The organism is Streptococcus sp. HMSC066E07 (assembly GCF_001814695.1).
GTDB classification, from domain to species: Bacteria; Bacillota; Bacilli; order Lactobacillales; family Streptococcaceae; genus Streptococcus; species Streptococcus hominis.
The window spans coordinates 173,015-218,916 of the sequence record NZ_KV817430.1 but is presented as its reverse complement, the minus strand read 5'-3'; the positions used below and the strand labels follow the sequence as shown (position 1 = coordinate 218,916).

At 39.2% G+C, this 45,902-nt stretch carries 43 protein-coding genes and 1 pseudogene; 40 read left to right on the top strand and 4 right to left on the bottom strand.

Annotation, left to right across the window (positions count from 1 at the left end):
- The first annotated feature begins 482 nt into the window (after positions 1–482).
- The 10 genes from HMPREF2984_RS04050 (at position 483) to HMPREF2984_RS04010 (ending at position 10,121) form a co-directional block, all read left to right on the top strand.
- Positions 483–746: a chorismate mutase gene (locus HMPREF2984_RS04050; RefSeq protein WP_049533340.1), complete on the top strand. Its 264-nt coding sequence runs from the start codon at positions 483–485 to the stop codon at positions 744–746.
- Positions 747–762: 16 nt separating this feature from the next.
- Positions 763–1,980, top strand: coding sequence for a chloride channel protein (locus HMPREF2984_RS04045; RefSeq protein ID WP_049533339.1), 1,218 nt, complete (start codon positions 763–765; stop codon positions 1,978–1,980).
- A gap of 85 nt (positions 1,981–2,065) precedes the next feature.
- Entirely contained in the window at positions 2,066–2,905 is an 840-nt protein-coding gene (locus HMPREF2984_RS04040) for a thymidylate synthase (RefSeq protein WP_049533338.1), read from the top strand.
- A gap of 184 nt (positions 2,906–3,089) precedes the next feature.
- Positions 3,090–3,602: a dihydrofolate reductase gene (locus HMPREF2984_RS04035; RefSeq protein ID WP_003042235.1), complete on the top strand. Its 513-nt coding sequence runs from the start codon at positions 3,090–3,092 to the stop codon at positions 3,600–3,602.
- Entirely contained in the window at positions 3,602–3,775 is a 174-nt protein-coding gene (locus HMPREF2984_RS09580; protein ID WP_003024903.1) for a hypothetical protein, read from the top strand. The genes HMPREF2984_RS04035 and HMPREF2984_RS09580 overlap by 1 nt, the downstream gene beginning before the upstream one ends.
- Before the next feature lie 37 nt (positions 3,776–3,812).
- Positions 3,813–5,045: an ATP-dependent Clp protease ATP-binding subunit ClpX gene (gene clpX, locus HMPREF2984_RS04030; protein WP_003042329.1), complete on the top strand. Its 1,233-nt coding sequence runs from the start codon at positions 3,813–3,815 to the stop codon at positions 5,043–5,045.
- A gap of 11 nt (positions 5,046–5,056) precedes the next feature.
- Positions 5,057–5,644, top strand: a complete 588-nt coding sequence (gene yihA, locus HMPREF2984_RS04025) for a ribosome biogenesis GTP-binding protein YihA/YsxC (RefSeq protein ID WP_003027978.1) — start codon at positions 5,057–5,059, stop codon at positions 5,642–5,644.
- A 122-nt stretch (positions 5,645–5,766) separates the two neighbouring features.
- Positions 5,767–6,474, top strand: coding sequence for a glucosaminidase domain-containing protein (locus HMPREF2984_RS04020; RefSeq protein ID WP_003027979.1), 708 nt, complete (start codon positions 5,767–5,769; stop codon positions 6,472–6,474).
- A gap of 172 nt (positions 6,475–6,646) precedes the next feature.
- Complete coding sequence (locus HMPREF2984_RS04015) at positions 6,647–8,392, top strand: ABC transporter ATP-binding protein (protein ID WP_049533337.1); 1,746 nt, start codon at positions 6,647–6,649, stop codon at positions 8,390–8,392.
- Positions 8,373–10,121 (top strand): ABC transporter ATP-binding protein, encoded by a 1,749-nt coding sequence (locus HMPREF2984_RS04010; RefSeq protein WP_070670576.1) that lies wholly within the window; start codon positions 8,373–8,375, stop codon positions 10,119–10,121. The genes HMPREF2984_RS04015 and HMPREF2984_RS04010 overlap by 20 nt, the downstream gene beginning before the upstream one ends.
- 20 nt (positions 10,122–10,141) lie before the next feature.
- Here the strand turns inward: HMPREF2984_RS04010 and HMPREF2984_RS04005 are convergent, their stop codons facing one another.
- From HMPREF2984_RS04005 to HMPREF2984_RS03995, 3 genes are all read right to left on the bottom strand, one after another.
- A complete protein-coding gene (locus HMPREF2984_RS04005) occupies positions 10,142–11,677 on the bottom strand; it encodes an ATP-binding cassette domain-containing protein (RefSeq protein ID WP_003042799.1) in 1,536 nt (511 codons plus the stop codon).
- A gap of 523 nt (positions 11,678–12,200) precedes the next feature.
- Positions 12,201–12,941 (bottom strand): amino acid ABC transporter ATP-binding protein, encoded by a 741-nt coding sequence (locus tag HMPREF2984_RS04000; RefSeq protein ID WP_003024883.1) that lies wholly within the window; start codon positions 12,939–12,941, stop codon positions 12,201–12,203.
- Positions 12,941–15,124, bottom strand: coding sequence for an ABC transporter substrate-binding protein/permease (locus tag HMPREF2984_RS03995; protein ID WP_070670574.1), 2,184 nt, complete (start codon positions 15,122–15,124; stop codon positions 12,941–12,943). The genes HMPREF2984_RS04000 and HMPREF2984_RS03995 overlap by 1 nt, the downstream gene beginning before the upstream one ends.
- 162 nt (positions 15,125–15,286) lie before the next feature.
- On the opposite strand from HMPREF2984_RS03995, the gene HMPREF2984_RS03990 reads away from it, so the two are divergent.
- From HMPREF2984_RS03990 to HMPREF2984_RS03875, 24 genes and pseudogenes are all read left to right on the top strand, one after another.
- A complete protein-coding gene (locus tag HMPREF2984_RS03990) occupies positions 15,287–16,246 on the top strand; it encodes a CPBP family intramembrane glutamic endopeptidase (protein ID WP_070670571.1) in 960 nt (319 codons plus the stop codon).
- A 90-nt stretch (positions 16,247–16,336) separates the two neighbouring features.
- Positions 16,337–18,325: an excinuclease ABC subunit UvrB gene (uvrB, locus tag HMPREF2984_RS03985; RefSeq protein WP_070670569.1), complete on the top strand. Its 1,989-nt coding sequence runs from the start codon at positions 16,337–16,339 to the stop codon at positions 18,323–18,325.
- A gap of 30 nt (positions 18,326–18,355) precedes the next feature.
- Positions 18,356–18,881: pseudogene (locus HMPREF2984_RS03980) on the top strand (DUF1697 domain-containing protein).
- A 129-nt stretch (positions 18,882–19,010) separates the two neighbouring features.
- Positions 19,011–19,754, top strand: coding sequence for an ABC transporter ATP-binding protein (locus tag HMPREF2984_RS03975; protein ID WP_070670566.1), 744 nt, complete (start codon positions 19,011–19,013; stop codon positions 19,752–19,754).
- Positions 19,744–21,384: a hypothetical protein gene (locus HMPREF2984_RS03970; protein WP_070670563.1), complete on the top strand. Its 1,641-nt coding sequence runs from the start codon at positions 19,744–19,746 to the stop codon at positions 21,382–21,384. Before HMPREF2984_RS03975 ends, HMPREF2984_RS03970 begins: the two co-directional genes overlap by 11 nt.
- A 125-nt stretch (positions 21,385–21,509) precedes the next feature.
- Positions 21,510–22,640, top strand: coding sequence for a radical SAM family heme chaperone HemW (gene hemW / locus HMPREF2984_RS03965; protein WP_049533881.1), 1,131 nt, complete (start codon positions 21,510–21,512; stop codon positions 22,638–22,640).
- 3 nt (positions 22,641–22,643) lie between these two features.
- Positions 22,644–23,375 carry an acyl-[acyl-carrier-protein] thioesterase gene (locus HMPREF2984_RS03960; RefSeq protein WP_049533884.1) on the top strand — a complete coding sequence of 244 codons (732 nt, stop codon included), beginning with the start codon at positions 22,644–22,646 and terminating at the stop codon, positions 23,373–23,375.
- 22 nt (positions 23,376–23,397) lie between these two features.
- Positions 23,398–24,171, top strand: a complete 774-nt coding sequence (locus tag HMPREF2984_RS03955) for a TIGR01457 family HAD-type hydrolase (RefSeq protein ID WP_003042013.1) — start codon at positions 23,398–23,400, stop codon at positions 24,169–24,171.
- Entirely contained in the window at positions 24,161–24,799 is a 639-nt protein-coding gene (locus HMPREF2984_RS03950; RefSeq protein ID WP_049533885.1) for a TIGR01906 family membrane protein, read from the top strand. Before HMPREF2984_RS03955 ends, HMPREF2984_RS03950 begins: the two co-directional genes overlap by 11 nt.
- The gene (locus HMPREF2984_RS03945) at positions 24,799–25,749 is read left to right on the top strand and encodes a CPBP family intramembrane glutamic endopeptidase (protein WP_070670560.1); all 951 of its coding nucleotides are present in this window, start codon (positions 24,799–24,801) and stop codon (positions 25,747–25,749) included. Before HMPREF2984_RS03950 ends, HMPREF2984_RS03945 begins: the two co-directional genes overlap by 1 nt.
- A gap of 78 nt (positions 25,750–25,827) precedes the next feature.
- Complete coding sequence (gene ndk / locus HMPREF2984_RS03940) at positions 25,828–26,250, top strand: nucleoside-diphosphate kinase (RefSeq protein ID WP_003024857.1); 423 nt, start codon at positions 25,828–25,830, stop codon at positions 26,248–26,250.
- A gap of 151 nt (positions 26,251–26,401) precedes the next feature.
- A complete protein-coding gene (rapZ, locus tag HMPREF2984_RS03935) occupies positions 26,402–27,292 on the top strand; it encodes an RNase adapter RapZ (RefSeq protein WP_003024854.1) in 891 nt (296 codons plus the stop codon).
- Positions 27,289–28,266, top strand: a complete 978-nt coding sequence (locus tag HMPREF2984_RS03930) for a YvcK family protein (RefSeq protein WP_049533887.1) — start codon at positions 27,289–27,291, stop codon at positions 28,264–28,266. Before rapZ ends, HMPREF2984_RS03930 begins: the two co-directional genes overlap by 4 nt.
- On the top strand, positions 28,263–29,174 hold the full coding sequence (whiA, locus tag HMPREF2984_RS03925; RefSeq protein WP_049533888.1) for a DNA-binding protein WhiA: 912 nt from the start codon (positions 28,263–28,265) through the stop codon (positions 29,172–29,174). The genes HMPREF2984_RS03930 and whiA overlap by 4 nt, the downstream gene beginning before the upstream one ends.
- 280 nt (positions 29,175–29,454) lie before the next feature.
- Positions 29,455–29,976, top strand: coding sequence for a bifunctional pyr operon transcriptional regulator/uracil phosphoribosyltransferase PyrR (gene pyrR / locus HMPREF2984_RS03920; RefSeq protein WP_003024846.1), 522 nt, complete (start codon positions 29,455–29,457; stop codon positions 29,974–29,976).
- Positions 29,977–29,980: 4 nt separating this feature from the next.
- Positions 29,981–31,249, top strand: coding sequence for a uracil-xanthine permease family protein (locus HMPREF2984_RS03915; protein WP_070670557.1), 1,269 nt, complete (start codon positions 29,981–29,983; stop codon positions 31,247–31,249).
- 58 nt (positions 31,250–31,307) lie between these two features.
- Complete coding sequence (locus HMPREF2984_RS03910; RefSeq protein WP_049512886.1) at positions 31,308–32,228, top strand: aspartate carbamoyltransferase catalytic subunit; 921 nt, start codon at positions 31,308–31,310, stop codon at positions 32,226–32,228.
- A gap of 41 nt (positions 32,229–32,269) precedes the next feature.
- Positions 32,270–33,358 (top strand): carbamoyl phosphate synthase small subunit, encoded by a 1,089-nt coding sequence (locus HMPREF2984_RS03905; RefSeq protein WP_003042289.1) that lies wholly within the window; start codon positions 32,270–32,272, stop codon positions 33,356–33,358.
- 27 nt (positions 33,359–33,385) lie between these two features.
- Entirely contained in the window at positions 33,386–36,565 is a 3,180-nt protein-coding gene (gene carB / locus HMPREF2984_RS03900; RefSeq protein ID WP_070670554.1) for a carbamoyl-phosphate synthase large subunit, read from the top strand.
- Positions 36,566–36,826: 261 nt separating this feature from the next.
- A complete protein-coding gene (locus HMPREF2984_RS03895) occupies positions 36,827–38,065 on the top strand; it encodes an MFS transporter (RefSeq protein ID WP_003042885.1) in 1,239 nt (412 codons plus the stop codon).
- Positions 38,066–38,251: 186 nt separating this feature from the next.
- Positions 38,252–38,374: a helix-turn-helix domain-containing protein gene (locus tag HMPREF2984_RS03890; protein ID WP_003042193.1), complete on the top strand. Its 123-nt coding sequence runs from the start codon at positions 38,252–38,254 to the stop codon at positions 38,372–38,374.
- Positions 38,368–39,048 carry a LysR family transcriptional regulator substrate-binding protein gene (locus tag HMPREF2984_RS03885; protein ID WP_239466788.1) on the top strand — a complete coding sequence of 227 codons (681 nt, stop codon included), beginning with the start codon at positions 38,368–38,370 and terminating at the stop codon, positions 39,046–39,048. Before HMPREF2984_RS03890 ends, HMPREF2984_RS03885 begins: the two co-directional genes overlap by 7 nt.
- A gap of 94 nt (positions 39,049–39,142) precedes the next feature.
- A complete protein-coding gene (locus tag HMPREF2984_RS03880; RefSeq protein WP_003042374.1) occupies positions 39,143–39,886 on the top strand; it encodes a carboxymuconolactone decarboxylase family protein in 744 nt (247 codons plus the stop codon).
- Between the two features lie 24 nt (positions 39,887–39,910).
- On the top strand, positions 39,911–40,351 hold the full coding sequence (locus HMPREF2984_RS03875; RefSeq protein WP_003028006.1) for a cupin domain-containing protein: 441 nt from the start codon (positions 39,911–39,913) through the stop codon (positions 40,349–40,351).
- Between the two features lie 357 nt (positions 40,352–40,708).
- On the opposite strand, the gene HMPREF2984_RS03870 is transcribed toward HMPREF2984_RS03875, so the two are convergent.
- Positions 40,709–41,617, bottom strand: coding sequence for a LysR family transcriptional regulator (locus HMPREF2984_RS03870; protein ID WP_003028007.1), 909 nt, complete (start codon positions 41,615–41,617; stop codon positions 40,709–40,711).
- A 192-nt stretch (positions 41,618–41,809) separates the two neighbouring features.
- Between HMPREF2984_RS03870 and HMPREF2984_RS03865 the strand changes: the two genes are divergently transcribed.
- The 6 genes from HMPREF2984_RS03865 (at position 41,810) to HMPREF2984_RS03840 (ending at position 45,875) form a co-directional block, all read left to right on the top strand.
- The gene (locus HMPREF2984_RS03865; protein ID WP_037567328.1) at positions 41,810–42,616 is read left to right on the top strand and encodes a dihydroorotate dehydrogenase electron transfer subunit; all 807 of its coding nucleotides are present in this window, start codon (positions 41,810–41,812) and stop codon (positions 42,614–42,616) included.
- Between the two features lie 9 nt (positions 42,617–42,625).
- Positions 42,626–43,567, top strand: a complete 942-nt coding sequence (locus tag HMPREF2984_RS03860) for a dihydroorotate dehydrogenase (protein WP_070670551.1) — start codon at positions 42,626–42,628, stop codon at positions 43,565–43,567.
- Positions 43,568–43,759: 192 nt separating this feature from the next.
- Positions 43,760–44,455 (top strand): orotidine-5'-phosphate decarboxylase, encoded by a 696-nt coding sequence (pyrF, locus tag HMPREF2984_RS03855; RefSeq protein ID WP_003035645.1) that lies wholly within the window; start codon positions 43,760–43,762, stop codon positions 44,453–44,455.
- Positions 44,448–44,774, top strand: a complete 327-nt coding sequence (locus HMPREF2984_RS03850; protein WP_070670548.1) for an inorganic diphosphatase — start codon at positions 44,448–44,450, stop codon at positions 44,772–44,774. Before pyrF ends, HMPREF2984_RS03850 begins: the two co-directional genes overlap by 8 nt.
- A gap of 10 nt (positions 44,775–44,784) precedes the next feature.
- Entirely contained in the window at positions 44,785–45,414 is a 630-nt protein-coding gene (gene pyrE, locus HMPREF2984_RS03845) for an orotate phosphoribosyltransferase (RefSeq protein WP_059220664.1), read from the top strand.
- On the top strand, positions 45,402–45,875 hold the full coding sequence (locus HMPREF2984_RS03840) for an ASCH domain-containing protein (protein ID WP_222611892.1): 474 nt from the start codon (positions 45,402–45,404) through the stop codon (positions 45,873–45,875). The genes pyrE and HMPREF2984_RS03840 overlap by 13 nt, the downstream gene beginning before the upstream one ends.
- The last annotated feature ends 27 nt before the right edge of the window (positions 45,876–45,902 follow it).

Below are 45,902 nucleotides of genomic sequence, written 5' to 3'. Positions count from 1 at the left end.
AAACTATTCAAATAATTAAAAAAATTTTAAATAGGTAAAACCTGAGATATATTCTCATAATTCTATCATCATCACTCTCATAAAAATGCAAACTGAGAATATAATATATAGAAAGGTTCTCAAATTAAAAATCAGAAGTTCTACTAATGTGTACTTCTGTTTTTTTGGCTTTACATCAACTTTTTATTATATTTTAGTCAATTATTCATCATAAAAAACAATCTTGTGTCAAATTTGCCCCCACACTTTCCTATGAAGTTATAGCACTTGTAATCCCAATAGATCTTTATCTGTATAAAAACGACTCTCACATTAACTTTTCGTTTTAGAGCTGAAAGAATAGGCTTTATTTGAACTTTTCTCAATTTGAGTGTTATTTTTCTGCTAAAATTGAGAAAATTAGGACTTGAGATTCAAAACCTGACGATTACTAGCATATTGTGAAAAATTTTGTTAAGATAGAAAGCAATTAGGAGGAAATCATGGATTTAGTAGAAATTAGAAAAGAAATTGATCAAATAGATGCAGATTTGATTGCCTTACTAGAGAAAAGAATGGCTTTGGTGAGTCAAGTTGCTCTCTATAAACGTCAGACTGGAAAAGCTGTATTAGACACTCAGCGAGAACAAGTAATTTTAGAGAAAATTGCAAATAGTGTACATGAAAAACAGTACGAAGAAAGCATTGTTCAGACTTTTTCTGATATTTTGAAACATTCGCGTGCTTATCAAGACCAACACGTCTAATAATGAGGGCGATAAAATGAAAAAGGTAGATAGCGTAGAATGGCTTGATATTGGAAAGCGAACAGTGGCTATTACAGTGTTATCCATTTTTATAGGTCTAGTAGTTGGGATTATTGATGCGATATTTGGGCGAACCCTTATCTTTTTAAGCGATATTCGTTCTATGTATCCACTCTATTTGATTCCTTTTTTAGCTGTTGCGGGATTAGGGATTGTATTTCTTTATCAAAAGTATGGTGGAAGCAGTAGCAAAGGGATGACCTTGATTTTTGATGTAGGACATGGTGTAGAGGAACATATCCCAAAGCGCTTAATTCCTTTGGTTATATTGACAACTTGGATGACGCACCTTTTTGGTGGCTCAGCTGGTCGAGAAGGAGTAGCAGTACAATTAGGAGCAACAGTTTCTCATCGGTTTGGCAAGAAATTTTCTATCCCCAACACTTCAAAAATCTTTTTAGTCGCAGGAATGGCTGCTGGTTTTGCTGGACTGTTTCAAACACCGCTGGCGGCAATTTTGTTTGCAATGGAAGTCTTGGTTGTAGGAACCATGCAACTGACGGCTCTGTATCCTGCAATGATTGCTTCCTTTGTTGCTTCTTGGACATCGCATGCGTTAGGGCTTGAAAAGTTTGTACAACCAATTTCTGTGCATCTGGTATTGTCACCGACGCTTCTTATCAAATTAGTGTTTCTCGGAGTTCTATTTGGACTTTGCGGCAATTTATTTGCTTATGCTCTCTCATGGAGCAAAAAGAAAGCAGCAATTATTTTTCCAAATCCCTACAAACGGATTGTGGTGATGGGAGTTGTCTTGAGCATTGTTTTTTTACTGTTGGATAAAGGACGATACTCAGGGCTTGGAACAAATTTGATTGCAGCCAGTTTTGCTGGTCAGCCCGTCTATGTATATGATTGGCTCTTCAAATTACTTCTGACAGTTTTGACATTAGCTGCTGGCTTTCAAGGCGGAGAAGTGACACCGCTTTTTGCAATTGGTGCAAGCTTAGGTGTGTTGCTAGCGGGTTTATTTGGACTTCCAGTTGGTTTGGTTGCTGCACTAGGTTATGCTGCTGTTTTTGGAAGTGCAACATCTACTTTTTTAGGACCTATTCTAATCGGCTGTGAAGTATTTGGCTTTACTAATTTCCCCTATTTTTTCATAGTGTGTGCGGTGGCGTTTTCTCTACATCGTCAGCATTCGATTTATGGAGCTCAAAAAATTCGATATTAAAGCATGTTCTCCTGCGAGGTTTTGACTTGTAGGAGATTTTTATTTTGTGTTATACTAGAAAAAGCAATATTAGAAAAGGGAAATCATGACAAAAGCAGATACTATTTTTAAAGAAAATATTCGAAAAATCTTGACTGAAGGTGTTTTTTCTGAAAATGCTCGCCCTCGTTATAAAAACGGGAAAGTGGCTAACTCTAAGTATATCACCGGTTCTTTTGCTGAATACGACTTGAGCAAGGGAGAATTTCCTATTACAACGCTTCGCCCAATTGCTATCAAATCAGCAATCAAAGAGGTGCTCTGGATTTACCAAGACCAATCCAATAGCTTAGATATTTTAGAAGAAAAGTACAATGTTCATTATTGGAATGATTGGGAAGTGGGAGATACTCGCACGATTGGCTTACGCTATGGCGCTGTTGTTAAGAAACATGATATTATCAATAAAATCTTGAAACAGCTAGAAATCAATCCTTGGAATCGACGAAATATTATCTCGCTTTGGGATTACGAAGCATTTGAGGAAACAGAAGGTCTATTGCCTTGTGCTTTTCAGACCATGTTTGACGTACGCCGTGTAGACGGTGACATTTATCTGGATGTAACTCTGACACAACGCTCAAATGATATGTTGGTAGCTCATCACATCAATGCCATGCAGTATGTAGCATTGCAAATGATGATTGCCAAGCATTTTGGCTGGAAAGTTGGTAAATTATTTTATTTTGTCAACAATTTGCATATTTATGATAATCAATTTGAACAAGCTGAAGAATTACTTCGACGTGAACCAACTAACTGTACGCCACGCTTGGTTTTAAATGTTCCAGACGGAACCAACTTTTTTGATATTAAAGCAGAATATTTTGAATTAGTTGATTATGATCCTGTTAAGCCGCAGTTGAAATTTGATTTAGCGATTTGAGAATGAAGTAATTTTCAGATTTTCAAAATCTAAAAAATAAAGGGCTGTATCTAACTATTTTCACCAGACATCATAAAAGAATGGATTTCTTGTGCGATATAAATTAGTGTTGATTTGATAGTTAAAGTCAGCCTTTTTTTGTGAAATTTGATAAAATAGAAATATCAATTCAAAGGATGAGGAAATGATAAAGAAAATTGTAGCTATTTGGGCGCAAGATGAGAATGGCTTGATTGGGCGAAACAACACATTGCCCTGGCATTTACCAGCTGATCTCAAGCATTTTAAAGAAATGACAACTGGGCAGGCTATTTTAATGGGGCGAGTGACATTTGATGGGATGAACCGCAGAGTATTGCCCAATCGCACGACAATTATTTTGACGAGAGACAAATCATATCAAGCAGAGAATGAGCGAGTTCTGGTGTTTCATGATGTTGACTCGGTTATGAAATGGTATGAGACTCAGGAAAAAACTCTTTATATTATCGGCGGCGGTCAGATTTTTTCTGCGTTCGAGCCCTTAATAGATGAATTAGTTATTACCCGTATTCATGCTAGTGTACAAGGTGATACTTATTTCCCGAAAGATTTTGATATGACGAAATTTCAGGAGTTGTCTCATCAGTTTCATGCCAAAGATGAAAAGAATGAGTATGACTTTACTGTCACAACTTTTCAGAGAAAGGAGTCGTAATGGAACGTAGTATTTTCGGATTTTTTACGGCTCTTTTGTGTGTCGTTTGTGTTATGGCGGCAACGCAAGCTTTTCGTAAAAAACGGTATGGATTGTCAGTGCTCTTTTGGCTGAATGCTTTTACAAATTTAGTGAATAGTATTCATGCTTTTTATATGACCTTATTTAAATGAGAAACAGAATAAACAACGAATAGAATTGGAGTGAAAAATGCCTACAAATCGTACGAACGAAATGATGGTTTATTGTTCTTTTTGTGGTAAAAGCCAAGAAGAAGTGCAAAAGATTATCGCAGGAAATAATGCCTTTATTTGTAATGAATGTGTGGAATTAGCACAAGAAATCATCAGAGAGGAACTAGCAGAAGAAGTGCTAGCAGACTTGTCAGAAGTGCCAAAACCACAAGAACTACTCAATATTTTGAATCACTATGTGATTGGACAAGACCGTGCTAAGCGTGCTTTGGCTGTGGCTGTCTACAATCACTATAAACGCATCAATTTTCATGATAATCGTGAAGATGAGGAAGATGTCGAATTGCAGAAATCCAATATCCTTATGATTGGTCCAACTGGTTCTGGCAAGACCTTCCTCGCTCAAACTTTAGCAAAAAGTCTGAATGTTCCTTTTGCGATTGCAGATGCGACAGCTTTGACAGAAGCTGGGTATGTCGGAGAAGATGTTGAAAATATTCTCTTGAAACTCTTGCAAGCAGCAGATTTCAATATTGAGCGTGCTGAACGTGGTATCATCTATGTAGATGAGATTGACAAAATTGCGAAGAAAAGCGAAAATGTCTCTATTACTCGTGATGTGTCTGGTGAAGGTGTTCAGCAAGCACTCCTCAAGATTATTGAAGGAACTGTAGCCAGCGTACCTCCGCAAGGCGGTCGCAAGCATCCTCAACAAGAGATGATTCAAGTAGATACGAAAAATATTCTCTTTATCGTTGGTGGTGCATTTGACGGTATTGAAGAAATTGTCAAACAACGTCTAGGCGAAAAAATTATCGGTTTTGGTCAAAACAACAAGGCCATTGATGAAACTAGTTCTTATATGCAAGAAATCATCTCTGAAGATATTCAAAAATTTGGCTTGATTCCTGAATTGATTGGTCGTTTGCCTGTGTTTGCAGCGCTTGAGCCTTTAACAGTTGATGATTTGGTGCGAATCCTTCGCGAACCAAAGAATGCTTTAGTGAAGCAATATCAGACTCTTCTTTCTTATGATGATGTCAAATTGGAGTTTGATGATGATGCTCTTCAGGAAATCGCTAACAAGGCCATTGAACGCAAGACAGGTGCGCGTGGATTACGTTCGATTATCGAGGAAACTATGATGGATGTCATGTTTGAAGTTCCAAGTCAAGAAAATGTGAAGCTGGTACGGATTACCAAGGAAGCAGTTGACGGAACGGATAAGCCGATTTTAGAAACAGCATAAAGAGGTGTGCAATGGAAATTAACACACACAATGCAGAAATTTTGCTAAGTGCAGCCAACAAATCTCATTATCCGCAAGACGAGATTCCTGAAATTGCCCTTGCAGGACGATCCAATGTTGGAAAATCTTCCTTTATCAATACATTGTTAAATCGAAAAAATTTAGCTCGAACTTCTGGTAAACCAGGAAAAACGCAACTGCTTAATTTTTTCAACATTGATGATAAGCTCCGCTTTGTGGATGTCCCAGGCTATGGTTATGCTAAAGTTTCTAAAACAGAACGAGCGAAGTGGGGCAAGATGATCGAGGAATATCTGACGAGCAGGGAAAATCTTAGAGCAGTTGTCAGTCTAGTGGACGTTCGCCATGAGCCAAGTACAGACGACGTACAAATGTACGAATTTCTCAAATATTATGAAATACCAGTCATTGTCGTAGCCACGAAAGCTGACAAAGTTCCACGCGGCAAATGGAACAAGTATGAATCAGTCATTAAGAAAAAGTTAGATTTTGATAAAAATGATGATTTTATTATTTTTTCATCTGTTAATAAAGATGGTTTAGATGCAGCTTGGGATGCGATTTTGGAAAAAATTTAGGAATTGAAGAAAAACTGAGAATCATTTTCTCGGTTTTTTATAATGAATCTGTCACTAAATTGTAACTAAGAACTGGGAATTTTATGTTATAATCAAAATATATTATACTGGAGAAATAAGCTATGAGAAAGAAAAAATTGAAAAAAGGAATTTTAACAGTTCTAGCTTTGGTGACCGCTGCTTTATTGGTTAGTGCAGTTTTGTCCAAGCAAGTTCACCCAGCTAGTGCCAATGACGAGACTTACCAACGTCCGTTGACCCAAACAGAAGTGTTTATTTCACAAATTGGTGAGACTGCTCGTCAATTGGGACAAGAGAATGATTTGTATGCTTCGGTTATGATTGCACAAGCCATTCTGGAAAGCAATTCTGGACGTTCCGCTTTGTCAGCCGCTCCTCATCATAATTTATTTGGCATCAAAGGACAGTATGCTGGTCAGTCAGCCACAATGCCTACACTAGAAGATGATGGACAAGGAAATAGTTATAATGTCAATGCAGAATTTAGATCCTATCCAAGTTATGTTGAATCTTTACAAGACTATGTGGCGATTTTAAAACATAGCCGCTACACTTATGCTTGGAAGAGTAATACGACTAGCTATATGAATGCGACTGCTGCTTTAACAGGTGTCTATGCAACGGATACAAGCTATAATGTTAAGTTGAATAATTTGATTCAACAATATAATTTGACACAATACGATGTACCAAATGTGCAAGCAACCAATGTTGCAACAACTAACAAAGTCTACAATCCTTATCGCCAACAATACACAACACAAGAAGTGTTAGATTTGGATGTTGCTTGGGCAAATCGTCATCAATAATATTTTATTTGAAAGAAATTTAGTAGGAGAGAGCGACATCGTTCTTCTCCTTTTTATCTGGAATTCATCTAACAAAAATTCTCCTATAAAAATAATTGTATCCGCTAACAAATCACAGAGAAGGCTAGATTATGATAAAATAGAACTAGTTTTGTGTAGGAAAAGAGATTTCATGAAAGATTTATTTAAATATTTTAAAGGTTATATCAAGGAATCCTTGTTGGGGCCACTTTTTAAATTATTAGAAGCTAGTTTTGAACTATTGGTGCCAATTTTGATTGCAACAATTGTGGACCAAACAATCCCTAAAAAAGATAGTGTGCATCTTTATACCATGGTCTTTTTGTTGGTTGTCCTAGCATCATTTGGTGTTGTTGTGGCGGTTATTGCTCAATATTATTCTTCAAAAGCAGCGGTAGGATTTACACGTCAATTAACTAAAGATTTATATCAAAAAATCATGCGTTTGCCAAAAGCTAGTCGAGATAGCTTGACGACATCTAGTCTGGTCACTCGTTTAACAAGTGATACTTATCAAATTCAGACTGGTATCAATCAATTTCTTCGTCTTTTTTTGCGCGCGCCGATTATTGTTTTTGGCTCAATAATCATGGCATTTTTGATTAGTCCAAGTATTACAGTCTGGTTTTTACTCATGGTTGTCATCCTAACGGGCATTATCTATATCATGTCACGCTTGGTGAATCCGCTTTACGCTAAAATTCGCCAGATTACAGATAAAATTGTCAATATGACACGCCAGCAACTGCAAGGTATGCGTGTTATCTGTGCCTTTGGGCAAACAAATAAAGAAATTCATGAGTTTAGAGATACCAATGAAATTTATAAGACCTGGCAGATAAAAACAGGAGTTTGGTCTAGCTTGATGAGCCCGTTGACTTTTTTAGTGGTAAATAGCACGTTAGTCATGGTTATTTGGCATGGGAATCTAGTTATTGGACAGGATTTGCTGACGCAAGGGAAATTAGTCGCTTTAGTCAATTACCTTTTGCAAATTTTGATAGAACTGTTGAAACTAGCTATGCTCGTCACTTCTTTGAACCAAAGTTACATCAGCGCTGGACGAATCCAAGAGGTTTTTGAACAGGAAGAGGAAGATGTACTAGCAGAACTGTCAATACGGCATTCTGTTGGTGCTCAATCTATTTCTGCCGAAAATGTTACCTTTACCTATCCACAAGCTGCTAGTCCAGCTTTGGAAAATATTTCGTTTGACGTACTATCTGGTCAGACTTTGGGAGTGATTGGTGGAACAGGCTCAGGAAAATCAACCTTGGTGCAGCTCTTAGCGCATTTGTATACGATTGATACTGGTCAGTTGGCTATTTTCAAAAATGGTCGAAGCCCTCGAAATCTTAAAGAATGGCGCACTTGGATGAGTTTGGTGCCACAAAAAGCAGAATTGTTCCGCGGAACGATTCGCTCAAATTTATTGCTGGGTTTGGAAGACAAGGTGACGGATGAACAACTTTGGTGGGCTCTTGATATTGCGCAGGCTAGTGACTTTGTACAGGAAAAAGAAGGTCAGCTAGATGCAGTAGTAGAAGCTTTTGGTCGGAATTTTTCCGGTGGTCAACGCCAACGGTTGACGATTGCGCGCGCTATTTTACAAAAAGCACCTTTTCTGGTGCTGGATGATTCCACTTCGGCACTTGATTATTTAACAGAAGCTAAACTATTGCAAGCGATTAAAGAGCAGTTAAAGAACACAAGTTTGATTTTAATTTCACAGCGAACCAATAGCTTGCGTGCAGCTGATCAGATACTTGTCTTGGACAAGGGTCGGCAGGTCGCTCTTGGCAAACATGAAGATTTGCTTCAAACGAGCGCTATTTATCGAGAAATTCATCTCTCACAACATAGTAAGGAGGAAAAGCATGAAAACGAGGTATTCTAAAAGTGGTCTGAAACGCCTTGCAAGTGATTTGTTGCAACAGCGCTGGCTTTTCCTACTAGCTACAATTGGAACAATTGTTCAGGTTGCTTTGACCATTTATTTGCCAATTTTGATTGGGAATGCAGTTGATAGTGTTCTACTTCCTGATGCAAGTCAGCATTTGCTTCCAATTCTCTCGAAAATGGGTATGGTGATTGTTGCCAATACAGCGATTCAATGGCTCAATCCTTTAATCTATAATCAGTTGATTTATAGTTATAGTCAGAAACTTCGGGACGCAGTTATTCAAAAAATTCATCGACTTCCCTTGGCTTATCTTGATCATCAAGGGAGTGGTGATTTAGTGAGTCGCTTGACGACGGACGTGGAGCAGTTAAATAATGGTCTGCTCATGGTCTTCAATCAGTTTTTTGTAGGCGTGTTGACTATTCTTGTAACGATTGTAACAATGGCAAGGATTGACTTTTTCATGATGATATTAGTCTTGCTTTTAACTCCCTTATCTATGCTGATTGCGCGTTTTATTGCCCGTAAAAGTTACAAGCTGTTTCAAAAACAAACAACAGCTCGAGGGCTGCAGACGCAGCTCATTGAAGAAAGTTTCTCTCAAGAAAGTTTGATTCACAGTTTCAATGCCCAAGAGCAATTCATTACGGATTTTACAAAGGGCAATGAGAGCTATGCGGACTATTCTCAGGATGCTATCTTTTATTCCTCTACTGTCAATCCAGCGACGCGCTTCGTGAATGCTCTTATTTATGCCATTGTTGTTGGATTTGGTGCGGTTCGTATCATTAATGGCTCTGGTTTCACAGTTGGACAATTAGTGACATTCTTAAATTATGTCAACCAATACACCAAACCATTCAACGATATTTCGTCTGTTATGGCTGAATTACAAAGTGCCCTTGCTTGTGCAGAGCGTTTGTACATGATTTTAGATGAAAAAGAAGTTGTGGAAACTGGAAAAGAAGAACTCACGAGTGAAGCAGTACGGGGTGCGATTCATTTTGAGCACGTCCGTTTTGGTTATGAAAAAGATAAACCTTTGATTCACGATTTAAACATGACCGTTCCAGCAGGAAGCAAAGTTGCTATTGTCGGGCCAACTGGTGCTGGAAAATCGACTTTAATCAATCTCCTCATGCGTTTTTATAATGTAGATGCGGGTAAGATTAAGTTAGACGACAGAGATATTTCAGATTATACCAGAGTCTCATTTCGCCAGCAGTTTGGTATGGTTTTACAAGAAACATGGCTGAAGACGGGGACAATTCATGAAAATATTGCTTTTGGGCGACCAGAGGCTAGCCGAGAAGAAGTAATTGCAGCAGCTAAAGCTGCTAATGCTCATTTCTTTATTCAGCAATTGCCACATGGCTACGATACTTATCTAGCAGATGCGGGAGATTCTTTGTCACAAGGACAACGGCAGTTGTTGACCATTGCGCGTGTTTTTCTAGCGGTTCCTAAAATCCTGATTTTGGATGAGGCAACATCCTCTATTGATACGCGGACTGAAGTACTCATTCAAGAGGCTTTTAATAAGCTGATGGTGGGAAGAACCAGTTTTATCATTGCTCATCGCTTGTCTACCATTCAGAATGCAGATATCATTTTAGTGTTGGTTGACGGAGATATTGTGGAACATGGCAGTCATCAAGAGCTGATGCGAGCACAAGGCGTTTATTACCAAATGCAGACAGCTCAAGGGAACTTGGCTGTTTAAGATCGACTAGGAGAACAAACTTATAGCTGTTCTTTGCGGACTGGCTCTATTCCTGTCTCAGTCAAGCGATAGATTTTCTGACAAACTTCTTTGAGAAAGGTGCGGTCATGTGAAACGGTAATGATAGCGCCGTTATAATCTGTAAAAAGTTTTCGTACTTGTGGCTGAGAAGTGGGAGAAAAGTTGCGTGTCGGCTCATCTAGCAACAAGACATTTGCTTGATCTAATACCATTTTTAGAAGCAGTAATTTAGCTTTTTGTCCACCAGATAGCTGGGAAATAGAATGTTGCACTTCATTGCGCGTGAATTGCAGACTGGCTAGGTGGGTGAGGATTTTTTCTCGCTCAATACCCTCTCTTGTGGATGTTAGAAAATCTATTGGAGAATCGACTTCGTTTAAACTATCAGGATAGTTTTGAGGCATATATCCTAGTGTAATGCCTCTCTTTTCTTTCAGTAGATGTCGCAGTTCTTTGAGAAAAGTAGATTTACCGACACCATTTTTACCAATAATCCCAATCTTTTCCTGCCCTAAGAGTTCAAAATTTATATTTTGGGCTAAAGTGCGCTCTCCTACCTTCAAACACATTTGCTCGAGAGTGACTACTCTTTTTGTAGATGGCAGAGGAGTGATAGCAGGAAATTTCAGATTGATAGCATCTGCCTGTATTGGCAATTCTGTCAGTTCAGACGCTTCTCTCTCAAATCGTTTGCCCTGTGAGAGGACGTTTTTCATTTTTTTAGCCACTAATCTCCCAGCCGTGCTATCATGAGTGTTGCGCAGCACGTGCTCCACACTTTGTTTGACGCGGCGATGTTTTTCCATTGTTTTTTGATATTCTTCTCGTTCTTTTTTTGCATCTTTAGTTTGCTTTTCAAATGCGGTCTGTCTTTGCTGGCTGTAATTTTCATAATCAAGATTCTGTACGGTCGTCCGAGCTTTTTGCTTTTTCTTAACCAATTCCAAATGCACGATTTTTGTTGCTGCATGACTTAAAAGACTTTCATCATGTGAAACAAACATGACTGTTTGAGGTGTATTTTGCAAAAAATTCTCCAGCCAAATCATAGTATCGATGTCTAAATCATTAGAAGGTTCATCTAAAAAGAGAATGTCCCAATTTGTAGAGAGGATTTTTAAAAGCTGCACTTTTAATGTTTCACCACCGGATAAAGTGGCTATTGTTTGCTGACTAGTAAAACGTTCGCTATCAAAATGTAATTCTTGAGCAAAGCGGTAAAGTTTGCTGTAATCTAAGTCTACGTTCAAATCGCCAAAGAAGTAATCGTTGAGGGAGAGCCTTCTTTCATTTTCAGGCAAAGTTTGCGGCAAATAAGCATAATGACTATAGCTTTTCTGAATCTCTCCGGTATAGCTAATATAATCTGAAACAAATCTTTCATCCATAAGTAGTTTTAGAAGGGTCGATTTTCCATTTCCTTCTTCTCCGATAATGCCGGCTTTATCGCCTGCATTGACAGTAAGTGATAAATCGCTAACTAAGTCTTTCAAATCTTTTAAATGGGTAATAGTTAAATGTCGAATTTGTAGCATACAAGTCTCCTTTTGATGTTCATTGTCATTTTAGAGCTAAGAAAAACAGCCCTATTTATCTAGTAGAGCTGTTCTTGTTTTTGGATTGCCAACAAACATTACAAAACGGAGTAGTTTGCAACGAATATATTTATCATTGAGAAGTTTGAAAAAATTTTCTTTTATGAAAAATAGGCAAGAGCATAACAAAAAATCTACTAGATAAAGTTTCCTTTAAGCAATAGATTTCTTGTACATAAACTCCTTACCTCCGAATTTTACTGATTTTAGTGTAGCAAAAAAGGCGTTAAATGTCAAAAGAGTACCGAGAAAAAAGTTTGTCACCAACAATAAATTGAATATAAATGCAAAAAAGAGTTTGGGACAAAAAGATTTTAATTTTTAAAAATCTCAATTATTAAGCCCTTCAAATCTATAATTAAATGCGAAAAGCGAACAAAGCAGAATTCTGATTACCAGAAAACTAGTTTTGTTCGCTTTTTATATTTGAGGTCGGACTTTTGTCCCAGCCTCTAAAGTAGTATTACACATTCAAGACTTTGTCCAAGAAGTCTTTGAGGCGTGGGTGTTGTGGATTGTCAAAGATTTGGTCGGGTTTGCCGTCTTCTAAGAATTCTCCGTCAGCTGTGAAGATGACACGGTTGGCTACTTGACGAGCAAATCCCATTTCATGAGTCACGATAATCATGGTCATGCCTTGCTTGGCCAATTCTTTCATAACATTGAGAACATCTCCAACCATTTCGGGATCAAGAGCAGAAGTAGGTTCGTCAAAGAGCATAATATCAGGATTCATAGCAAGTCCACGTGCAATCGCCACACGTTGTTTTTGTCCACCTGAGAGACTGTCTGGCATGGCATCAGCTTTATCAGAGAGACCGACTTTTTCTAATAATTCCATACCAAGTTTATCTGCTTCAGCTTGTGTCATCCGTTTATGCTCGACAGGAGCAAAGGTGATATTTTCCAAAACTGTCATGTGAGGGAAGAGATTGAAGTGTTGGAAAACCATGCCGATATTTTCACGAACCAAGTCGACATCTGTTTTTTTGTCAGTTAGGTCGAAACCGTCCACGGTAATAGAGCCGCTTGTAACTTCTTCAAGCAGGTTTAGGCTACGTAGAAAAGTTGATTTTCCAGAGCCAGAGGGGCCGATGATGCAGACCACATCTCCTTCGTAGAATTTCGTTGTGATTCCTTTTAGGACTTCATTTTCCCCATAGTATTTATGCAAATCATTGACATCAATTTTTAATTTAGCCATTATTTAATCCTCTTTTCTAAGCGTTTTGCAAGTCTCGTTAAAAGAGTGATGATAATCAAGTAAAAGACTGCTAGGATGGCATACATTTTGAAGCTTTGATAGTTACGAGCAATGATGATTTTACCTGTTTGGAAAAGTTCAACAAGACCGATAGCAGAGACGATTGTAGTATCTTTCAAAGCGATAACAAACTGATTGACGAAGTTTGGTAACATGATTTTTGTTGCTTGTGGCAGAATAATCTTTCTCATTGTCTTGGAATAAGAAATACCAAGACTGCGACTGGCTTCCATTTGTCCAGCTGGAACAGCTTGAATCCCACCACGGACAATTTCTGCAATATAAGCACCTGCATTGAGAGAAAGAGCAATTGTACCAGCTACAAAATCGTTAATCGGACTTTGATGCCCTGTCATTGATTCAATGAGATTTGGAATGCCCCAGAAGATAAAGGCTGCGAGAATCATAAGTGGGATTCCACGGATGACATCCACGAAGATTTCTGAGATGACGCGGAGGGCTTTGACGGGACTCACGCTAAACATTCCAAAGATGATGCCGATGACCATAGCAATAGCAAATGACAGAAGCGCAAGAGCAATGGTGATACCAAGTCCGCTTAACAATTGTTTATAGTTGTTTTGGAGAAGCCCCCAAATGGTTGTTTCATCAACTGTACTGTCTGAAGAGCTAGAAGCAGAGCTAGTCTTTTTCAAATATTTATCAAGAATTTTTTGATATTGACCGTTCTTTTTAATATTTGCCAAACCATTGTTAAACATTTGGATCAATTCAGGATTACTACCTTTTTTCACTGCAAAAGCAGTATCTCCGATAGGGGTTCCCTTGATTGGAGTTTTTAGTTTTTGACCTTGACTAATGGAATATTTGACAACAGGTTCATCGTCCATAACGGCGTCCACAGAGCCAGAGTTTAAACTGTCATACATAGAAGAAGCGTCAGCGAATGTCTTGATTTTATAGCCATACTTGTTTTGATTTTCTGTTAAGAAGGTTTGCGAAGCAGTACCATTTTTAACGCCGACTGTTTTGCCTTTCAAGTCTTTATATGAAGCAATTGTGCTAGATTCTTTAACAGCAAGGATTGCATTTGCAGTATAATATGGTTCTGAGAAATCAAAGGTCTCTTTACGAGCATCTGTCACAGACATTCCTGCAATCATTCCATCAGCTTGTCCAGATTGTACAGCATTTAAAGCGGCATCAAATCCGGGATTTGTGATTTCAATTGTGAAACCTTGGTCTTTGGCAATGGCTTTTATCAAATCCATGTCAATCCCAGTATATTTATTGTTGCTGTCTTGGAAGACGAATGGTGCAAAGGAAGAGTCACTCGCAATGGTATATGTTGATTTTACAGGAGTAGCTTTTTGACCAGCAGGAGTAGTGGTTTCAGGAGTAGAACTAGTTGTTTTCGTAGTTGTAGAACTTGTCCATTTTGTGATGATTTTGTCAAGAGAACCATCTTTTTTCATTTGAGCAAGTGCTTCGTTAAATTCTGTTATCAGATATTCATACTTGCTTCCCTTTTTGACACCAAAAGCAAAACTACCAACAGCCTCTCCTTTTATAGAGATTTTTAAATTTTGACCTTGTTTAATAGCATACTCAATGACTGGTTGGTCGTCCATCATGGCATCAATCGAACCAGAATTCAAGCTGTTGTAAGTCAAATCAGTTGTGTCAAATGTTTTGATAGTAAATTTGTATTTGTTTTTGATTTTTTCTAGAAAGCGTTGAGAGGCAGTTCCGTTTTTAACCCCAACAGTTTTCCCTTTTAATTGGGAATAACTTCTGATTGTATTGGCTTTAGTTGTTGCAATGACAACTTTTGTATCATAATAAGTATCAGACATAGTGAAGACTTTTTCGCGATCTTTGGTCTTTGTCATGCCAGCCATGATAGCATCTGCTTGACCAGACTGAACAGCGTTAACGGCTGCGTCAAAGCCAGGGAAAGTCATATTGATGTCCCAACCTTTTAGTTCAGCAACTTTATTGATGATATCTACATCAATACCTTTATAAGTTTGATCGGAATCTTTAAATTCAAAAGGTGCGTAAGCTGTATCAGATACTACTTTGATTGTATCAGCATGAATGCTTGTTGCTGCAAAGAGTGGTAGTAAAGCTAACAAAAAAGTTATGATTTTTTTCTTCATGAGTCTCTCCTTTAAAGAATATTTTTAAATTATACCAAAAATATCTTTAAAATACAAATATTTTGTATTTTAATGTTAGATTTTATAACATATACGAAAATTTCTTTTTTGATTTGCGTAAAATAAATATGATATAATAATAAAAAATAGAAAGGGAATTTTATGTTTAAATTTCGTATGCTTGATAATGTGAAACAGTCCCGTTACATTCCACCTATTTGGTTGGCAGTTATTCTCTCGATTGTTTTTGTTTATGGAGGTGAAATTGTCGGCGGGCTTGCATTGGTCCCAATTTCGATACTGCTGGGTCTTGTGTTTGGCCTTGTTCATTCTGGGGCAGGCTTTGTAATGATACAAGAACTGATATCGCATTATATGATTTTCATTCAACTCTTCCTCTTTTTCTTTATTTCTTTGGCTCTCTTTCTTTGGGTGAAATGCGTTGAAAAAAGACCTTTTTCAAGTCTTGGTTTTTTTAAGGAAAATTGGTTTAAAGAATTAGGAAAAGGTTTTTTGATTGGAGCGGCACAGTTTTCTCTCATAGTTGTCTTACTTTTGATGACAGGTGTAGGTAGGTTAGAACTCAACCATCTTAGTTTGGAGCCATTTCTCTTTATCATCGCCCTGATTCCGTTTTGGATGTTACAAGGAGGAACAGAAGAACTGGTGACGCGTGGTTGGCTATTTTCGACAGTTACTGCCAAGTCAAATATTTTGGTCGGTATTTTAATCTCTGCTAACCTATTTGGTGCTCTCCATTTACTAAATCCTGGTGTGACGCTTCTTTCGATTGTCAATATTATTCTCGATGGTGCTTTTGCTTGTTTTTACATGCTAAAAACTGACAATATGTGGGGGCTGGCTGGTATTCACGGTGCTTGGAATTTTGTTCAAGGTAACATTTATGGTATTCAGGTCAGTGGTCAGGGAGCAGAAACTTCCGTCTTTGCTTACAATACGAAATCCAACGTAGATTGGCTTTCGGGTGGGGCTTTTGGAGCAGAAGGATCTATTTTCACCAGTCTGGTGTTAATTCTCAGCATTTTCTATCTGTATTGGTCTCTTAAAAAAGAAGATAAATTACCAGCAGCATTACAATTTAGAAAATCAAATCTCACTTAGTTTTACTAGGTGGGCTTCTTATTATCCTAAGTCAGTGATATTTTTAGAAATATGATAAAATAAGAGAAGATTGTATAGAGGAAAAGAATAATGATAAATAGAATTACGGACAATAAATTTAAACTGGTTTCTAAGTATGAGCCCTCAGGAGATCAACCACAGGCGATTGAGCAATTAGTGGATAATATAGAGGGTGGTGAGAAAGCTCAGATTCTCATGGGAGCGACAGGAACTGGGAAGACCTATACTATGAGTCAGGTTATTCAAAAGGTTAATAAACCGACCTTAGTCATCGCTCATAATAAAACTCTGGCAGGTCAGCTTTATGGGGAATTTAAGGAATTTTTCCCTGACAATGCGGTCGAATACTTTGTGTCTTACTATGATTACTATCAACCGGAAGCCTATGTGCCTTCCAGTGATACCTATATTGAGAAGGACAGCTCTGTCAATGATGAGATTGACAAGCTTCGTCACTCAGCAACCTCGGCTCTCTTGGAACGCAACGATGTGATTGTAGTGGCGTCAGTCAGCTGCATTTATGGTCTGGGTTCACCTAAGGAATACTCCGATAGCGTGGTCAGTCTGCGACCTGGTTTGGAGATTTCACGGGATAAACTTCTCAATGATTTGGTGGATATCCAGTTTGAGCGTAATGATATTGATTTTCAGCGGGGAAAATTCCGTGTGCGTGGTGATGTAGTAGAAATTTTTCCGGCTTCTCGCGATGAACATGCCTTTCGGGTGGAATTTTTCGGAGATGAAATTGACCGTATTCGAGAAGTAGAAGCGTTGACGGGACAAGTTTTGGGTGAAGTGGATCATTTAGCCATTTTTCCTGCTACTCACTTTATGACAAATGACGAAAATATGGAGATTGCCATTGCCAAGATTCAAGCGGAATTAGAAGAACAACTAGCCTTTTTTGAAAAGGAAGGGAAACTTTTAGAAGCTCAGCGGCTGAAACAAAGAACTGACTATGATATTGAAATGCTGCGCGAAATGGGCTACACGAATGGCGTAGAGAATTATTCTCGCCATATGGACGGACGGAGCGAAGGTGAGCCACCTTACACTTTACTAGATTTCTTCCCTGATGATTTTTTAATCATGGTGGACGAAAGTCATATGACGATGGGGCAAATCAAGGGTATGTATAATGGTGACCGCTCACGGAAGGAGATGTTGGTTAATTATGGATTTCGCTTGCCTTCTGCCTTGGATAACCGCCCGCTGCGTCGGGAGGAGTTTGAAAGTCATGTTCATCAGATTGTCTATGTATCTGCGACACCGGGCGACTATGAGCGGGAGCAGACGGATACAGTGATTGAGCAGATTATTCGACCAACTGGTCTGCTGGATCCAGAAGTAGAAGTGCGTCCGACTATGGGACAAATAGATGATCTTTTAGGCGAAATCAATGCGCGTGCAGAGAAGAATGAGCGGACCTTTATCACGACGTTGACTAAAAAGATTGCAGAAGATCTGACGGATTACTTTAAAGAAATGGGTGTTAAGGTCAAATACATGCACTCAGATATCAAGACCTTAGAGCGGACAGAAATTATCCGCGACCTGCGGTTAGGTGTCTTTGATGTTTTAGTCGGAATTAACCTGTTGCGTGAGGGAATTGATGTGCCAGAGGTTAGTCTGGTTGCCATTCTTGATGCAGACAAGGAAGGTTTCTTACGTAATGAGCGTGGTTTGATCCAAACTATTGGTCGGGCTGCCCGCAACAGTGAGGGTCATGTCATCATGTATGCGGACACGGTGACTGACTCCATGCAGAAGGCTATGGACGAGACCGCTCGCCGTCGTCAAATTCAGATGGCTTATAATGAAGAACATGGTATTGTACCGCAAACAATCCAGAAAGAAATTCGTGACCTAATCAGTGTAACCAAATCTGTCCTGCCAGACAAAGAAGAAATTGTCGAAATCGAAAGCCTCAACAAGCAAGAGCGCAAGGATATGATCAAGAAACTAGAAGGTCAGATGCAAGAAGCTGCAGGACTTCTCGACTTCGAACTGGCTGCACAGATTCGCGATATGATTTTAGATATAAAGGCAGTGGATTAGAAAGACAAACAAAGCAAGAAGGGAAGAAGAATGCGTTATATTCTCTTACTTCGCGGCATCAATGTCGGTGGGAAAAAAAACAAGGTTATCATGTCTGATTTGAAGGCCGATTTGGCGGAGCTGGGCTTTGAGAACCCTATCTCCTACATCAACAGTGGCAATCTCTTTTTTGACAGTCAGGAGCACGAGGAAAAGATTAGGACGATTTTGACGGCTTATTTCAGTTAATCCTATGACTTTCCAATCCCTTTTGTCCTGCTCGGCTCTGCTATTCTCTAAGAAGAAGTGGCAAAACTGTCTGCTTGGTGGCAGGATGAGGCAGCCTATCGGCGCGATGTCCTCTTTTACCTGCTGGAAGCCAGTCGCGAGCAGATAGAGGGGCGGGGAGCTGCTGCATTTCGGTCAGATAGCCTTCTTTTACAGAAATAGCGATCAGGCTGACTATCTCAAGTCCAACTACCACAAGAAGCTACTCAAATCTAGCTTTTACAAGTCTTTGACTATTCGCAATGGGAAAACCTTTCAGAAAATTTTGGAGTTGGCAGATACTAGTTAAAGAGGCATTATTTTGTTTTTTTGGAAAACTAATGACAAATTGTTAATGAATATATATGTTTGAATAAAGAAAAAGAGTTTTTACTTTTATTTTCATCATGCTGAAAACATTCAATAGATAGGAGAATTTATGATTGAATTTAAGAATGTTACAAAAGTGTACGATGACAAGATAGCGTTGAATCATCTGAATTTAACGCTTCAGAGTGGAGAAATTGTAGGATTAATTGGACACAATGGTGCTGGAAAATCAACAACGATTAAATCATTGGTTAGTGTGATTAATCCAACGCATGGTCAGATTTTTGTGGATGGCAAGGAATTAGCAGCTAATCGGTTGGAAATCAAGAAGAAAATTGGTTATGTAGCTGATTCGCCAGATTTGTTTTTACGTCTGACAGCAAATGAATTCTGGGAATTGGTTGGAACTTCTTATGATATGAGTCCTTCAGATTATGAGAAACGTTTAACGGATCTACTGGAATTATTTGATTTTACAGCTCATCGCTATGAAGTTATTGAATCGTTTTCACATGGAATGCGACAAAAAGTATTTGTCATTGGTGCTCTTTTGTCTGATCCAGATATCTGGGTGTTGGATGAGCCTTTAACTGGTTTGGATCCGCAGGCGGCTTTTGACCTTAAGCAAATGATGCGAGAGCATGCAGATAAAGGGAATACTGTTTTGTTCTCAACCCATGTTTTAGAAGTGGCAGAGCAATTGTGTGACCGTATTGCCATTCTCAAAAAGGGAGAATTGTTGTTTTACGGTACGATTGAGGAATTGAAAGGTCAACATCCTGAAAAATCATTAGAAAGTATTTACCTCAGTTTGGCTGGTCGTAGAGAAGAGGTGAGTCCTGATGCGTCTTAAAGCGATTCGATCCCTCATTCATGCAAATATCATTTATACGACGCAATCAACTAGGCTTTCTAGTTATCGTAAAAAACAGCAAAAAAATCCAAAGAAAAAAGGAAATGTTGCTAGAAATCTAGTGATGAACTATCTCTACGTTGGAATTTTGTATGCTTGTATATTTGGTGTACAGGGTGCTTTTTTACCGCTTGCTCAAAATCCAGGGCTGTTTTCGAATTTTGTCAGCATCTTTTATCTTTTCATCTTTGCACAGGGATTTCTTTCCTTTTACAATGTTTTTTATGAAAGTAAAGACTTGCAAGCTTACCGACCTTATGCCTTTAGTGAGAGCGAAATTATGGTTGGGAAAGGATTTTCTGTTCTTTTAACTACTTTAATGGGAGTGTTTCCCATTGTTATTTACTTTATTGGTTTGCAAATGCAATCAGGTCAACCAATCTGGCTTGCAATCCCTATTCTGCTTATTTCGTTAGGAGTACTGTTTTCGACACTTATTTTCCTTCTTTTGGTTGGTGTTCATTTTATTACAAAAACAACTATTTTTAGGAAATACAAAAAACTTGCCTCTAATATTTTATTGGCTCTTGCTACAATAATGGCTTTTGGTGCGATTTTATTGGTGAATTTGCAAAATAACTCTAACGTTAAAAACGCAATATTGCAGGATCAACCTGCTTATTTTCCGCCAATGACGATTTTTCATGCTTTCAGTATGCAACCTTTTGCTTTGAATTCCTTGCTGGGAATGGGAGCTTGGGTAGTCGTAGCTGCTATATTATTTATAATTGTTAAGCGAAAGGTTTTACCAGAATTTTATGAAGCTGCAATGACCACAACAGCAACGGTCAATAGACAAAAACGAACGAAAATTTTCAAGATGAATGGACTTAGGAACTTTCCGCAGTTTGTGTTGCGCTATCAATTAAACCTAATCAGTGATGGCTCCGTCTTATTACAAACTCTTTTGATGCCTAGTGTGTTACCTTATTTTATTCTAATTCCGTTAATGGCTAGTTTTATGCAGTATCGTGAAATGATTTCTCCTTATTTGACAACCAGATTTGCTTTTCCACTGATGTTGATAGCAACATTTGTAGCAAGTTTAAATACAGGTGGAGCAAATTTAACAGGAATTGGCATTTCACTTGAACGTGAAAATTATGATTATTTGAAAGTATTACCTTTTGATATGGCACGTTATCTTAAACTTAAGTTTTGGAATTTATTTGTCATTCAATCCATTTTACCATTCATTTTATTGACAATTTTTTCCTTTGTTGTCGGCGTGCAACCAGTTGCTATTGTCTTGATGATTGTAGCTTGGACATTGACCTGTTTAGCATGGAGTGCATGGGGATATCATCGTGATAAACGCCTACAAGTGACCAATTGGTCAAATGTGACGGAATTATTTAATCGTGAAAATAATTCACTAAAGATGATTTTAGGAATTGTTGCTATGATTATTTACATAATCATTATTGCAATAAGCGCTTATTTCATTCTTGTATCACCAGATTTAGTGGGCTATTTGTTAGCAGGTACTTTTCTGATTGCTCTTGCAATGATGGCATTTTTACTGATCAATTATTATTTGAAAAAAGTTCAAACTGAAGTAGAAAATTAAGCTGAAAATTTTTGAATATTTACTATGTTTTTATTGCTTAGCAAGAATATATTGATAAGAGATCTATGTATTTTAGTGTGTGCTTTGAAACATCTATATACTAAATTTATGCTATAATAAATGCTATGTATACCAAACCAACTTCTGCCTATGTACACATTCCGTTTTGTACTCAAATTTGTTATTATTGTGATTTCTCTAAGGTCTTTATCAAAAATCAGCCAGTTGACGCCTACTTAGAGCACTTGCTTCAAGAATATACTTCTTATGATATAAAGCATTTACAGACGCTTTATATCGGTGGTGGGACACCGACAGCTCTTTCAGCGAAGCAGCTGGAGTTTTTATTGGCAGAGCTGACGAAAAAGCTGGATTTGTCATTGTTAGAAGAACTGACTATTGAAGCTAATCCAGGAGATTTGGATCCGGATAAGATTGCTGTTTTAAAAGATTCGGCTGTTAACCGAGTGTCTTTGGGTGTTCAGACTTTTGACAATCGCATGCTCAAGCAAATTGGGCGTAGCCATTTAGAGAAAGATATTTATGAAAATATCACTAATCTGAAGTTCGCTGGTTTTGATAATATCTCTATTGATTTGATCTATGCACTGCCCAAGCAGACCATGGACAACGTGCGGGAAAATGTGGCCAAGGCCATTGCACTAGATATCCCTCACATGAGTCTTTATAGCTTAATTCTAGAAAATCACACGGTTTTTATGAACCGGATGCGGCGTGGAAAGCTGCCTTTACCGAAGGAGGACTTGGAAGCAGAGATGTTTGAGTATATCATTGAGGAGTTGGAAAAAGCTGGGTTTGAACACTATGAGATTTCTAACTTTTCTAAACCAGGTTTTGAGAGTCAACACAATCTCATGTACTGGGATAATGCGGAATATTTTGGTATTGGGGCAGGGGCTTCTGGTTATGTCAATGGGGTTCGCTACAAGAATCATGGTCCGATTCGTCATTATTTAGAGGCGGTTGAAAAAGGCAATGCGCGTGTGAATGAAGAACATCTGAGTAAGCAAGAGATGATGGAAGAAGAAATGTTTCTGGGCTTGCGCAAAAAGTCAGGTGTTTCTAAAAAGCGTTTTGAAGAAAAATTTGGCATTTCTTTTGAGCAGCAGTACGGTCATGTAGTAACTGAACTTATTGAGCAAGGACTCTTAGTACCTGACAAAGAAATCGTTCGTATGACTAAAAAGGGTCTATTTTTGGGTGATACGGTCGCAGAGAAATTTATATTGGAGTAAATTATGGGTTTAACTTATCAAACGAAAATGAAAATTCCGTTTGACATGGCGGATATGAATGGTCATATCAAGTTGCCTGCTGTCATTTTGCTGTCCTTACAGGTATCAGGTTTGCAGTCTATTGACTTGGGGATTAGCGACCAGTATATGCTGGAGAAATACAATCTGGTCTGGATTATTACTGACTATGATATCGATGTGGTACGGCTGCCTAAATTTGGTGAAGAAATGACGATTGAAACAGAAGCGCTTTCCTATAATCGTCTCTTTTGTTATCGTCGTTTTACCGTTTTTGATGAAAATGATGTTGCCGTGATTGAAATGATGGCTACCTTTGTTCTTATGGACAGAGACAGTCGAAAAGTGCATGCTGTAGAGCCAAAGATTGTCGCACCTTATGAAGCAGAATTTTCTAAAAAGTTGATTCGTGGTCCAAAATATCCAGAACTGAAAGATTCGACCAGTAAAGATTATCATGTTCGGTTTTATGATTTAGACATGAATGGTCATGTCAACAACAGCAAGTATTTGGACTGGATTTTTGAAGTTATGGGAGCTGATTTTCTCATGAAATACGTTCCCAAAAAAGTTCACCTCAAGTATGTCAAGGAAGTACGACCTGGTGGGCAGATTACCTCTAGCTATGATTTGAATGGATTAGAGAGCAATCATCAGATTTCCAGCGATGGTGATACCAATGCACAAGCTATGGTAACTTGGCAAGAAATTTCATAAGAGAAACAATAGAAAGAGAAGTATGACCTACAAAGGATATTTAATTGATTTAGACGGAACGATTTATAAAGGAAAAGACCGTATTCCTACGGGTGAAGCTTTTGTCCATGAATTACAACGACGCAACATTCCATATTTATTTGTGACGAACAATACAACACGTACTCCTGAGACTGTTCAAACAATGCTAGCGGAACAATTCAATGTTGAAACGCCGATTGAAACGATTTATACAGCGACTTTAGCAACGGTTGACTACTTAAATGATAAAAATCTAGGCAAGAAAGTCTATGTTATCGGTGATGTCGGACTTAAGCAAGCCATTGCAGAAGCTGGCTATGTCGAAGATACTGATAACCCAGATTATGTAGTTGTTGGATTGGACTGGGAAGTGGACTATGAAAAATTGTCAATTGCTACTTTAGCTATTCAAAAGGGAGCTCATTTCGTAGGAACCAATCCAGATCTTAATATTCCGACAGAGCGCGGTCTCATGCCTGGAGCAGGATCGATTATTACTCTCATTGAAGTAGCAACTCGTGTGAAACCTGTTTATATCGGGAAGCCAAATGCAATTATCATGGAAAAGGCGGTTGAGCATCTAGGACTACCACGCGAGGAAGTGATAATGGTTGGGGATAATTACCTGACGGACATTCGGGCTGGGATTGACAATGGTATCCCTACGCTTCTGGTGACAACTGGCTTTACGAAACCAGAAGAAGTGCCAGGCTTGCCAATCCAACCAGATTATGTACTTTCTAGCCTAGCGGAGTGGGATTTTGATGCGCACTAAACTGACCTTTTGGCTGAGTATGCTCTGCTTTTTAGCAACAGCCATTTTGTTGACCATTTATCTGACTTGGCTGTTTTATCCTTTGGAAATTTCTTGGTTGCATTTAGAAAATCAAGTTTACCTCAAATCTGCAACCATTCAGCACAATTTCAATATTTTGATGAATTACCTAACCAATCCATTTCAGCAAAAGCTCTCCATGCCTGATTTTCGCTCATCAGCAGCAGGCCTGCACCATTTTCAAGTCGTGAAATATCTTTTTCATTTGGCGCAAGTTGTTTTTCTAGCAACCTTACCAGCGGTTTATTTGTTTGTAAAAAACATTATAAAAAAAAGCTATCTATCTGTCTTTTCAAAGGCGATTTTAGCTATTATTTGGTTGCCTATTGTAATTGCTGGTGTGGCGCTGGGGATTGGCTTTGATGCGTTTTTCACTCTCTTTCATCAGATTTTATTTGCTGGGGATAATACTTGGTTATTTGACCCTGCTAAAGATCCTGTTATTTGGATATTGCCAGAAGAATTTTTCCTCCACGCCTTTCTTTTGTTTTTTGTTCTTTATGAAGGTTTTGCTGTGGGGCTATACCTGTGGAGTCGAAAAAGCTATTTGAAGAAGGAGGGAAACTGATGCTAGTCAATCAGCAAGTACGAAAAGATATTGGTTTGTTCTCTGCTTTATGTCTACTGTATGTGGTCGTAATGGCAATGATTGGTCTGATTTATCAAACGATTGTAACCTTGTTTCAAGCGATTCGTTATTCCGGAAATCTTGAGAGAATCCAAAAAGCAACGGAAAGTTTTATGTCACGCGATGGTAGTTATTATCTAATTGCTGTCTGTGCAGGAGTTTTTATCTTTTGGTTGTATCGGGATGGTAAATTATTTAAGTCTGATTTACGAACGCAGAAAAGAGTCATGACTCCAAAAACGTTTGGACTAGTTTTATTTTTTTTACTTCTGGGTCAATTAGGGTTCGTCTTATTTAATCAGATTTTTGAAACAATCTTTAATTTATTTGGTTTTACTATGCTTAAAGCTGTCGAATCAGCTTCGGCAGGTTCAGATAGTGTTTCTATGTTTTTGTATGCAGGTTTTTTCGGTCCTGTTTCAGAAGAGTTGATTTTTCGCGGGGCGGGCTTACGAACATTTGAAAAATATGGAAAAGTCTTTGCGATTCTGATGTCTTCCCTCATATTTGGTTTATTTCATGGGAATATCCCGCAGTTCTTTTTTGCAGCTTTTGTTGGAATTGTCTTCTCTTATGTGACCTTGGAGTATTCAATTCTCTGGGCAATGGTTTTTCACGTTTTTAATAACTTGGTCATCGGAGATGGTTTAACTTATTTGTATTCGTTTTTGCCGGACGATATAGGTGGTCTTTTACACTTATTTATCCTGCTAATTGGTGCAAGTATCGCAGTAATTTTCCTGCTAAAAAACAAAATAGACATAAAAATGTATGTACAAGAAAATCGTTCATTTTCAGGAACCTATAGGCAAGCTTTTCGTTCTGTTTGGTTCTGGATTTTTGCAATCTTCATGTTTTTAACATCTTTGACCTTAATAAGTCATTTGTGAAAGAAGATTTTTGAAAGGACTTTCAACTTTCTTTCATTTATGATAAAATAAAGGTAACAAAAGAGGAGCGTATCAATCATGGAACAAACATTTTTTATTATAAAACCAGACGGCGTAAAACGTGGCTTGGTTGGAGAAGTACTGAAGCGCGTAGAACAACGTGGTTACAAAATCGAACGTTTGGAAATGAGAACCAATGTTTCAAATGAGTTAATTGATCAGCATTATGAAGCCCTATTAACGAAAGATTTTTATCCTTCAATCCGTGATTATATGACAAGCGGGCCTGTGATTATCGGTGTTTTATCGGGAAGCCAAGTGATTTCAGGTTGGCGTCACATGATGGGCGCTACTCGTCCGGAAGAAGCTCTACCAGGAACTATTCGCGGAGATTTTGCACAAGCAGCTGAAGCTGGTGAAACGATTCGAAATGTTGTTCATGGTTCAGATTCTGAAGAGTCTGCCAAACGGGAAATTGCGCTTTGGTTTGGTAATCATTAAAACATAGTAGTATAAATTCGAGAGAGTACAGATAGCCATTGCTTTTGTTCTCTCTTTTTTACTATCCGAATTGTACTGGGTGTGTTATAATAAAAAGGAATTGGAAATGTTTTAATATACTGAAAATTAATTGTTTTATCAAGGAGGAGATATGTCAGACAAACAAATTCATTTGGTTATCGTGACGGGAATGAGTGGAGCGGGAAAGACCGTGGCCATCCAGTCTTTTGAAGATTTGGGCTATTTTACGATTGATAATATGCCCCCCACGCTGGTTCCTAAATTTTTGCAGTTAATCGAAACGACACAAGACAACGACAAGATTGCTATGGTTGTAGATATGCGTAGTCGTTCATTCTTTTCTGAGATTCAGAAAGTTCTAGATGAGATTGAAAGTAACGCTGGACTTGATTTTAAGATTTTGTTTTTAGATGCGGCAGATACAGAATTAGTTGCACGTTACAAGGAAACGCGGCGTAGCCACCCCTTAGCAGCAGACGGTCGTATTTTAGACGGTATCAAGCTAGAACGTGAGTTACTAGCACCGTTGAAAAACATGAGTCAAAACGTGGTAGATACGACCGAATTAACACCGCGCGGGTTGCGTAAAACCATTTCTGAACATTTTTCAGATCCAACGAAACTCCAATCGTTTCGCATTGAAGTGGTGAGTTTTGGCTTTAAATATGGTATTCCGCTAGATGCCGACCTTGTTTTTGATGTACGTTTTTTGCCAAACCCATATTACCAACCAGAACTTCGCAATCAAACAGGGCTTGATAAACCAGTTTATGATTATGTGATGAATCATACGGAGTCAGAAGAATTTTATCAGCACTTAGTGGCTCTTATCAAACCGATTTTACCCGGCTATAAAAAAGAGGGGAAATCTGTTTTAACAATTGCGGTTGGTTGTACAGGCGGTCAACACAGAAGCGTAGCTTTTGCACAACGTCTAGCAGATGATTTGGCAAGCGAATGGACCGTTCACTCATCACATCGAGACAAAGACCGCAGAAAGGAAACGGTGAATCGTTCATGAGGAGACCAAAGATAGCCGTTATCGGTGGTGGTACAGGGATTTCAGTCATTTTGAACAGTTTGCGTAAGAAAGATGTAGACATTGCTGCTATTGTGACGGTCGCTGATGACGGTGGAAGTTCGGGGGAATTGCGAAAAAACATTCAACAATTGACACCGCCCGGTGATTTGCGAAATGTTTTGGTGGCTTTATCGGACATGCCGCGCTTTTATGAAAAAGTTTTTCAATATCGCTTTGCAGATGAAGACGGTGCTTTAGCTGGACATCCACTGGGGAACTTGATTATTGCAGGTATTTCAGAAATGCAAGGGTCGACTTACAACGCTATGCAGCTATTGACTAAGTTTTTCCACACAACTGGCAAAATTTATCCGTCTTGTGATATACCTTTAACGCTTCATGCTGTATTTACTGATGGAAGCGAAGTCGCTGGAGAAAGTCATCTCGCAGAACACCAAGGTATGATTGAACGAGTTTATGTCACCAATACCTATAATGACCAGAAGCCGGTGGCTAGTCGCAAAGTGGTAGAGACGATTTTAGAAAGTGATATGGTTGTTTTGGGACCAGGGTCATTGTTTACCTCTATCTTACCCAATATGATGATTGAAGAAATTGGACAAGCTCTTTTAGAAACAAAGGCGGAAATCGCTTATGTCTGCAATATTATGACCCAGCGTGGTGAAACCGAGCATTTCACAGATAGTGACCACGTGGCTGTTTTGCATCGACATTTAGGAAAACGATTTATTGATACTGTTTTGGTGAATATTGAGGAAGTTCCTCAAGAGTATATGAATTCTAATAAATTTGATGAGTATTTGGTGCAGGTTGAGCATGATTTTAAAGGTTTGAAAGAGCAAGTACCTCGTGTCATTTCGTCTAATTTTCTTCGCTTGGAAAATGGCGGAGCTTTTCATGATGGTGAATCAGTCGTCGATGAACTTATGCAGATTATACAGGTGCGCAAATGAGTTTTACCATTAAAGTGAAAGAAGAACTGCTTGGCCTAGGCAAAAAAGATAAAACGGAATTATCGGCTATCATTAAGATGTCAGGCAGTTTAGGAATTTCTAGTCAAGGCTTAACATTATCTGTTACGACAGAAAATGCAAAAATCGCTCGTCACATTTATGAATTGTTGGCAGCTTTTTATCAAGTCAAATCGGATATTCGTCATCATCAAAAAGCGAATCTTCGGAAAAATCGTGTTTATACTGTTTTTTTAGACGAAGGTGTGGAACAAATTTTAGCTGATTTACACTTGGCAGACTCCTTTTTTGGGATTGAAGCAGGCATTGACCAAGCTATTTTATCAGATGATGAAGCGAGCCGATCGTATTTACGAGGAGCCTTTTTATCCACGGGCAGTATGCGTGATCCAGATTCTGGGAAATATCAACTGGAAATCTTGTCGGTCTATTCTGACCATGCGGAAGATTTAGCCGCTTTGATGCGAAAGTTTTTATTGGATGCCAAGACAATTGAGCGCAAAAAAGGCTCAGTAACCTATCTGCAGCGAGCTGAGGACATTATGGACTTTTTGATTGTGATTGGGGCTATGAAAGCAATGACTGAGTTTGAGTCGGTCAAGCTCTTGCGAGAGGCTAGAAATGATCTGAATCGAACGAATAATGCGGAAACGGCGAATATTGCTCGAACGGTGACAGCTAGCATGAAAACCATTCATAACATTAGCAAAATCATTGGCACAGTTGGTTTAGAGAGCTTGCCGGTTGATTTGCAAGAGGTAGCTTATCTGCGTGTCAATCATCCGGATTATTCTATCCAGCAGTTGGCAGAAAGTCTTAGTAAGCCTTTGACGAAAAGTGGTGTCAATCATCGCTTGAGGAAAATCAATAAAATCGCAAATGAGTTGTAGAAAATGCAAAGAAATGGGGATTATATATTATAGGCGGAATCAATTTGAAAATTTCCATTAAAACTTTACGGTTTTCTCTTGAAAATTTTCAAAAAGTGTGATATAGTAATAAAAATTAAATAATCCTTTAAATCTGTCCCGTGAGGCAGACAAGGAGTCAAAGTATAAGATGGTATAGTACAGTGAGGCTGTTAGCAGTTTCTCTATGCTTACCTAGATTTTCTGAAGTCTCCTTGTGAAGGAGACTTTTTCTTTTAACTTTTTATACAGGAGGTTTTCCATGAAAACAAAAGAAGTTGTTGATGGTTTGACAATGAAACGTGCCATTACACGGATCACTTATGAAATCATTGAGCGCAACAAAGAGCTAGACAAGATTGTCTTGATTGGTATAAAAACACGGGGTGTTTACATTGCACAGCGGATTCAAGAACGATTAGCGCAACTTGAAAAGATTGATGTACCTATCGGTGAGTTGGATACCAAACCATTCCGCGATGATTTTAAAGTGGAAGAAGACACAACACATGTTCCTGTTGATATTACAGACCGCGAAGTCATCTTGGTAGATGATGTCCTCTATACAGGACGCACCATTCGTGCTGCTATTGATAATCTAGTTAGCTTGGGACGTCCATCACGCGTGAGCTTGGCTGTTTTAGTAGACCGCGGACACCGTGAATTGCCGATTCGAGCAGATTATGTGGGCAAAAACATTCCAACTAGTCGAACAGAAGAAATTATTGTGGAAATGATAGAACAGGATGGTCAAGACCGTGTCTTGATTGCGGAGGAGTTATAAGAAAATGAGTCAAGATGTGAAATATGATGTACACGATATGCCAAAACCTGGTTTGCTTGTAGGATTGTCCTTTCAGCATTTGTTTGCCATGTTTGGAGCAACGGTTCTTGTTCCAATTCTGGTTGGAATCGACCCAGCAGTTGCCTTGTTTTCAAGCGGTCTAGGAACCTTGGCACACTTAACAGTCACCAAGTACAAAGTGCCAGCTTATATGGGGTCTAGTTTCGCTTATATTGCAGCTATGCAAATGTTGATGAAAACAGACGGTATCGCAGCAGTCGCTCAAGGTGCCATTACAGGTGGTTTGGTTTACTTCATTGTAGCTCTTATTGTGAAGTTCGCTGGGAATGCTTGGATTGATAAGATTTTGCCGCCAGTTGTGGTAGGACCAATCATTATGGTCATCGGACTAAGCCTAGCAAGCACAGCTGTAAATGATGTCATGCTAAAAGACGGTAAATACAATTTAACTTATTTCATCATTGGAATTGTCACTCTCTTTGCAGTCATCCTCTTTAATATCTATGGTAAAAAGATTGTTGGAATTATTCCAGTGCTGTTAGGCTTGATTGTCGGATATGTCTTCGCGCTCATTCTTGGAGTGGTAACAGGAGAAGAAATTATTTCCTTTGCAAAAGTCTCTCAAGCTTCATGGTTCCATGTCCCACCTATGCACCTTCCTTTCTTAGACTATAATGTAAAATTTTATCCAAGTGCGATTTTAACAATGGCTCCAATTGCATTTGTAACTATGACAGAGCACTTTGGTCATGTTATGGTATTGAATAGCTTGACCGGAAAAGATTTCTTTAAAGACCCAGGATTGGATAAAACTCTTGTCGGAGATGGTCTTGCACAAGTTATCGCTGGGATTTTCGGTGCGCCACCAGTAACGAGTTACGGTGAAAATATCGGTGTGATGGCTCTCAATAAAATCTATAGCGTTTATGTTATTGCAGGTGCAGCAGTACTTGCGATTGTGATGAGTTTTGTTGGGAAAGTTTCTGCCCTCTTGCAATCCATTCCAACTCCAGTTCTAGGCGGTATTTCTATTGCGCTCTTTGGAGTCATCGCTTCTAGTGGTTTGAAAATTTTAATTGAAAAGCAAACGGACTTTGACAATAAGAAAAATCTGTTGATTGCTAGTGTGATCTTAGTCGCTGGGATTGGCGGCTTAACCTTGCAACTTTCAGGTCTGCAAATTTCAGGGGTTGCCTTGTCAACGGTTCTTGGAATTGTGCTCTATCTTATCTTGCCAGAACCTAAAAATTAGTTTGAATTCTTAACTTTATTGAAAGAAACGCCGTATCTAATAAAAGGAGAAATACACCATGTCATCTAATCAAATCGCTCTTAAAAATGTTGTCTCTATGGAAACTCTTACCAATGAGGAAGTCTTAAGTTTAATCAAACGTGGCATTGAATTTAAAAATGGAGCGAAAGCTCATTATGATGAACAACATATTATCGCTAATCTCTTCTTTGAGCCCTCTACGCGAACACATAAAGCCTTTGAAGTAGCGGAATTAAAACTAGGTTGTGACCTTTTGGATTTTGATTCAAAGACCAGCTCTATCAACAAAGGAGAGACCTTATATGATACGATTTTAACCATGTCAGCGCTCGGAGTGGATGTCTGTGTCATTCGTCATCCAGAAGTGGACTATTACAAGGAATTAGTTGAAAGTCCAACGATTACAACTTCAATTGTGAATGGTGGTGATGGCTCTGGACAACATCCGAGTCAAAGTTTGCTAGATTTGATGACCATTTATCAAGAGTTTGGGCATTTTGATGGCTTGAAGATTGCGATTGCAGGTGACTTAGATCATTCGCGTGTGGCGAAGTCAAATATGCAAATCTTGAAGCGTCTGGGTGCAGAACTTTATTTTGCAGGTCCAGAAGTATGGAGAAGTGAAGAATTTGCAGATTATGGGCAATTTGTCACACTTGATGAAGTCGTTGACCAAGTAGACGTCTTAATGCTTCTGCGCGTGCAGCACGAGCGCCATGATGATGATTCACTCTTTTCAAAAGAAAATTACCATAAAATGCATGGTCTAACACAGGAACGATATGATAAGCTGAAAGATACAGCCATCATCATGCATCCGGCCCCAGTAAATCGTGATGTGGAAATTGCAGACCACTTAGTGGAAGCTCCAAAATCTCGTATTGTAGAACAAATGACAAATGGTGTATTTGTTCGGATGGCAATTATCGAGTCTGTCCTAAATGGACGAAAAAAATAATAAGCATTAATACGTTGTTGCAATAACAAACGGAGGGGAAAATGGAAAAACGCTTGTTAATTCTGGAAGATGGAACAGTATTTGAAGGAGAGGCGTTCGGTGCTGATATGGATGTGACTGGAGAAATCGTCTTTAATACAGGTATGACCGGCTATCAAGAATCTATTACAGATCAGTCTTATAATGGACAAATCTTAACCTTTACTTATCCGTTAATCGGAAATTATGGAATTAACCGTGATGACTACGAATCGATCACTCCTACTTGTAAAGGAGTGGTCGTTTATGAGTGGGCACGCCGAGCGAGCAATTGGCGTAATCAGATGACTTTGGACGAGTTTTTAAAAGTCAAGAAAATTCCAGGAATTGCTGGTATTGATACACGGGCATTGACGAAAATCATTCGGCAGCATGGAACGATGAAAGCAACAATAGCCAATGTAGGCGACCAAATGGTGCATCTGCAAGATCAGTTGAAGGCGACCGTTTTGCCGACCGATAATATCAAACAAGTTTCAACAAAGACACCGTATCCAGCACCGGGTTCGGGTCCTAGTATTGTGTTAGTTGATTTTGGGTTGAAACATTCGATTCTTCGTGAATTAGCGGCACGCAATTGTAATGTGACAGTTGTTCCCTATGATACAAGTGCAGCAGATATTCTTCACCTTCACCCTGACGGTGTCATGTTATCCAACGGTCCAGGTAATCCAGATGATGTACCGCAAGTGCTAGACATGATTCGAGGGATTCAAGGTAAAATTCCTCTTTTTGGTATCTGCATGGGACATCAACTTTTTAGTAAGGCAAATGGAGCTCAGACTTATAAAATGAAATTCGGTCACCGTGGTTTTAATCATGCTGTCAGAGAGATTGCGACAGGGCGAATTGATTTTACCAGCCAAAATCATGGTTATGCTGTTAGTCGGGAAAATTTTCCGAGCGAGTTGCTGATTACACATGAGGAAATCAATGACAAGTCTATTGAGGGTGTGCGACATCGGTTTTTCCCTGCTTTTTCAGTGCAGTTTCATCCTGATGCTGCACCAGGACCACATGATGCCAGTTATCTCTTTGATGAGTTTATGGAAATGATTGATGCTTTTAAACAACAGCATAGTTCATTGTAATCAATGGATTAGGAATAGGAGAAAAACATGCCAAAACGTACAGATATTCAGAAAATTATGGTGATTGGCTCTGGTCCCATTGTCATTGGACAGGCTGCTGAGTTTGATTATGCAGGAACGCAGGCTTGCTTGTCTTTGAAAGAAGAAGGCTACACAGTCGTTTTAGTTAATTCCAATCCTGCAACGATTATGACAGACAAGGAAATTGTTGACAAGGTTTATATTGAACCAATCACGCTGGAATTTGTCACTAGAATCTTACGGAAAGAGCGACCAGATGCACTTCTGCCGACATTGGGTGGGCAAACAGGACTCAATATGGCAATGGAATTATCCAAAGAAGGTATCTTGGATGAGCTAGGTGTCGAACTTTTAGGAACTAAGCTGTCGGCTATTGACCAAGCTGAGGATCGTGATTTGTTTAAGCAGCTCATGGAAGAGCTGGAACAGCCTATTCCAGAATCTGAAATTGTAAATACAGTCGAAGAAGCGGTAGACTTTGCAGCGAAAATAGGCTACCCAGTCATTGTTCGCCCAGCCTTTACCTTAGGGGGAACTGGCGGCGGAATGTGTGCCAATGAGGAAGAATTGCGAGAGATTGCTGAAAATGGTCTGAAATTATCTCCGGTGACTCAGTGTTTGATTGAGCGCTCTATTGCTGGTTTCAAGGAAATTGAGTACGAAGTTATGCGCGATGCAGCCGACAATGCTTTGGTGGTCTGCAATATGGAAAACTTTGATCCAGTCGGTGTACACACAGGTGATTCCATTGTCTTTGCACCAACGCAAACTATTTCGGATTATGAAAATCAAATGTTGCGGGATGCTAGCTTGAAAATTATCCGTGCTCTAAAAATCGAAGGAGGCTGTAATGTGCAGTTGGCATTGGATCCACATAGCTTTAATTACTATGTCATTGAAGTCAATCCGCGCGTGTCTCGTTCATCTGCCTTAGCTTCTAAAGCAACGGGTTATCCTATTGCTAAATTGGCCGCAAAAATCGCCATTGGCTTGACACTAGATGAAGTTATTAATCCGGTCACAGGCACAACTTATGCCATGTTTGAACCGGCTCTGGATTATGTTGTAGCTAAAATTCCACGTTTTCCTTTTGATAAATTTGAACATGGAGAACGTCATCTGGGAACGCAGATGAAAGCTACCGGTGAGGTCATGGCTATTGGGCGTAATATCGAAGAAAGCTTGCTCAAAGCCTGTCGTTCTCTGGAAATTGGTGTTGATCATAATGAAATGCCAGAACTAAATCAAGTGGCAGATGATGATTTACTAGAAAAAGTCGTCAAAGCGCAAGATGATCGTCTTTTTTATATATCTGAAGCCATTCGCCGTGGCTATGATATTGAAGAAATTGCAAAGTTAACCAAGATTGATTTGTTCTTTCTGGATAAATTGCTTCACATTCATGAATTAGAGCAGGAGTTAATCACTCATGTCGGAGATGCAAATCTGCTTAGACAGGCTAAGCAAAACGGCTTTGCAGATACTAAATTAGCTCGGCTTTGGAAAATGACAGCAGAAGAAATACGTCAATTTCGTAAAGAAGAGCGGATTCTTCCAGTCTATAAAATGGTTGACACCTGTGCAGCTGAGTTTGAATCAAGCACGCCATATTTTTATTCTACTTATGCTTTTGAAAATGAATCAATCAAGTCAGAAAAAGAGTCTGTTCTAGTGTTGGGCTCTGGACCTATTCGAATTGGTCAAGGAGTAGAATTTGACTATGCTACTGTGCATTCTGTCAAGGCCATTCAAGCAGCTGGCTATGAAGCAATCATTATGAATAGTAATCCTGAAACGGTCTCAACAGATTTTTCGGTTTCTGACAAGCTTTACTTTGAACCCTTGACTTTTGAAGATGTCATGAATGTCATTGAACTGGAGCAGGCAAAGGGAGTCATCGTCCAATTTGGTGGACAAACCGCTATCAATCTAGCTGAGCCATTGTCAAAAGCTGGCGTGAAAATTTTAGGTACTCAGGTAGCTGACCTTGACCGTGCAGAAGACCGTGATTTGTTTGAACAGGCTCTTAAGGATTTGAATATTCCGCAGCCACCAGGTCAGACAGCGACGAATGAAGAAGAAGCGGTGGCAGCAGCCAGCAAGATTGGCTTCCCAGTCTTGGTGCGTCCTTCTTATGTTCTGGGCGGTCGTGCTATGGAGATTGTAGAGAACGAAGCAGACCTTCGCTCCTATATGCGGACTGCTGTCAAGGCTAGTCCCGATCATCCGGTGTTGGTAGACTCTTACATTGTTGGCAAGGAATGTGAGGTAGATGCCATTTCAGACGGACATCAGGTCTTAATTCCAGGGATTATGGAACATATTGAACGGGCTGGAGTTCACTCAGGTGATTCTATGGCTGTTTATCCTCCGCAAACCTTATCTGCTCAAGTTCAGCGGACTATCGCCGATTATACTAAGAAATTGGCTATCGGACTTCACTGTATCGGTATGATGAACATTCAGTTTGTCATCAAAGATGAGAAGGTTTATGTCATTGAGGTCAATCCTCGTGCTAGCCGGACGGTGCCATTCTTGTCTAAAGTGACGGATATCCCTATGGCACAGGTGGCAACTAGGCTAATTTTAGGTCAAACTTTAGCGGAGCTAGGGTATGAAGATGGTCTTTATCCAGAAAGTCAAAATGTACATGTTAAAGCACCGGTCTTTTCCTTCACCAAGTTGGCCAAGGTAGATAGCCTTCTTGGTCCTGAAATGAAATCGACAGGTGAGGTTATGGGAACAGATGCAACTCTTGAAAAAGCTTTATACAAGGCTTTTGAAGCCTCTGATCTACATCTTCCAAACTTTGGCAATGTTGTCTTTACGATTGCGGATGAAAATAAGGAAGAAGCCCTCGCATTAGCGAAGCGTTTTGCAGCGATTGGATATAGTATTTTAGCAACACAGGGCACAGCGAAATTCTTTAAAGAAAATGGTGTTTCGACACAATTGGTTGAAAAAATTGGTACAGCCGATAACAATGACATTCCTGCCTTTGTTCGCAAAGGCAAGGTTCAGGCGATTATCAATACAGTCGGAACGAAGCGAACGGCTGATAAGCACGGTCAGGCTATCCGTCAATCAGCCATTGAGCATGGAGTGCCGCTATTTACAGCACTTGATACAGCTGATGCCATGCTAAAGGTCTTAGAAAGTCGTAGCTTTATGACAGAAGCAATTTAGAGCAGTATTCTTTTTGTCATGATATTAAGTTCTTTTTTTAAAATCTCTTGACAAATCTTTCAATCTATTTTATACTTAATACAATTAAATACAACTTTAATCATGTCCCGTGAGGCATAAAAGTAATCGTTAAAATGGATTAGTGCGCTAATCTACTATTTTACTGTAAACTTTTGGCTCAGGACTTCCTGAGCTTTTTGATTTTTAGGCTGTATTCAATTAATAAATGTAGTCTGTGAGCTACGATTAAGGAGAATGTGCATGTCTTTAGACAAAAATAATAAGCGAGCATTAGTTGCTGCAATTATTGCATCAGGAACAGACGACTTAAATGTCATGTTCTTAGCTTTTTCGATGTCGTCTATCATTTCAGAATTGGGCGTTACAGGAGCCCAAGGGGGCTGGATTGCGACGATTACCAATTTAGGAATGTTGGTTGGAGGTTTGCTTTTTGGCATACTGGCTGATCGCTATCACAAGTTCAAAGTCTTTAAATGGACGATTGTTATCTTTTCATTGGCGACAGGGTTGATTTACTTTACACAAAATATTTATTATCTCTATCTCATGCGTTTTATTGCTGGGATAGGCGTTGGCGGCGAGTATGGAGTTGCCATTGCGATTATGGCAGGGATTGTCCCTGTTGGAAAAATGGGACGCATTTCCTCTCTGAACGGAATTGCAGGTCAGATTGGTTCTATCACTTCAGCGCTGTTAGCAGGTTGGCTGGCACCGGCACTTGGCTGGAAAGGCCTTTTCCTCTTTGGACTTGCCCCTATTGCTTTGGTTTTGTGGATGATGCTAGCGATTGACGATGATCATATTCGAGATAATGGCAATGTGAAATTAAAAGCAGAAGGCCGCCAGTCTGTTAAAATGAGTGAATTGTTTAAAACACCAGCTCTAACAGCTCAGACGGTAGCACTAATGGTCATGACGACAGTACAAATTGCTGGGTATTTTGGAATGATGAACTGGCTTCCAACCATTATCCAAACAAGCCTGCATATTTCTGTAAAAGATTCCTCACTTTGGATGGTCTCAACGATTTTGGGAATGTGTCTGGGAATGCTCACCTTCGGTCAAATCCTCGATAAATGGGGACCAAGATTTGTTTATTCAATCTTTCTTTTAGCTTCTTCTATGTGTGTTTACCTCTTCCAATTTGCCAATTCAATGCCAGCCATGATTGTCGGTGGTGCGATTGTCGGATTCTTTGTAAACGGTATGTTTGCTGGTTATGGCGCGATGATTACGAGATTGTATCCAGCTCACATTCGCTCCACAGCTAATAATGTCATCTTAAATGTCGGACGAGCAATTGGAGGCTTTTCATCTGTGATTATTGGGAAAATTTTAGATGTTTCAAGTGTCTCAATGGTTATGATTTTCCTAGCAAGTCTTTATTTGATTAGCTTTGCTGCCTTGTGGACGATTAGGAACTTAAAAGCAGAACGTTACACACAATTAGGAGAAGAATTAGTCGTAAAAGAAGCGTAATATACCAAGTTTTAATGAAAGTCTGTTCATTTGAATGACAGGCTTTTTGCATTTCATGATATAATGAAATCAGGCAAGTATAGGAGGAAATGGGATGAATTTTAAACAGCTGTCGTATTTTCAGGATATTGTTCGTACAGGAGTTTTACAGAAGCAGCAGAAGAAAATTTTATTTCGCAATCGGTCATGTCCCAACAGATGAAGTCGCTGGAAGAGGAGCTTGGTGTGATCCTTTTTGAACGCAAAAATCGCGGATTTCATTTAACGAGAGCTGAGAAATTTTTTATAAAAAAAGTCAACGGTTGCTAGAAGATTATAATGGCTTGGTAGCTGATACACAAGTTTTGACAGGAACACAGCCAGTTTCCATGCGGATAGGTCTATTGTGGGGAATGACAGAAAGCGTACTGCCCCAGATTTTAGCTGAATTCAAAGAGCGTTTTCCAAGTGTTCAGTTGGAAATCATGGTAGGAAGTCATGAAGAGATTTGCACGGCACTGCGCCAGCAAAAGTTGGATATGACCATTAGCGACCAACGAAAAGCATTTTCTGGCAATTATGCGAATATTTGCTTAACTTCTTTCCCGCTTTATATCAGAGTTGGACATACTCATCCTTTATCCCAATCAAAATCTGTTCAGATGAAAGACTTGCAGGTCTATCCAGCTTTGTTATTAGCTGTGAAAGGACAGGAAAAGATAGAATCTGATTATTATCGTGACAATCTTGGTTTTCAGTCGGAATTTAATTTTGCTTATTCTCCAGAAGAAGCAGCATTGCAACTCATGGTTTCTACTGCTTATTTTACTTTTGAAAAAATGACTACTAAGGCAACTTCAAACCTTTATTGCGAATATTGCGAATTTCCTCTTTTGCAGAATCAGCAACCGATAGAGCGAGACTATTTTCTTTTTTATCATTTGGAGCATGCTCATCCTTACACAGAAGATTTTTTAGAAATTGCTAAACGTTATTTCAGATAAGTTTTTCTTATCTGATTTTTCTTGTAATTCAAATTGATTTGTCAAAAGCAAAGCGGTACAATAAGAAATGTAAAGAAGAAAGCGAGGAAATGTCATGGATATTGATAATAAAGTCTCTTTTCCGGATTTGCTAGGCTTATCTGAAACGGATCCAGAATTTGTTGCACTCTTTAAACAATTCGCTTTTCAGGAAGTGCCGAAAGACCTCCCCTTCTCATTAGATGAAAGAAGATATTACCTAGCCACTTTAGCTGTTTTAGTTGGCAGTCAAGGGCTTGAAGCTTATAAAGAGATTCTTCCCGTTGCTTTGGATAATGGGGTGAAAGCCGTGGAAGTCAAAGAATTGTTATATCAAGCGATTGCTTATCTAGGTCTTAGTCGTGTTTATGCCTTTTTCGCACCGACGAATACGATTTTTACCAATCAAGGAATTTCTCTTCCTTTGGCTAGTCAAAAAAATACGAAAAATCAAACTCGCTTAGAAGCTGGAGAAGAAGCTCAGATTGCAATTTTTGGCGAGCAGATGAAAGGTTTTGCGACAAAGGGAGAGCCGGATGTACGCCATATTAACAAATGGTTGGTAGATAATTGTTTTGGTGATTATTATACTCGCTCTAGCCTTGATTATGCTGAGCGTGAATTGCTGACATTTTGCTATCTTTATTCTCAAGGAGGCTGTGAACCGCAGCTAAAAGGGCACATTGCAGCCAATCTTCGCTTAGGAAATGATAAAACGTTGTTAATTGCAGTCATCTCTGCTTGTATCCCTTATATCGGTTATCCGCGTACTCTAAATGCACTTAGTTGTATCAACGAAGTTGTAAATGCACAACAGTAAATTTATCACAAAGGAAGTAGAAAAATGAAATATCAAACAAAAGAAGCCTTTGATAAGGCAAATCATTTCGGACTTGGTGCATCAAATGATGCTTATGCTCAATACTTTATCGGTCAATCGTATTTAAATTCCCTCGGTGCAACAAAAGATGGTGTAATCGCCCTTCATAATGTCACTTTTGAGCCTGGCTGTCGAAATAATTGGCATATTCACCACGCTAGCAAGGGCGGTGGACAAATTCTGATTTGTACGGCTGGTGAAGGTTGGTATCAAGAAGAAGGTAAAGAAGCAGTCAGCTTATCTGAAGGTTCTGTAGTGATTATCCCTGCGAATGTAAAGCACTGGCACGGTGCGAAAAAAGATTCTTGGTTCAGCCATATAGCGTTTGGTGTTCCTGGGGAAGATTTGTCAAACGAATGGTGTGAAGCTGTTTCAGACGAGGAATATAATCAATTAAAAGATTAGAAGAAACAATCATCTCAAGAGCAAGTATTGCGGATTTGATTGTTTGTATCATAAAAGAACCGTCTTTATACAACTATGCTAGTCTAGGTATTTCAAAGTCAGGAACAGACGGCGACAGACCTATGTATTAAAGAAAACAGCACAAACCTATCGTAAGAAAGTTTATGCTGTTTTTAATTGCGTAATTTTATTCTATTTTAAATGATAGGATAACAGTTTCTCGCTACACATAAAAATGAAAATGCTAGAAAAAACTCCCAACGCGATACAATAAAGGTGTTCAAGCCTATTGTAAAGCGATGGGAGAAAATATAGCATAAAAATTTCGTTGTTTATCACACATAAGATGATTATGGTTTACTTATCAAATTGAACTTCTTCTAACAAGTATTCAATGAATTTATCACCCATTTTAGACAAGCTAGCTTTTTCATGTTTAATATAAACCAGCTCAATAGGGTCATCAATATCTAGCGGAATGGAAACAATATTGTCACCGTTGAGGTTGCTGTTGAGAATACCAGTTGCGATAGTGTAACCGTCAAGACCAATCAAAAGATTGAAAAGGGTTGCTCGGTCACTGACAACGATGGATTTTTTATGGTGTTCTTGGGATAGGATTTCTTCTGAAAAGTAGAAAGAGTTGTGAGTTCCTTGGTCATAGCTCAGATAAGGAAAATCTTCTAGATCAGCTAGTTGAACCAGTTTTTTCTTTGCTAGAGGATTGCTCTTGCTGACAAAGATATGGGGCTGTGCGGTAAAGAGATGAGTGGCAAGCAAGTGATTGTCATCTAGCATTTTGGAGAGGACATCGCGGTTATAGCTGTTGAGAAACAGAACACCAATTTCACTACGGAAATTTTTGACGTCATCAATGATTTCCCAAGTTCGGGTTTCCCGCAGGAAGAGCTCGTACTTTTCCATGTCACTCTTTTTGAGCAGAGATACGAAAGCATTGACTACAAAGGCGTAGTGTTGGGAGGAAACGCTGAAAAGTTCTCGGTTAGCAACGGGATTTTTATAACGTTCTTCCAGCAGCTGGGTTTGCTCCACCACCTGACGAGCATAGGAGAGGAATTCCATCCCGTCCTTGGTCAGGGTAATGCCCTTGGGGTTGCGGATGAAAATCTCAATGCCCATTTCATTTTCCAAATCGCGCACTGCATTGGACAGACTAGGTTGGGTAATAAAGAGTTGCTTGGCAGCCTCGTTCATGCTGCCAGTTTCGACGATTTTAATAATATAATGTAATTGCTGAATTCTCATGAATCTATTTTATCACATTAGCATTGACAAAACACTTGTTAAGTTGTAAAATATATTAAATTTAACCTTTAAGAAAGTCCAGCGAGGCTTCCAAGGTTTCAGGTGAAAGAAGAGTGAGAAAATCTGCTCTCCATTTTCGTGAAGCCTTGCGTGTATATGCAGGGTCTTTTTTAATAAAGAAATGAGGTAGAAATGGTAAATAGCTCGTGTAAGGCAAGATTTGGAAAAATCATGTTGGAGAAGATGAGCATTGTGCATCAAGAGGAAATTGCTCCGCGAATTTTTTCTATGGATTTACAAGGGCAAATGGTTAGCCAGATGAAGGCTGGTCAGTTTCTACATATTCGAGTCCCAGATGATACAAAGCTTCTACGGCGACCTATTTCAATTTCAGAGATTGATAAAGAGAGAAAAATTTGTCGGATTATTTACAGGATAGAAGGGGCAGGCACAGAAATTTTTTCTAAATTGCAGAAGGGTTTTCAGTTGGATGTCATGGGTCCTCAAGGAAATGGGTTTGATTTATCTGGTTTGGACATTGAAGATACAGCCTTAATCATAGGAGGCGGTATTGGTGTTCCGCCCTTGCTGCAGGTAGCAAAAGAATTACATAGCAAAGGGGTCAAGGTCACTTCAGTTCTTGGATTTGCAACAAAAGCCGCCGTTATTTTGGAAGAAGAGATGAAAAAATACGGTCGTGTCATCGTAACAACAGATGACGGCTCTTATGGTCGCAAAGGCTATGTTTCCTCTGTTGTGAATGAGTTGCCAGAAAGTTTTACTGCGGTTTATGCTTGCGGTGCCCCTGGTATGCTCAAATATGTTGATGAAACATTTCGTAGTCATCCACGAGCTTACATTTCTATGGAGTCACGAATGGCTTGTGGAATGGGGGCTTGCTATGCTTGCGTACTTCATGTGGCTGGTGAGGATCAATCAGTCAATAAGCGTGTCTGTGAAGACGGTCCAGTTTTTGAGACTGGCACAGTCTTGGTGTAGGAGGTGAACATGTCGAAAAATCGTTTAGCAGTTTCTCTTCCGGGATTGGAACTGAAAAATCCAATTATTCCAGCTTCGGGCTGTTTTGGTTTTGGTCAGGAATATGCCAAATATTATGACCTAGATGTGCTTGGCTCGATCATGATTAAAGCAAGCACGCAGAATCCTCGTTTTGGCAATCCGACACCGCGTGTGGCGGAAACACCAGCTGGTATGCTCAATGCTATTGGTTTGCAAAATCCTGGTGTAGATGTGGTGTTAGCAGAAAAGCTTCCTTGGCTGGCTCAACATTATCCTAATCTGCCGATTATTGCTAATGTTGCTGGATTTTCCAATGAAGAATATGCTTTTGTCGCAGGAAAAATTTCTCAAGCACCAAACGTCAAGGCGATTGAACTCAATATTTCCTGTCCCAATGTAGATCATGGCAATGGAGGATTATTGATTGGGCAGGTGCCAGATTTGGCTTACAATGCTACGAAAGCAGCAGTTGAAGCTTCTAGTGTGCCGGTATATGTCAAATTAACGCCAAGTGTAGCAGACATTACCGAAATTTCTAAAGCTGTAGAAGCTGCAGGAGCAACAGGATTTACCATGATTAACACCTTAGTTGGTATGCGATTTGATTTGAAAAGTAGAAAATCGATTCTCGCAAATGGAACGGGCGGTATGTCAGGTCCTGCTGTTTTTCCCGTTGCCTTGAAGCTAATTCGTCAGGTAGCCCAATCCAGCAGTTTGCCAATCATTGGTATGGGTGGAGTAGATTCAGCAGAAGCAGCCATTGAAATGTTTATTGCGGGAGCATCAGCTATTGGTGTTGGTACGGCAAATTTCACAGACCCTCATGCTTGTCCTAATATCATTGAGAACCTACCTAAAGTTATGGATAAGTATGGCATTGAAAGTTTGGAAAGTCTGCGAGCAGAAATCAAGGAAAATTTGCTTGCTTAATTGATATTTTACTTGACAAGAGATAAAGTAAATTATAAAATAATTGAAATAAAACCTTTAAAGAAGTCCAGAGAGGCTCCAAGGTACATACGGTTTAAAATGGCAATACAATGCTGATTTTCGTGTAACCTTGCTCTCAGGCAAGGTTTTTCTTTATGATTATTACCAGTAAAAATAAGGAGATTATCCCCCATGCGTGAAGAACGTCCTATTATTGCCCTTGATTTTCCGTCATTTGATGATGTCAAGGAGTTTTTGGAGCATTTTCCAGAAGACGAAAAGCTCTATGTCAAAATCGGTATGGAATTTTTCTATGCCATTGGTCCGGAAATTGTGCATTATCTGAAAGGTTTGGGACACAGCATTTTCCTAGATTTGAAATTGCACGACATTCCAAATACAGTTCGTTCAGCTATGTCAGTTTTGAGAACCTTTGGGATTGATATGGTGACGGTTCATGCGGCAGGTGGCGTGGAAATGATGCGAGAAGCCAAGAAGGTTTTAGGTGATCAGGCAAAGCTCGTAGCAGTGACCCAGCTGACTTCTACCAGTGAGGAAGATATGCGGGATTGCCAAAATATCCAAACAACTGTTTCAGAATCTGTTGTCAACTATGCCTGCAAAGCTAAGGAAGCTGGACTGGACGGAGTTGTTTGTTCGGCTCAGGAGGTTAAGCTGATTAAAGCCGCAACATCAGAAGATTTTCTGTGCGTCACTCCAGGTATTCGCCCAGCTGGTTCTGAAATCGGGGATCAAAAACGGGTTATGACGCCGCAAGAAGCTCATCAAATTGGTAGTGATTACATTGTGGTTGGGCGTCCAATCACACGAGCAACTGATCCAGTAGCTGCTTACCGAGCTATAAAGGCGGAATGGGTGAATGGTTAGAAAAATTTATCGAGCAATCATTGATAGACCCATCGGTTATCAAGATAGTTTTGGAAATCGTTATCCTATCAACTATGGTTATATTCCGGATTTATTTGCTGGAGACGGCGAAGAACAAGATGTTTATATCATTTCAGAAAAAATACGAGAACCTTTGAAATCTTTTGAAGGAGAATTGATTGCTGTTATTCACCGTCAAGATGATGTAGAGGATAAGTGGGTACTGACCTCTACAAATGAGAATATTACCATAGAAGATATTAAAGAAAAGACATATTTTTTGGAACAATATTTTGTTTCCACTATTGAATTATTGTAAAGGAGAAATCATGACTTTAGCAAAAGATATTGCCCGTGACTTACTGAAAATTGAGGCTGTTTACTTGAAACCGGAAGAACCTTTCACTTGGGCAAGCGGTATCAAGTCTCCAATTTATACAGACAATCGTGTGACCTTAGCCTATCCAGAAACGCGGACCTTGATTGAAAATGGTTTTGTAGAGAAAATCAAGACTGAATTTCCAGAAGCAGAAGTCATTGCTGGAACAGCGACAGCAGGTATTCCTCACGGTGCAATTATTGCAGATAAGATGAACTTACCGTTTGCCTATATCCGTAGCAAACCAAAAGACCACGGTGCTGGAAATCAGATTGAAGGTCGGGTAAAATCAGGTCAAAAAATGGTCGTGGTTGAGGATTTAATTTCAACTGGTGGTTCCGTTTTGGATGCCGTTGCAGCAGCGAAGCGGGAAGGTGCAGATGTCATTGGAGTAGTGGCTATTTTCACTTATGAATTGCCTAGAGCAGAAAAGAATTTTTCGGATGCAGGTGTGAAACTAGTGACCTTATCTAACTATACTGAATTGATTAATCTGGCGGAACAAGAAGGCTATGTTTCAGCAGAAGGATTGGCACTACTTGAGAAATTTAAGCATGATCAAGAAAATTGGGAGGGATAAGGAAAATAAATCTAGTAGAACTAAGTAGGAAGTATCCTCAGGCAGAAGTTTGGGCACATCCAGATGAATTTCCAGACTTATATGATTTGACATTGAGAGGAACTAAGCAAGCGACAAGTTCTTGGTTTGAAGAGTATGAAAAAGACAAGGTATCGTTACCTAAAGTTGGAGAAGTCTCCATCATGCTAGATAGAATGGAGAATCCTAGTCGAGCCTTGGTTATGGTGACAAACAAAGTTCTTGTCCGTCCCTTTCATCAAGTGACAGCAGAAGAAGCTTTTTTAGAAGGGGAAGGCAATCGTAGTTTAAGAGATTGGCAGACTATTTTTGGGGATTATTGGCGTAAAACCTTGCCAGAAGAAGGATTAGAATTTTCAGAGTCTGGTTTGGTTGTTACAGAAATTTTTACTGTTTTAGAAGATTATCTTTTAGACAATGAAGAAAACGGACGTAGCAAGTAATTAGACGTTAAGCAGCAATCTGACGAT

Excerpts from the sequence above, each read along its gene's own strand:
- HMPREF2984_RS04050 (WP_049533340.1), top strand. The coding sequence starts at position 483 with ATGGATTTAGTAGAAATTAGAAAAGAAATTGATCAAATAGATGCAGAT.
- HMPREF2984_RS04045 (WP_049533339.1), top strand. The coding sequence starts at position 763 with ATGAAAAAGGTAGATAGCGTAGAATGGCTTGATATTGGAAAGCGAACA.
- HMPREF2984_RS04040 (WP_049533338.1), top strand. The coding sequence starts at position 2,066 with ATGACAAAAGCAGATACTATTTTTAAAGAAAATATTCGAAAAATCTTG.
- HMPREF2984_RS04035 (WP_003042235.1), top strand. The coding sequence starts at position 3,090 with ATGATAAAGAAAATTGTAGCTATTTGGGCGCAAGATGAGAATGGCTTG.
- HMPREF2984_RS09580 (WP_003024903.1), top strand. The coding sequence starts at position 3,602 with ATGGAACGTAGTATTTTCGGATTTTTTACGGCTCTTTTGTGTGTCGTT.
- clpX (WP_003042329.1), top strand. The coding sequence starts at position 3,813 with ATGCCTACAAATCGTACGAACGAAATGATGGTTTATTGTTCTTTTTGT.
- yihA (WP_003027978.1), top strand. The coding sequence starts at position 5,057 with ATGGAAATTAACACACACAATGCAGAAATTTTGCTAAGTGCAGCCAAC.
- HMPREF2984_RS04020 (WP_003027979.1), top strand. The coding sequence starts at position 5,767 with ATGAGAAAGAAAAAATTGAAAAAAGGAATTTTAACAGTTCTAGCTTTG.
- HMPREF2984_RS04015 (WP_049533337.1), top strand. The coding sequence starts at position 6,647 with ATGAAAGATTTATTTAAATATTTTAAAGGTTATATCAAGGAATCCTTG.
- HMPREF2984_RS04010 (WP_070670576.1), top strand. The coding sequence starts at position 8,373 with ATGAAAACGAGGTATTCTAAAAGTGGTCTGAAACGCCTTGCAAGTGAT.
- HMPREF2984_RS04005 (WP_003042799.1), bottom strand. The coding sequence starts at position 11,677 with ATGCTACAAATTCGACATTTAACTATTACCCATTTAAAAGATTTGAAA.
- HMPREF2984_RS04000 (WP_003024883.1), bottom strand. The coding sequence starts at position 12,941 with ATGGCTAAATTAAAAATTGATGTCAATGATTTGCATAAATACTATGGG.
- HMPREF2984_RS03995 (WP_070670574.1), bottom strand. The coding sequence starts at position 15,124 with ATGAAGAAAAAAATCATAACTTTTTTGTTAGCTTTACTACCACTCTTT.
- HMPREF2984_RS03990 (WP_070670571.1), top strand. The coding sequence starts at position 15,287 with ATGTTTAAATTTCGTATGCTTGATAATGTGAAACAGTCCCGTTACATT.
- uvrB (WP_070670569.1), top strand. The coding sequence starts at position 16,337 with ATGATAAATAGAATTACGGACAATAAATTTAAACTGGTTTCTAAGTAT.
- HMPREF2984_RS03975 (WP_070670566.1), top strand. The coding sequence starts at position 19,011 with ATGATTGAATTTAAGAATGTTACAAAAGTGTACGATGACAAGATAGCG.
- HMPREF2984_RS03970 (WP_070670563.1), top strand. The coding sequence starts at position 19,744 with ATGCGTCTTAAAGCGATTCGATCCCTCATTCATGCAAATATCATTTAT.
- hemW (WP_049533881.1), top strand. The coding sequence starts at position 21,510 with ATGTATACCAAACCAACTTCTGCCTATGTACACATTCCGTTTTGTACT.
- HMPREF2984_RS03960 (WP_049533884.1), top strand. The coding sequence starts at position 22,644 with ATGGGTTTAACTTATCAAACGAAAATGAAAATTCCGTTTGACATGGCG.
- HMPREF2984_RS03955 (WP_003042013.1), top strand. The coding sequence starts at position 23,398 with ATGACCTACAAAGGATATTTAATTGATTTAGACGGAACGATTTATAAA.
- HMPREF2984_RS03950 (WP_049533885.1), top strand. The coding sequence starts at position 24,161 with ATGCGCACTAAACTGACCTTTTGGCTGAGTATGCTCTGCTTTTTAGCA.
- HMPREF2984_RS03945 (WP_070670560.1), top strand. The coding sequence starts at position 24,799 with ATGCTAGTCAATCAGCAAGTACGAAAAGATATTGGTTTGTTCTCTGCT.
- ndk (WP_003024857.1), top strand. The coding sequence starts at position 25,828 with ATGGAACAAACATTTTTTATTATAAAACCAGACGGCGTAAAACGTGGC.
- rapZ (WP_003024854.1), top strand. The coding sequence starts at position 26,402 with ATGTCAGACAAACAAATTCATTTGGTTATCGTGACGGGAATGAGTGGA.
- HMPREF2984_RS03930 (WP_049533887.1), top strand. The coding sequence starts at position 27,289 with ATGAGGAGACCAAAGATAGCCGTTATCGGTGGTGGTACAGGGATTTCA.
- whiA (WP_049533888.1), top strand. The coding sequence starts at position 28,263 with ATGAGTTTTACCATTAAAGTGAAAGAAGAACTGCTTGGCCTAGGCAAA.
- pyrR (WP_003024846.1), top strand. The coding sequence starts at position 29,455 with ATGAAAACAAAAGAAGTTGTTGATGGTTTGACAATGAAACGTGCCATT.
- HMPREF2984_RS03915 (WP_070670557.1), top strand. The coding sequence starts at position 29,981 with ATGAGTCAAGATGTGAAATATGATGTACACGATATGCCAAAACCTGGT.
- HMPREF2984_RS03910 (WP_049512886.1), top strand. The coding sequence starts at position 31,308 with ATGTCATCTAATCAAATCGCTCTTAAAAATGTTGTCTCTATGGAAACT.
- HMPREF2984_RS03905 (WP_003042289.1), top strand. The coding sequence starts at position 32,270 with ATGGAAAAACGCTTGTTAATTCTGGAAGATGGAACAGTATTTGAAGGA.
- carB (WP_070670554.1), top strand. The coding sequence starts at position 33,386 with ATGCCAAAACGTACAGATATTCAGAAAATTATGGTGATTGGCTCTGGT.
- HMPREF2984_RS03895 (WP_003042885.1), top strand. The coding sequence starts at position 36,827 with ATGTCTTTAGACAAAAATAATAAGCGAGCATTAGTTGCTGCAATTATT.
- HMPREF2984_RS03890 (WP_003042193.1), top strand. The coding sequence starts at position 38,252 with ATGTCCCAACAGATGAAGTCGCTGGAAGAGGAGCTTGGTGTGATCCTT.
- HMPREF2984_RS03880 (WP_003042374.1), top strand. The coding sequence starts at position 39,143 with ATGGATATTGATAATAAAGTCTCTTTTCCGGATTTGCTAGGCTTATCT.
- HMPREF2984_RS03875 (WP_003028006.1), top strand. The coding sequence starts at position 39,911 with ATGAAATATCAAACAAAAGAAGCCTTTGATAAGGCAAATCATTTCGGA.
- HMPREF2984_RS03870 (WP_003028007.1), bottom strand. The coding sequence starts at position 41,617 with ATGAGAATTCAGCAATTACATTATATTATTAAAATCGTCGAAACTGGC.
- HMPREF2984_RS03865 (WP_037567328.1), top strand. The coding sequence starts at position 41,810 with ATGGTAAATAGCTCGTGTAAGGCAAGATTTGGAAAAATCATGTTGGAG.
- HMPREF2984_RS03860 (WP_070670551.1), top strand. The coding sequence starts at position 42,626 with ATGTCGAAAAATCGTTTAGCAGTTTCTCTTCCGGGATTGGAACTGAAA.
- pyrF (WP_003035645.1), top strand. The coding sequence starts at position 43,760 with ATGCGTGAAGAACGTCCTATTATTGCCCTTGATTTTCCGTCATTTGAT.
- HMPREF2984_RS03850 (WP_070670548.1), top strand. The coding sequence starts at position 44,448 with ATGGTTAGAAAAATTTATCGAGCAATCATTGATAGACCCATCGGTTAT.
- pyrE (WP_059220664.1), top strand. The coding sequence starts at position 44,785 with ATGACTTTAGCAAAAGATATTGCCCGTGACTTACTGAAAATTGAGGCT.